This is a genomic window from Eubacterium multiforme (genome assembly GCF_030813415.1).
In the GTDB taxonomy this organism is placed as follows: Bacteria; Bacillota; Clostridia; order Clostridiales; family Clostridiaceae; genus Clostridium; species Clostridium multiforme.
The window spans coordinates 1-57671 of record NZ_JAUSUF010000004.1 but is presented as its reverse complement, the minus strand read 5'-3'; the positions used below and the strand labels follow the sequence as shown (position 1 = coordinate 57671).

The 57671-nt window shown below is 26.7% G+C and carries 59 protein-coding genes and 1 pseudogene; 7 read left to right on the top strand and 53 right to left on the bottom strand.

Annotation, left to right across the window (positions count from 1 at the left end):
• Positions 1 to 260 precede the first annotated feature (260 nt).
• The 15 genes from J2S18_RS07610 to J2S18_RS07540 all read right to left on the bottom strand — a co-directional run bounded on the left by J2S18_RS07610 (position 261) and on the right by J2S18_RS07540 (position 11437).
• Positions 261 to 638 (bottom strand): hypothetical protein, encoded by a 378-nt coding sequence (locus tag J2S18_RS07610; RefSeq protein WP_307485298.1) that lies wholly within the window; start codon positions 636 to 638, stop codon positions 261 to 263.
• A gap of 15 nt (positions 639 to 653) precedes the next feature.
• On the bottom strand, positions 654 to 1196 hold the full coding sequence (locus J2S18_RS07605) for a hypothetical protein (RefSeq protein WP_307485295.1): 543 nt from the start codon (positions 1194 to 1196) through the stop codon (positions 654 to 656).
• Between the two features lie 163 nt (positions 1197 to 1359).
• Complete coding sequence (locus J2S18_RS07600; RefSeq protein WP_307485293.1) at positions 1360 to 1800, bottom strand: hypothetical protein; 441 nt, start codon at positions 1798 to 1800, stop codon at positions 1360 to 1362.
• 448 nt (positions 1801 to 2248) lie between these two features.
• Positions 2249 to 2458: a hypothetical protein gene (locus J2S18_RS07595; RefSeq protein WP_307485291.1), complete on the bottom strand. Its 210-nt coding sequence runs from the start codon at positions 2456 to 2458 to the stop codon at positions 2249 to 2251.
• 11 nt (positions 2459 to 2469) lie between these two features.
• Positions 2470 to 2736 carry a helix-turn-helix domain-containing protein gene (locus tag J2S18_RS07590; protein ID WP_307485290.1) on the bottom strand — a complete coding sequence of 89 codons (267 nt, stop codon included), beginning with the start codon at positions 2734 to 2736 and terminating at the stop codon, positions 2470 to 2472.
• A 19-nt stretch (positions 2737 to 2755) separates the two neighbouring features.
• Positions 2756 to 2971, bottom strand: a complete 216-nt coding sequence (locus J2S18_RS07585) for a helix-turn-helix domain-containing protein (protein WP_307485287.1) — start codon at positions 2969 to 2971, stop codon at positions 2756 to 2758.
• Between the two features lie 229 nt (positions 2972 to 3200).
• Positions 3201 to 3347, bottom strand: coding sequence for a hypothetical protein (locus J2S18_RS07580; protein ID WP_307485285.1), 147 nt, complete (start codon positions 3345 to 3347; stop codon positions 3201 to 3203).
• Between the two features lie 92 nt (positions 3348 to 3439).
• Complete coding sequence (locus J2S18_RS07575; RefSeq protein ID WP_307485282.1) at positions 3440 to 3931, bottom strand: metal-dependent hydrolase; 492 nt, start codon at positions 3929 to 3931, stop codon at positions 3440 to 3442.
• A gap of 65 nt (positions 3932 to 3996) precedes the next feature.
• On the bottom strand, positions 3997 to 6150 hold the full coding sequence (locus J2S18_RS07570; RefSeq protein ID WP_307485624.1) for an MSCRAMM family protein: 2154 nt from the start codon (positions 6148 to 6150) through the stop codon (positions 3997 to 3999).
• Between the two features lie 435 nt (positions 6151 to 6585).
• Positions 6586 to 7578, bottom strand: a complete 993-nt coding sequence (locus J2S18_RS07565) for a L,D-transpeptidase family protein (RefSeq protein WP_307485280.1) — start codon at positions 7576 to 7578, stop codon at positions 6586 to 6588.
• Positions 7579 to 7681: 103 nt separating this feature from the next.
• Positions 7682 to 9145 (bottom strand): SH3 domain-containing protein, encoded by a 1464-nt coding sequence (locus tag J2S18_RS07560; protein ID WP_307485277.1) that lies wholly within the window; start codon positions 9143 to 9145, stop codon positions 7682 to 7684.
• 58 nt (positions 9146 to 9203) lie between these two features.
• Positions 9204 to 9893 (bottom strand): DUF2786 domain-containing protein, encoded by a 690-nt coding sequence (locus tag J2S18_RS07555; protein ID WP_307485274.1) that lies wholly within the window; start codon positions 9891 to 9893, stop codon positions 9204 to 9206.
• A gap of 10 nt (positions 9894 to 9903) precedes the next feature.
• Positions 9904 to 10248, bottom strand: a complete 345-nt coding sequence (locus J2S18_RS07550) for a type II toxin-antitoxin system PemK/MazF family toxin (protein ID WP_307485623.1) — start codon at positions 10246 to 10248, stop codon at positions 9904 to 9906.
• A 44-nt stretch (positions 10249 to 10292) separates the two neighbouring features.
• Positions 10293 to 11060: a hypothetical protein gene (locus tag J2S18_RS07545; RefSeq protein ID WP_307485273.1), complete on the bottom strand. Its 768-nt coding sequence runs from the start codon at positions 11058 to 11060 to the stop codon at positions 10293 to 10295.
• Between the two features lie 2 nt (positions 11061 to 11062).
• Positions 11063 to 11437 carry a helix-turn-helix domain-containing protein gene (locus J2S18_RS07540; protein WP_307485269.1) on the bottom strand — a complete coding sequence of 125 codons (375 nt, stop codon included), beginning with the start codon at positions 11435 to 11437 and terminating at the stop codon, positions 11063 to 11065.
• A 425-nt stretch (positions 11438 to 11862) separates the two neighbouring features.
• Here J2S18_RS07540 and J2S18_RS07535 point away from each other — a divergent pair, with 425 nt between their 5' ends.
• Entirely contained in the window at positions 11863 to 12081 is a 219-nt protein-coding gene (locus J2S18_RS07535) for a hypothetical protein (protein ID WP_307485267.1), read from the top strand.
• Between the two features lie 95 nt (positions 12082 to 12176).
• Here J2S18_RS07535 and J2S18_RS07530 read toward each other — a convergent pair whose 3' ends face one another.
• Positions 12177 to 13235, bottom strand: coding sequence for an ABC transporter substrate-binding protein (locus J2S18_RS07530; RefSeq protein WP_307485265.1), 1059 nt, complete (start codon positions 13233 to 13235; stop codon positions 12177 to 12179).
• Between the two features lie 139 nt (positions 13236 to 13374).
• Between J2S18_RS07530 and J2S18_RS07525 the strand changes: the two genes are divergently transcribed.
• Positions 13375 to 13530: a hypothetical protein gene (locus tag J2S18_RS07525; RefSeq protein WP_307485263.1), complete on the top strand. Its 156-nt coding sequence runs from the start codon at positions 13375 to 13377 to the stop codon at positions 13528 to 13530.
• Positions 13531 to 13557: 27 nt separating this feature from the next.
• On the opposite strand, the gene J2S18_RS07520 is transcribed toward J2S18_RS07525, so the two are convergent.
• From J2S18_RS07520 to J2S18_RS07465, 12 genes are all read right to left on the bottom strand, one after another.
• Positions 13558 to 14304, bottom strand: coding sequence for a sirohydrochlorin cobaltochelatase (locus tag J2S18_RS07520; RefSeq protein WP_307485262.1), 747 nt, complete (start codon positions 14302 to 14304; stop codon positions 13558 to 13560).
• On the bottom strand, positions 14305 to 15591 hold the full coding sequence (gene hemL / locus J2S18_RS07515; protein ID WP_307485259.1) for a glutamate-1-semialdehyde 2,1-aminomutase: 1287 nt from the start codon (positions 15589 to 15591) through the stop codon (positions 14305 to 14307). It lies immediately after the preceding gene.
• A 13-nt stretch (positions 15592 to 15604) separates the two neighbouring features.
• The gene (gene hemB, locus J2S18_RS07510; RefSeq protein ID WP_307485257.1) at positions 15605 to 16567 is read right to left on the bottom strand and encodes a porphobilinogen synthase; all 963 of its coding nucleotides are present in this window, start codon (positions 16565 to 16567) and stop codon (positions 15605 to 15607) included.
• 8 nt (positions 16568 to 16575) lie between these two features.
• Positions 16576 to 18045 carry a uroporphyrinogen-III C-methyltransferase gene (cobA, locus tag J2S18_RS07505; protein WP_307485254.1) on the bottom strand — a complete coding sequence of 490 codons (1470 nt, stop codon included), beginning with the start codon at positions 18043 to 18045 and terminating at the stop codon, positions 16576 to 16578.
• Positions 18038 to 18928, bottom strand: coding sequence for a hydroxymethylbilane synthase (gene hemC / locus J2S18_RS07500; RefSeq protein WP_307485252.1), 891 nt, complete (start codon positions 18926 to 18928; stop codon positions 18038 to 18040). The genes cobA and hemC overlap by 8 nt, the downstream gene beginning before the upstream one ends.
• A gap of 13 nt (positions 18929 to 18941) precedes the next feature.
• Entirely contained in the window at positions 18942 to 19613 is a 672-nt protein-coding gene (locus J2S18_RS07495; RefSeq protein ID WP_307485251.1) for an NAD(P)-dependent oxidoreductase, read from the bottom strand.
• Entirely contained in the window at positions 19571 to 20770 is a 1200-nt protein-coding gene (gene hemA, locus J2S18_RS07490) for a glutamyl-tRNA reductase (RefSeq protein WP_307485249.1), read from the bottom strand. The genes J2S18_RS07495 and hemA overlap by 43 nt, the downstream gene beginning before the upstream one ends.
• A 238-nt stretch (positions 20771 to 21008) precedes the next feature.
• Positions 21009 to 21983 (bottom strand): sulfite reductase subunit C, encoded by a 975-nt coding sequence (gene asrC, locus J2S18_RS07485; protein WP_307485247.1) that lies wholly within the window; start codon positions 21981 to 21983, stop codon positions 21009 to 21011.
• 15 nt (positions 21984 to 21998) lie between these two features.
• Positions 21999 to 22793 (bottom strand): anaerobic sulfite reductase subunit AsrB, encoded by a 795-nt coding sequence (asrB, locus tag J2S18_RS07480; protein ID WP_307485244.1) that lies wholly within the window; start codon positions 22791 to 22793, stop codon positions 21999 to 22001.
• Positions 22783 to 23802: an anaerobic sulfite reductase subunit AsrA gene (gene asrA / locus J2S18_RS07475; RefSeq protein WP_307485242.1), complete on the bottom strand. Its 1020-nt coding sequence runs from the start codon at positions 23800 to 23802 to the stop codon at positions 22783 to 22785. Before asrA ends, asrB begins: the two co-directional genes overlap by 11 nt.
• Positions 23803 to 23815: 13 nt before the next feature.
• Positions 23816 to 24589 carry a formate/nitrite transporter family protein gene (locus tag J2S18_RS07470; protein ID WP_307485239.1) on the bottom strand — a complete coding sequence of 258 codons (774 nt, stop codon included), beginning with the start codon at positions 24587 to 24589 and terminating at the stop codon, positions 23816 to 23818.
• Between the two features lie 53 nt (positions 24590 to 24642).
• Complete coding sequence (locus J2S18_RS07465; protein WP_307485237.1) at positions 24643 to 25326, bottom strand: Crp/Fnr family transcriptional regulator; 684 nt, start codon at positions 25324 to 25326, stop codon at positions 24643 to 24645.
• A 149-nt stretch (positions 25327 to 25475) separates the two neighbouring features.
• On the opposite strand from J2S18_RS07465, the gene J2S18_RS07460 reads away from it, so the two are divergent.
• Positions 25476 to 26117, top strand: coding sequence for an undecaprenyl diphosphate synthase family protein (locus J2S18_RS07460; protein WP_307485235.1), 642 nt, complete (start codon positions 25476 to 25478; stop codon positions 26115 to 26117).
• 30 nt (positions 26118 to 26147) lie between these two features.
• Here the strand turns inward: J2S18_RS07460 and J2S18_RS07455 are convergent, their stop codons facing one another.
• The 5 genes from J2S18_RS07455 to J2S18_RS07435 all read right to left on the bottom strand — a co-directional run bounded on the left by J2S18_RS07455 (position 26148) and on the right by J2S18_RS07435 (position 31391).
• Positions 26148 to 27572: a sensor histidine kinase gene (locus J2S18_RS07455; RefSeq protein WP_307485622.1), complete on the bottom strand. Its 1425-nt coding sequence runs from the start codon at positions 27570 to 27572 to the stop codon at positions 26148 to 26150.
• On the bottom strand, positions 27559 to 28263 hold the full coding sequence (locus tag J2S18_RS07450; RefSeq protein ID WP_307485233.1) for a response regulator transcription factor: 705 nt from the start codon (positions 28261 to 28263) through the stop codon (positions 27559 to 27561). Before J2S18_RS07450 ends, J2S18_RS07455 begins: the two co-directional genes overlap by 14 nt.
• 86 nt (positions 28264 to 28349) lie before the next feature.
• Positions 28350 to 29702, bottom strand: a complete 1353-nt coding sequence (locus tag J2S18_RS07445) for a sodium-dependent transporter (protein WP_307485231.1) — start codon at positions 29700 to 29702, stop codon at positions 28350 to 28352.
• 269 nt (positions 29703 to 29971) lie between these two features.
• Positions 29972 to 30787, bottom strand: a complete 816-nt coding sequence (gene yidA / locus J2S18_RS07440; protein ID WP_307485228.1) for a sugar-phosphatase — start codon at positions 30785 to 30787, stop codon at positions 29972 to 29974.
• 49 nt (positions 30788 to 30836) lie between these two features.
• Positions 30837 to 31391: a TVP38/TMEM64 family protein gene (locus J2S18_RS07435; protein ID WP_307485226.1), complete on the bottom strand. Its 555-nt coding sequence runs from the start codon at positions 31389 to 31391 to the stop codon at positions 30837 to 30839.
• A 190-nt stretch (positions 31392 to 31581) separates the two neighbouring features.
• Here J2S18_RS07435 and ytaF point away from each other — a divergent pair, with 190 nt between their 5' ends.
• Positions 31582 to 32202, top strand: a complete 621-nt coding sequence (gene ytaF / locus J2S18_RS07430; protein WP_307485225.1) for a sporulation membrane protein YtaF — start codon at positions 31582 to 31584, stop codon at positions 32200 to 32202.
• A 51-nt stretch (positions 32203 to 32253) separates the two neighbouring features.
• Here the strand turns inward: ytaF and J2S18_RS07425 are convergent, their stop codons facing one another.
• Positions 32254 to 32670 carry a DUF3785 family protein gene (locus tag J2S18_RS07425; RefSeq protein ID WP_307485222.1) on the bottom strand — a complete coding sequence of 139 codons (417 nt, stop codon included), beginning with the start codon at positions 32668 to 32670 and terminating at the stop codon, positions 32254 to 32256.
• Positions 32671 to 32750: 80 nt separating this feature from the next.
• Positions 32751 to 33857 (bottom strand): iron-containing alcohol dehydrogenase family protein, encoded by a 1107-nt coding sequence (locus tag J2S18_RS07420; protein WP_307485220.1) that lies wholly within the window; start codon positions 33855 to 33857, stop codon positions 32751 to 32753.
• A 217-nt stretch (positions 33858 to 34074) separates the two neighbouring features.
• On the opposite strand from J2S18_RS07420, the gene J2S18_RS07415 reads away from it, so the two are divergent.
• The gene (locus J2S18_RS07415) at positions 34075 to 35475 is read left to right on the top strand and encodes a sigma-54 interaction domain-containing protein (RefSeq protein WP_307485219.1); all 1401 of its coding nucleotides are present in this window, start codon (positions 34075 to 34077) and stop codon (positions 35473 to 35475) included.
• Between the two features lie 32 nt (positions 35476 to 35507).
• Here J2S18_RS07415 and J2S18_RS07410 read toward each other — a convergent pair whose 3' ends face one another.
• The 9 genes from J2S18_RS07410 to J2S18_RS07370 form a co-directional block, all read right to left on the bottom strand.
• The gene (locus J2S18_RS07410) at positions 35508 to 38102 is read right to left on the bottom strand and encodes an FAD-dependent oxidoreductase (protein WP_307485217.1); all 2595 of its coding nucleotides are present in this window, start codon (positions 38100 to 38102) and stop codon (positions 35508 to 35510) included.
• Positions 38103 to 38216: 114 nt separating this feature from the next.
• Positions 38217 to 39248, bottom strand: a complete 1032-nt coding sequence (locus tag J2S18_RS07405; RefSeq protein ID WP_307485215.1) for a DMT family transporter — start codon at positions 39246 to 39248, stop codon at positions 38217 to 38219.
• Positions 39249 to 39594: 346 nt separating this feature from the next.
• Complete coding sequence (locus J2S18_RS07400; RefSeq protein WP_307485212.1) at positions 39595 to 41025, bottom strand: DEAD/DEAH box helicase; 1431 nt, start codon at positions 41023 to 41025, stop codon at positions 39595 to 39597.
• A 177-nt stretch (positions 41026 to 41202) separates the two neighbouring features.
• Positions 41203 to 42390, bottom strand: a complete 1188-nt coding sequence (hydF, locus tag J2S18_RS07395; protein ID WP_307485209.1) for a [FeFe] hydrogenase H-cluster maturation GTPase HydF — start codon at positions 42388 to 42390, stop codon at positions 41203 to 41205.
• Between the two features lie 15 nt (positions 42391 to 42405).
• The gene (gene hydG / locus J2S18_RS07390; RefSeq protein WP_307485207.1) at positions 42406 to 43785 is read right to left on the bottom strand and encodes a [FeFe] hydrogenase H-cluster radical SAM maturase HydG; all 1380 of its coding nucleotides are present in this window, start codon (positions 43783 to 43785) and stop codon (positions 42406 to 42408) included.
• Between the two features lie 41 nt (positions 43786 to 43826).
• Positions 43827 to 45206 (bottom strand): [FeFe] hydrogenase H-cluster radical SAM maturase HydG, encoded by a 1380-nt coding sequence (gene hydG / locus J2S18_RS07385; RefSeq protein ID WP_307485205.1) that lies wholly within the window; start codon positions 45204 to 45206, stop codon positions 43827 to 43829.
• Positions 45207 to 45216: 10 nt separating this feature from the next.
• Positions 45217 to 46284, bottom strand: coding sequence for a [FeFe] hydrogenase H-cluster radical SAM maturase HydE (gene hydE, locus J2S18_RS07380; protein WP_307485619.1), 1068 nt, complete (start codon positions 46282 to 46284; stop codon positions 45217 to 45219).
• Between the two features lie 15 nt (positions 46285 to 46299).
• On the bottom strand, positions 46300 to 46548 hold the full coding sequence (locus tag J2S18_RS07375) for a TM1266 family iron-only hydrogenase system putative regulator (protein WP_209796104.1): 249 nt from the start codon (positions 46546 to 46548) through the stop codon (positions 46300 to 46302).
• A gap of 254 nt (positions 46549 to 46802) precedes the next feature.
• Positions 46803 to 47315 carry a hypothetical protein gene (locus J2S18_RS07370; protein ID WP_307485202.1) on the bottom strand — a complete coding sequence of 171 codons (513 nt, stop codon included), beginning with the start codon at positions 47313 to 47315 and terminating at the stop codon, positions 46803 to 46805.
• 188 nt (positions 47316 to 47503) lie between these two features.
• Here J2S18_RS07370 and J2S18_RS07365 point away from each other — a divergent pair, with 188 nt between their 5' ends.
• Entirely contained in the window at positions 47504 to 48391 is an 888-nt protein-coding gene (locus tag J2S18_RS07365) for a GGDEF domain-containing protein (protein ID WP_307485199.1), read from the top strand.
• A gap of 72 nt (positions 48392 to 48463) precedes the next feature.
• Here the strand turns inward: J2S18_RS07365 and J2S18_RS07360 are convergent, their stop codons facing one another.
• The 5 genes from J2S18_RS07360 to J2S18_RS07340 all read right to left on the bottom strand — a co-directional run bounded on the left by J2S18_RS07360 (position 48464) and on the right by J2S18_RS07340 (position 53446).
• Positions 48464 to 51040 carry an FMN-binding protein gene (locus tag J2S18_RS07360; protein WP_307485197.1) on the bottom strand — a complete coding sequence of 859 codons (2577 nt, stop codon included), beginning with the start codon at positions 51038 to 51040 and terminating at the stop codon, positions 48464 to 48466.
• 10 nt (positions 51041 to 51050) lie between these two features.
• The gene (locus tag J2S18_RS07355; RefSeq protein ID WP_307485194.1) at positions 51051 to 51431 is read right to left on the bottom strand and encodes an FMN-binding protein; all 381 of its coding nucleotides are present in this window, start codon (positions 51429 to 51431) and stop codon (positions 51051 to 51053) included.
• Between the two features lie 3 nt (positions 51432 to 51434).
• On the bottom strand, positions 51435 to 52472 hold the full coding sequence (locus J2S18_RS07350; protein WP_307485192.1) for an FAD:protein FMN transferase: 1038 nt from the start codon (positions 52470 to 52472) through the stop codon (positions 51435 to 51437).
• Between the two features lie 70 nt (positions 52473 to 52542).
• Positions 52543 to 53061 carry a Gx transporter family protein gene (locus tag J2S18_RS07345; RefSeq protein WP_307485191.1) on the bottom strand — a complete coding sequence of 173 codons (519 nt, stop codon included), beginning with the start codon at positions 53059 to 53061 and terminating at the stop codon, positions 52543 to 52545.
• 22 nt (positions 53062 to 53083) lie between these two features.
• Positions 53084 to 53446 carry a NusG domain II-containing protein gene (locus tag J2S18_RS07340; RefSeq protein ID WP_307485188.1) on the bottom strand — a complete coding sequence of 121 codons (363 nt, stop codon included), beginning with the start codon at positions 53444 to 53446 and terminating at the stop codon, positions 53084 to 53086.
• A gap of 218 nt (positions 53447 to 53664) precedes the next feature.
• Between J2S18_RS07340 and J2S18_RS07335 the strand changes: the two genes are divergently transcribed.
• Entirely contained in the window at positions 53665 to 54387 is a 723-nt protein-coding gene (locus J2S18_RS07335; protein ID WP_307485185.1) for a hypothetical protein, read from the top strand.
• A 173-nt stretch (positions 54388 to 54560) separates the two neighbouring features.
• On the opposite strand, the gene J2S18_RS07330 is transcribed toward J2S18_RS07335, so the two are convergent.
• The 4 genes and pseudogenes from J2S18_RS07330 to J2S18_RS07315 form a co-directional block, all read right to left on the bottom strand.
• Positions 54561 to 55457, bottom strand: coding sequence for a DUF368 domain-containing protein (locus tag J2S18_RS07330; RefSeq protein WP_307485182.1), 897 nt, complete (start codon positions 55455 to 55457; stop codon positions 54561 to 54563).
• A gap of 149 nt (positions 55458 to 55606) precedes the next feature.
• Positions 55607 to 56611: an inorganic phosphate transporter gene (locus J2S18_RS07325; RefSeq protein WP_307485181.1), complete on the bottom strand. Its 1005-nt coding sequence runs from the start codon at positions 56609 to 56611 to the stop codon at positions 55607 to 55609.
• On the bottom strand, positions 56604 to 57230 hold the full coding sequence (locus tag J2S18_RS07320; protein WP_307485178.1) for a DUF47 domain-containing protein: 627 nt from the start codon (positions 57228 to 57230) through the stop codon (positions 56604 to 56606). The genes J2S18_RS07325 and J2S18_RS07320 overlap by 8 nt, the downstream gene beginning before the upstream one ends.
• 346 nt (positions 57231 to 57576) lie before the next feature.
• A pseudogene (locus J2S18_RS07315) lies at positions 57577 to 57671 on the bottom strand (NADH peroxidase); the annotation flags it as partial.

The following is a 57671-nucleotide window of genomic DNA, read 5'->3' as shown; positions in this document are numbered from 1 at the left end:
CACTTACAAAACTTATAAATACCCAAAAGCGACTAAATTTAATTTTAGTTGCTTTAAATATTTTCATTCATTAAATTATGATACTGCTCTTTATCTTTCTTTAATAATTTTTTGATAACAATCTATTTTATATTTATATGACCTTAATATAAATATTTTTATAATATTTTCGCACTAAAAAAGAGCGTTAATTACGCTCTCTATAATTACACTTTAAGTTATTAAAATTAATATTTATTCAGATAAAACTAAATGACTCATTAATCACTAGATACCAAAGTACCTCCCAAAAATAATAATATTGCAAATGTTGTTAAAATAGGATTCCAAAAAACAACTAATAGCCAAATACCTAAAATAATATTTATTAATGCAAATATAAACTTTTTATCAATAAAAGTTTTTCTTAAAATAAATATGGTATAAGAAAACAATATTAGTATAATACCCCCTCCAGCCAATAAATAATTAAAATAATTTGGTTCTTTTGCAACTTCAATTGCTTTTTCAAGTTCATTTGAATATCCATTTTGAATTGAATTCAATATTTTATTATATAATAACAATTTTATAATAAAAATAATTGTTATACCTATAATTGTACCTTCTAATATAAAATACATTTTGTTTTCTCTCACTTATTAAATATCTCCCTATCTCAATAATCCTATCAAAAAAATAATTATCGCCCAAATAAAGGTTAATTTTGTTACATCAACCTGATTTTTTGATGATTTTTCTATATGTATCCAATTATATATGCTTTTCAATATATCAATTATAAACCATATTAAATAAACAGATGTAAGTATTGTTCCTAATATAAATAATTTAGTAATACTTTGATGAACAAATACTGACATAAAAGAAACACTTTCAATAAAAATTATAACAATAAAAAAACATATTGTTAAATTTTCTTTTTCTCTTAATAATGGTGCAATCATAATTAATATAATGCTAATAATAATACCATATAGTTCTATAGTATCAATATGAATCATATTATTAGTGATAAAAACTTCATAAAAGTTACTATTTATACTCTTTAAATTAGGAATAATCCTAATTCTGCAAAATTCTATAAAATAAATAGCAACTAACCCACCCATTCCTAATGAAAATACACCTTTACTTAAATTATTTTTTATTACTGATAATATCTTAGAAAAATTTCTATTATACTTCATCTTCATGAAACACCCTCCTTATTCATTCTATCATATTAATTATTTCAATGCTAAAAAGGAGAACTTAATTCAGCTCTCTCTTGCTTTGCAGTTAACTCTCCACACCTACCGCCTTACACACAAACTACATTTCATTACGTTATTATTCCAGTTGGTCTATATAAAATTGCTAATCATTTATTAGTTTTTCCCACTCAAATATCACTTTTTCACATATTCTATTTATATTAGTATCTAATTTTAAAACTTCAATTATTATATTTATTTTATAAATATCATCTTCATTTAATGAATTTATTTTCAAATTATATTTAAGTGCTGCTTGATCCTTTATTATTTTATATAGAAATCTTTTTGTATCCCAATCTGAATTTAAATATATTCTTTGTAAGTTTTCTCTTATTCTATCTATTTCACCTATTAATATTTTTCTTACCTTATCATCATCTAATGATATTTCTTTCATAAAATTTGTACATTCTATATCATTTAATTTTTTTATTCTTTGCTTTCTAATGATTTGTTTTAATAATAATATTATTAAAGTTACTAAAATTAAAACTATTATTATTACAAATACATAAATAAACAATTCCATTATGTAATCCATCTAATATCCCCCTTTATATCTATTAAAAAAGTGTCCCCCGGGGACACCTTTTATTATTCTTTAGTAAAATCTTTATGTAATAAATCGTCTATTGTAACCCCTAATTCTTTTCCTAATGCTCTGTATTCATAACCTTGCTTTTTCTTAAATACTTTAACCCCTTATTTAATAATGATATAATAATATAAAAAATATTATTATAGGAAGTGATATTATGGATAAAAACTCAAAGAAGACTTTCAATAAAATAAGTGACATAATATTATTAATATCTTTAAATATTTTTTTCTTAATATCCGTTTATAGAACAACTGAATTTAAAATATCAACTTTAATTAAATATATTATTACTTTAATTATTCTTAATATATTGTTTATATTTTTCTTTAGAAAATATAAATAATATCTTGCAATTTCATTATAAAAAGGTGTTCTTAGAGAACACCTTTCATTTTATTTCTTTTAAAATTTTTCTTACTATTATTTCAATTTCTTCTAGTTCATCATCTGTAAATATATGCTCCATTTTTTCTCTATCTTTTAATATTAATATTTTTATGTACTCTGAAAATCCGTTATATTTATATGACCTTATTATTGCATACTCTAATAATTTCTTTTCAGATTTTTTAAAACTTACTGAATAAATTGCTCTCAATTTTATCCACTCTATTCTTCACTATATTTATTAATAATACATTCAGTTTCAATTTCATCAAAAACTAATTCATCAATAGTGATTCCAAAAACTCTTGATAATTTATATAACATAAATTGATTAGGTTTAGTTACTCCTTTTTCAAAAGAACGTAGAGTATCAGGTACTATTCCTAGTGCATCTGCTAATTCTTTTTGAGTTAATCCACATTTTTTTCTTCTTTTCTTTATTCTAAGTCCTATAAAAGCTTCAGCTTGTTTTAATTCTATATCATTCATTTTTTTACTTTCCCTTCTTTTAAAATCTTCCTGCAATTAAATTTTCTAATGGTATATCTAATTTATTTGATAATTTTAATACATCTTCAAATCTCAATATATAAATTTCATCATTTTCTATTGCCCATATCTTTCTACTTCCTAAAGTTGTTTTCTCTCCTAATTCATTTTGAGTTATTCTATTTTTTGCCCTATACATTCTTATATTTTCTGACAATTTCACTTTTCTTTCCATTTTTTTATTCCCCTTTTCTTCTTTATATTGTATAATTATGTATATACGAAGCTACTTTCTTAAAATATGATTAGAAAACATAAAAAAGAACTAGATTTTTTATCTAGTTCTTTTTTATATTTGTAATCCTTAATTAATCCAAAGGGCTTTTCCTTCCTTCTAATATCTTATTTGTGTCCCCCGGGGACACTTTTATTATATAATAATTCTACTTAAAATTCTTTCCTTACTATTTAAATATTTTCTTTTTTACTTCATATAAATTTTTTTCTCTTTTAGAATCATTAAATATTACACATTCTACATTTTCCAATTTTTGAATTCTTAATTCTATTTCATTAAATATACCCATTGATACTCTTTTAGAAGTTTTCATATCACATACCTCATAATTCCTTAATTTTTATATAGGTACTTCTAGCCTAGTACAACTAATACAAATCCTGCAATTCTGCAATTATTGTTCCTTTATCTAAATAATTTATATATATTAATATGATAAATTTCAAATCCTAATATAATACTTGTAACAATAAATATTAACCATTCTTTTAATTCTCCAGTTTTATAAGTCAAATAACTTATAGGAATTTTAAATTGTTTCTTTTTAAATGGAAGTAACCACCTTATTCCACTTACACTAAAATTATCTTCTACTATGTGTAATAAATACCCTATAAATAATCCAAACATAAAAGGCTTTTTTGTAATTAATGCGATTAAAAAAACACATACTACTGCAAGTAATGAATGTGTTATTCCTCTATGACCAAATATACTATTTATTATAGTTGGTATTATAGGAATTCTTCTTTCTATAAAACTTTTATCTTCATCTATATCTGGAAGAACTGCTCCTAATGAAACTCCAGCTAATGTTATATAAGATAATTCATTAGTAAAGTATAATATTGGAATAGCAATACAAAGTGATGTCGTTAAATGAGTTTTATAAACCATATATCTACCCCTCACAATAATATCTTATAAAAAGGTGTCCCCCGGGGACACCTTTTATTTAATGATTATTTTTTATTATTGTTTTTCTTTCTTGAAATAATAACTACTCCTGCAATAACAAGAACCACTGCTGCTATTATTGCAATATTTTTATAATCATATCCTGTATGAGGTAGCTTTGGTGTTGGTTTTCTTATTGCTTTATCTTCAACTGAACATTTTACTATTTGTCCTTCTTTTGTTATTTCAAATGTTCCTATTGATTTATTAATTTCATAACCCTTTGGTGCTATTAATTCTTCATAAGTATATTTTCCTGCTTTTAATTCAAATTCTTTTGCAGTTTTTCCACTTATAAATTCTATAACCTTACCTTTATCTAATCCTTCTATACAAGTTATTTTTATCTTAGCTCCTTCTAGTTCTTTACCTGTTGCTATATCTGTCTTTTTAATTAATAATCTACCTGTTGTTGGTTTGTTTTCTACTGTATAACTATAATCTTTATTTTCAGTAATACTTACATCTATTGCTTTTTCATTTAAATTGTAATACTTATTTGTTTTTACTTCTAAAATTCTATATTCTCCATAGTTTAACTCTTTTGTTTTAGCGTTTCCGTCTTTGTCTGTTACAAGTTTTTCTATAACTTTATTATTACTATCTAAAACGTTAAATTCTACTCCTTGAAGTGGTTTTTTAGTTAAACTGTCAACCTTATGGATTGATATAGTTCCTTTGATTATTTTATTTTGGACTGTTATTTCAATTGTTTTCATGTTTTCTGTTATTGTTGCGAAATATTCTTTTCCGTTTAATGTGTATTTTGCTGGAGCTTTTACTTCTTTTATTGCTACCTGAGTTCCGTAGTTATAATAATTACTTACTGCTAGTCCTTCTTTGTCTGTTGTAAGTGTTTCTAATACTTTTCCTGTTGTTTTATCTTTTAATTCAAACTTAGCTCCTTCAAGCTTTGCTCCTGTTTCTTCATCTACTTTTAGTATTTGTACTCTACCCTTCATTATTTTGTTAGGTACTTTTATTTCGATTGTTTGCATATTTGAATTAATTGTTGCAGTATATTCCTTCTCATTAAGAATATATTTACCTGGTGCTTTTGTTTCTTTTATTACTAACTCTGTTCCTACTGGATACCAGTTACTTACTGCTATTCCTTCTTTGTTTGTTGTAAGTGTTTCTAATACTTTTCCTGTTATCTTATCTTTAACTTGAAATTCTGCTCCTTCAAGCTTTGCTTCTCTTTCTTCATCTACTTTTAATATTTGTATTTTACCCATACCTTTAACTGGTGCAGTAGCTTCTGTTTCTAAATCTTTTGTATTTACTATTCCTTTTACATATTTACCAACTTTTTGTACTTTAGAGTTTCCAATTGGTGAATATGAAATTGAATAATCATAATCATTAGTTACTGTTGTTTTTGCAGTAACTTTTATTTTTTCATTGTCTTTAACTTCATTTTCTGGTATTTCTATAGTAAACTTTTCTCCCGCTTTAATACTTGAAGTTTCTTTTCCATTTACAAATATTTTAGCTTTACTATTTGATACTTCTAATTTTATATTTCCTATAGTACCATTTCCTGTTTTATCAATAATGTATGTTGGTGATATAAATTTATTATTTTCAAATTTATATTTTTCTCCAATTGATTTTAAAGTAATTTTAGCATCTATTTTTCCAATATCATCACTTTTTATTTTCTTAGCTTTTTCTACAATACTATTTATTTTAGGCAATACATGCTTTGGATCAATTGGTTTCTTGCCATCAATAAGCATACTTTGTCCTGTATATACATGAATAGCTTTTGATGTTATATAATAATCTAAGTTTTTATTTCCTGTAAGATACTCTTTACCAGTATAAAAATTCTTTATAATCCAGTTAAGTCCAGAATCCAATTTATTTCCAACCTTATATTCAACTCCACTTTTACTTGGTGAATCTTTTTCATGTTGAAGGCAAAATACTAAATCTCCTTGATTATCCACTAATTTATCTATATACCTAACCTTTGTCTTTTTATCAAGTGGTGATATAAGTGGTGAGTAATCAAGTGGAGCTTCCTTATGAACTTTTATATTCTTAGGAATATCTCTTTCACTAGCATTAGCAGCCATTGGCGTTATTATCCCTGAAAATACTGTTGCTCCTAAACATATCATAGTTGCTTTGGATATCAATTTCTTTAGCATTTTATTCAATTTAAATCTCTCCTTTGTTTATAAAATTTTGCACTAAAAAAGTGTCCCCGGGGGACACCTTATTTTCATACTCATATTAATTTTCCTTTCTAAAATAAATTTTTATATAAAAAAAGCTTTGCAAAATTTGCAAAACTATCCTAAATAAATATTTTCATAAGTTTATTTTTATAATTTTAAGTATAAATAAAAGACTTTAGATTTACTCTAAAGCCTTTTGGGGGAACGTCTTTAAAAGACATAACGGAGTTTTATCTCCAAAAAGCATTTTAATTTAAATGCTTTTTGCAAATAACTTTTAAAATAAGAGCTCCTTTAATAGAAGCTCTTATTTTTATTATTAAAGAATTTTATTTATGTTTTATTTTAGCCTGGAAGCTACCGTGTGGGAATCACATCATAAATAAATTTCTCGAAAACGGCAATTTAATAGTATTTTAAATTACTTTCATTTGAGCTTATTATAATATATGCTCCATCATGTACTGATTTTAATAATCTTAACATATTACCTTCTGAAACACTAACGCACCCAGCAGTATTTCCCCTACCATTGCAATGCAAGAAGATTGCAGAGCCTTTATATGGAGTATGGCTCATATTATAACCTATTACTATTCCATACTTATATTGTGGATGGTCAATCATATGCTCTCCTTTTTGTCCTTTTCCTTCATACCAAGTGTTATAATATTTTGAATGTGGATTATCCACAAAATAAGAGTTGTTTGTAATTCTCCTATAATCAAGTCCAGCACCCGGATTTGAGCCTGTCCCAAAAGCATATAATAATGGATAAGCACCTGTTGGAGTTGCTCCCCTACCTTCGTTCATTTCACTTGCTGACACATATCCTTGATACCCATGTCTAGAATTTGTTTCAAAAGATTTATTCCACTTACCATTTGATTTATTCCAAAGTGATAATTCACTTCCACAAACTAAAACTATTTGATTAGTTTTTTGTGCAGTTCTTGTACTTGCTAATTTACCCGCAAGTCCTGTTTGCTCTGAACTTTCAGTGGATTTTTTTGAACTATTACTTTTATGTACAACTTTTATATTCTTATTTTCTTTTACTTGCGAACTACTTTTATTATCTGATACTGATTTATCTTCTTTACTATTATCTTTATCCTTAGCGTTATTATCTTTATTATTTTCTTCTTTTTTGTTATCAGATTTTTTGTCAGACTTTTTATCTTGAGTATTTTCTTTGTTTAAATTATTATCAGAAACTAATTTATTATCTATTACTTTCCCTTCATCTGCTTTAGCTTCTGATAATACTTTATTATTTTGAATATGTCTATAAATCCCTACTCCACCTGTAACTAATGCAAATCCTATAACTCCTAAAATAGCTCCTGTAACTGCTTTATTTTTCTTGAAAAAATTAAATAATTCTTTTTTCTTCAAATCTCAATACCTCCTATTTTTCTTAAGTGGAAAGTAAAGGTAATTATTTTCCCTTTAATTTCCATAATATATTAATAAGTAAAAAATTAAAAGCTATTTAAATTTAATAATATTTTAAATTATTGTTACTTGTTGTTATTATTATATAAGCTCCTCTATGTGTTTCCTTCAATAATTTAAGCATATTGTTTTCTGATATACTTACACAACCAGCAGTATTTCCCTTACCATTGCAATGTAAGAATATTGCAGAACCTTTATTTGGTGTATGGTTCATATTATATCCAATTACCATTCCATATTTATATTGAACTGGATAATCAATCATATGCTCTCCTTTTTGTCCTTTTCCTTCATACCAAGTGTTATAATATTTTGAATGTGGATCATCTATAAAGTAAGAATTTTTTGTAATTCTTTTATAATCAAGTTCAGTACCTGGATTTGAGCCTGTCCCAAATGAATAAAGTATTGGATATGCACCTGTTGGAGTTGCTCCTATACCTTCATTCATTTCACTTGCTGATACATAACCATCATATCCATGTCTACTACTTGTTTCCATTGACTTATTCCATTTACCATTTGATTTATTCCAAAATGAAAGTTTATTACCACTAACTAATATTATTTGATTAGTTTTTTGTGCAACCTTTGTTTTTGCAATTTGACCTGCTAATCCCTTTTGTTCCTCATGTGGTTTTTCAACTGGTTTAATTGGCTTTGTTGGTTTCTCAGATGGCTTATCAGTAGGTTTTTCTGTTGGCTTAGATGGCTTTTCTTCAATCGGTTTATCAGATAAATATTTATTTGAAACATATCCATATCCTTTTTCATATTTTATCTTATCCCATTGTTTACCTTTCTTAACTATTTCAACTTTTGTTCCATTCTTTAATTCTCCAATATCTTTAAAGTCAATTCCTTCTCCATCTCTAACATTTAAAATATCAGCATTTACATAAGCAACTGCTATTACCTTTTCTTCTTCATGTGGTTTTTCAACTGGTTTTGTAGGTTTTTCTATTGGCTTATCAGTAGGTTTATTTGGTTTTTCTTCCGGTTTTACAATAGGCTTTGGAGCTGGTTTTTCTTCAACTGGCTTAATTACTGGTTTTTCTATTACTGGTTTCACTGTTGGTCTTTCTACTACAGGTTTTGCAATAATAGGTTTTGTAACATTATTTTTCTTTTCTTCATTTTTATTATTATCTTTTTTACTTTCAATTTTAGAATTATCTATTGATTTATTATCTTTGCTGCTTAAATCAACATTTTTTCCACTTCTAACTTCATCAATTTTAGTAAACAAATCTTTAATATCAGACCTGCTATTTTTCAATACATTGTTATTTGAGCTTGTCCCATTATTATTTTTTAAATCACTCTTATTTATATCATTTGAAGCAATTTTATTTTCCGAATTATCTATTTTAGTTTCAATTTCAGACTGCTTATTTTCTTGTTGTGGCTCTTGTTGTTTATCTCCACAAGCAACTAAACTTCCCATTATTATTGTTGTCGCTCCAACTATTGATATTATTCCTTTTAATTTTTTACTTTTCATATTTTATCCCTCCATTAATTTATATTAAATAGTGTCCCCGGGGGACACCTTTTAACTTCTAAATTATTTGCTTTAGTTCATCTTCTTTTTCAATTTTATCTGAAATAGAAAATCTTTCGCCTTCATCTTGTCCCTTTTTAAATGCTTTTGCATTATCTTTATAAACTTCTCTTACACTTATACTTCCAAAATCTTTTGAAAACTCATTAAACATTTCGTCTACTTTTCTATCCCTTACAATAACTAACCCCCACTCATTTGATTTAACTTGTTTATCAAACTGAACCTTTAACCCATTTATAAATCCTAAAGCATAATCTGTTTTTATATTTTTAAAATGTTTTCTTCTTCTATCTTTTCTTAATTCATTTATGTATTTAATTGAGCTGCTCTCTATACACTTAACTGCATACGCCATCATTATTGAACATATTATTCTATCTTCTTCTTTTCCATAGAATTTTATTTCATGTACACCTTTACTATGTGTATTGTAATAGAGTATACAACCAAAATTGTCTGCTATTACTGAAGCTAAATTAGCTTTCCATTTAATGCTTCTGAACTTTATATTACTTGTTTCTTCACCTATATTTATTTCTTCAAAATTTTCTGCTTCTTGAATAGTAATTTTATGTTTTATCATAAGTTGTTGAGCTTTAAGCATTGCATTTTTTGCTTCATTTTCATTTGAACTTTTACTTAAAGCTAATAACTTTTTAATTTTAATTATTATTTCATTATCCATAAGCTACCCATTAAATAAGTCCAACGCTTGTACCTAAAGCAATATTAAGTTTTTTTAATGTGTCAACATCTAATGAACCTATCCTTTCTTTAATTTTTCTTTTATCTAAAGTTCTTATCTGTTCTAACAATATTGTTGATTCTTTATCTAAATCATAATTATATAAATTTACATGAACTGGTAATAAATTTTTCTTTTGTGATGTTATCGAAGCTACAATTACAGTAGGACTGTACCTATTTCCCACATCATTTTGAATTATAACAACAGGTCTAATACCACCTTGCTCTGATCCGTCTTGGTTTCCTAAATCAGCATAAAATATATCACCCCTTTTCATATTACTATTTCCTATTAATCCAATTTCAATAAATTTTTCTCTAATTTGCTCCACATTTATCACTCCTCTCTATCGTCCCAACCTAATAACTTCATTTCAATATTTCTCCATTCTTTAGAACTTCTTTTTCTTTGTGTGAAGTTATTAAAATTTATAGTTTTATATACTTTATTTCTTAGTGCAATTAAATTTGCTTTGAATAAACCTTGTTTTCTTACTTTATCTTCTACTACTTTTTCTATGTACTTTACCATTCCATTAATATGTATATCTTTTTTATCTAATATGTAATATAAACTTTCAATAACTTGAAAATATGTTCTTGAACCAGTTTTAATTCCTGCTTCATTCATTATTTCATAAGCTACTTCTATTACATTTTCTTTACTTGCAACTTTAAATTCATCTTTACTTTTTTTCTCCTTAACATTATTTTTTTTTAATTTCTCGTATTTATTTTTAACTTTATATTCTTCAATATTTTCCTTATTTTCTTCTTTATTATTTTTTATTTTATTTAAAATTTTTCTTCCAAAAAATTTTAATCTACCTATTTTTTTAATTGCTAGTAATCTAAGTTCAACCAAAGTTTCTGATAATTTTTTAAAATAAGTTAATGATATTTCTTTGTGATACCTTTTAAATTTCTCATATAGCCTATCTAGTGATAATTCTAAAAAACCACTTTTTTCATCACAGTATTTAATTATATATTGCAATACTGACATAGCTTTTTTTCTCTTATTTTCATTTAATATTTTATTTAATTTCAATAATTCTTCATCACTAAAATTTATTCTATATCTCTTTTTCATTTGTATTTCCATTTTTACACCTCCTTTTTCAAGCATTTGGGCATATCATTTGTATACGTATAATCATTTTTATTTAAAATCAAATCACCTTTTTTATTTGTTTTATAATGTTGTCTATTTTTATCTATTAATGCTCTATTACTTATAAAAGAGTTAACTTCGTGATTTAATGCTCTAACTGCATCTTTTCTTTCCTTATTTTTAATTTTTGCAATCCTTGTTAATTCTTCTTTTTCTTTAAGTTCTTTTTTAAATTTTTGAATTTCTTTTTGAATAGCTCCTTTTGTTCTTCCCATAGTTTTACTAATTTCATTTGCAGTATATCCCTTTTTGTACATATCAAAAATCTTTAATCTTTCTTCAATCGAGTAATTATTCTTTTTTATCATGCTCCTCACTCCTAAAAAAAATGTATAGTTCACCCCAACCCAAAAGTGTGGAAAATTTACATTTTTTCTTTAATTTTTTTACAATTTATTTACATTAACTTTCAACATTAATTTTTTAATTTAATAAATAAAAAAACGCAAGATTGATTAACTGTAAATTATTTTGTATTTTATAATACTAACTTACAATTTTTCTTGCGTTTTTTCAAAGTTTATTTAAATCTATAAGAGTTGTTCTATTATCAACAATAATACTAAACATTTCAATTGAAATAATAGTATTTTCACTAAATTAAAACTTTGTTTTGATTTTTACAATATTATAACAAATATTATATCCATAGTTCTTAATTTTAATAAAAAGGAATATAAGTAAAAATATAGAATTAAGTATAAAATGAATCTTTTAACTTAAGGAGTAATTTATGTATAAAAAATTAGGTATTTTATTAATTAGCATTTCTTTATTAATTATCCCAATTGTTATTTCAATAAACAAAATTTCATTTACTTTAAAAGAAGTTGCTTCTGGGAATTTCGGTATTTCCTCCATTGTAACTGAAATACCATGGCTTAGTTATATGCCTATTCCTATAGTAATTATATTTGGAATAATATTAATTACAAAAGAAAATAATACTTAATATAAAAATGCACCTCCAAATGTAATTTATTTTGTTTAACATTTGTGGTGCATTTTATAATATTTATATTTAATTATTCTAAATAAATTTTATATTTATCTATTTTTAACCTTTGTAAATGCCTCATCATAAAGCTTCAAATTATCTCCTAAATATTCATAAGTTTCACACTTATCCATTATACTTTTTGGCATATATGCATTAGGATTATTTTTAACATGATCTGATTGCTCTTCTCTAGCCTCTTTTTGAGGAGTTGTATATCCAATTTTATCAGCTACTTTAAAGGCAGGATCTTTTGTACAAAGATAATTTATAAACATTTCTGCTTCCTTCTTGTGCTTAGCATTCTTTGGAATTACTAAAGAATCAATCCAAAAATCAGCACCTTCCTTTGGAACTATAAATTCTAAATTTTTATGTTCATCAGCTAAATGAAGACCTTCTCCTGACCATAATACACAAAGAGCAGCCTCTCCTGCAACCATTTTATCTAATAAATCATCATCTCCATAAGCTAAAAGATTTCCATTTTTATTAAGATTTATTAATTCATTAGCTGCCTTATTTATTTCCTTTGGATTAGTTGAATTAATTGAATATCCAAGTCTCTTAAGTGAAACTCCCAAAGCATCCCTCATATCATCTAACATAAATACGCTCTTTTTATATTTAGGATCCCATAAATCATTAAAACTATCAATTTTACTTTTAACTAAATCCTTATTATATAAAATTCCTATTGTTCCTGACATATATGGAACTGAATATTCATTTTTAGGGTCAATGGATTTTCCCTTAAAATCTTTATCTATCTTGCTGAAATTAGGAATATTTTCAAAGTTTATCTTTTCTAATCTTCCCTCTTTTCTTAGTCTATCAACCATGTAATCTGATGGAACTGCTAAGTCATACTGAACTGCCCCAGATGTTAATTTAGCATACATTTCTCCCATATTTGCATAAGTATCTTGAACTACCTTTATTCCAGTTTCTTTTTCAAAATCACTTATTACATCATCTGGAATGTTTTCTGCCCAATTAAAGAAGTTTAAAGTTACTTCTTCTTTTTTATTATTGCCACAACCTACAAGTAAAGTTCCAACAAACAATACTGAGATTATTATAGCAATAATATTTTTTCTCTTTTTCATTAAAATTTATCCTCCTATATTAATATAAACAAAGTCTATTTTATTATATATCTTTTATTATTTTTTTAAAACAAAATTTATAAATGAATAACTAAATATTATATGAGTAAAATAATAAGTATTATAAGGAGGTAACATTATGAAAAAATCTAAAAACTTTAATAAAGAAAATTCTAAATATAAAGTTTCCAAAGAACCTAATGATGGTACATTTATAGAAAAGAACCCTTATGACAGTTTTTCCTCTGAAGGAACTGTACTTTATGGAGAAGAAACAGATGTGGATGATATATAAAAAGAAGTGGTATTAAAACCACTTCTTTTAATTAATTATTTTATTTAAATCTTCAAGTATCAATTTTCTAAAAAAATTATTTTCTGCTAATACTTTATCAACTATTTCTACAGTAATACCTTCTTCCTTTAATAAATAAGTTAAACTATCACTACTATCTGAAATTACATCATTATTAAAATGATATCCCTTAGTAATAAGAATAGGTATTATAGTTACCTTAGGAATCTTATCTCCTTTAATAGTTTTTACAAGATTTTTATAATTATCTTTTTTATTTATTAAAGCAACATAGTTTTGTTCCTTACTATTTTTTTGCATTGCTTTTTTAATATAATCTTCTTCTATAGATTTTTTTGAACCATGAATTCCATGACATATAAAAATTATATTATTATAACTTTTAAAGTACTCATCTATTAAATCTTCATTTTCTTCAAAAACAGGTTTTGTTACTTTAATTCTTTTGAAAAAATCTTTATACTTTTCTGTTATTGATTCAATTTTTGAATATTCTTTTCCCCTTGAAAAATATAGTGCTTCAACATAAACTTCTTCGTATTTTAAAGAACTTAATTTTTTTAAGGTATCTTCATAGTTATTTATGCCTAAATTTAATTTTTCTATCATCTTCTCACTAGTTAATGAAATAAATATATCAAAATCTTCACCATATTTATCTTTGGCATCCTTTTTAAAGGGAAGAAGATATTTGTTAAAATCTTCTTCCTTTCCAGTTCCAAAAGCTACTATAACAATAGCCTTATTATTCATTTACTTTGTTTCCTTCTTTGCAAATCCTTCGAAAGCTTCTAAGAACTTATCAATATGTTCTTCTGTATGCTTAGTTGATAAAAATACAGCTTCAAATTGTGATGGTGCTATATTAAATCCTGCCTTTAACATATGAAGGAAGTATCTTTTAAATCTTTCTACATCACATTTTTTAACATCTGCATAAGACTCAATTTTAGAATCATCTGTAAAGAATAAAGTCATCATTCCACCTACTCTATTTACAACTGTTCCAATTCCATATTTCTTTGAAATTTCTTCTATTCCTTCTTCAAACTTCTTTCCTAAAGTTTCTATATGATCATATACAGATAAATCACTCTTTAATTTCTTTAATGTTGCAAGTCCAGCTGCCATTACAATTGGATTTCCTGACATTGTTCCTGCTTGATATACTCCTCCAAGTGGAGAAAGTTCTTCCATAATTTCTTTTCTTCCACCGTATGCACCACATGGAAGTCCACCGCCCATAATCTTAGCATAAGTTACAAGGTCTGGCTTTTCATTAAATAAACTTTGTGCTCCTTTAAAGGCAGCTCTAAATCCACTCATAACCTCATCAAAAATTAAAAGTGCTCCATGTTCATCACATAATCTTCTAAGAGTTTTTATAAAGCTATCCTTTGCCTTTATAACTCCCATATTTCCTGCAACTGGTTCTATTATTACGCAGGCAATATCATCTCCATACTTTTCAAATAACTCTTCCATACTTTTTTCATCATTATATATTCCAATTAAAGTATTTTTTATGCTATCTTCTGGAACTCCAAGAGAACCTGCTATTCCTTCTGTTAAAACTCCAGAACCAGCTTCAACTAAAAATCCATCAAAATGTCCATGATAGCATCCTGCAAACTTAACTATTTTATCTTTTTTAGTATATCCTCTAGCAAGTTTTATAGCACTCATTGTAGCTTCTGTACCTGAGTTAACCATTCTTATCATATCTACAGTTTCTAAGTTTTCACACATAAATTTACTTAAATCAAGTTCAAGTTTAGTTGGTGCTCCAAAAGCTAATGCAATTTCTGCCTCATCCTTTATAGCTTTAACTACATCTTTATCGCAGTGTCCAAGTATTAATGGACCCCAAGCTAAAACAAAATCTATATATTCATTTCCTTCTTCATCTTTTATTATTACGCCATTTCCTTCTTTTATTATTGGAGGATTTATTCCAACACTTTGAAATGATCTTACAGGACTATTAACTCCACCTGGCATATATTTTTTTGATTCTTCAAATATTTCTTTATTATTCATAATAAACTTCCTCCTATTTTCTTAAAAGCTTTGCAGCTTCTAATGCATGATAAGTAATTATTATATCTGCTCCTGCTCTTTTCATTGATGTTAAACTTTCTAAAATTATTCTATCTTCATCAATTAATCCCATTTTGCCAGCAGCCTTAACCATTGCATATTCTCCACTTACATTATAAGCACATACAGGAGTATTTACTGAATTTCTAACTTCTCTTATTATATCTAAATATGAAAGAGCAGGTTTAACCATAACAATATCTGCACCTTCTTCAATATCATATAAAACTTCCTTTAAAGCTTCCCTTCTATTTGCAGGATCCATTTGATATGTTTTTCTATTACCAAAGGATGGTGCTGAATTTGCTGCTGCTCTAAATGGTCCATAAAATGCTGAACAATATTTTGCTGAATAACTCATTATTGGCACATTTTTAAATCCAGCTTCATCTAAAGCTTCTCTTATTCTATATACTCTTCCATCCATCATATCTGATGGTGCTATCATTTGAGAACCTGCCTTTGCATGAGATACTGCTATCTTACATAAATAATCTAATGTTTCATCATTATCAACATCTCCATCATGAATAATTCCACAATGTCCATGATCTGTATATTCACACATACAAACATCAGTAACAACTAAAAGATCATCAGTTAATTCTCTTATTCTTCTTACAGCCTTTTGAACTATTCCATTTTCTGCATAAGCTTCACTACCGCAGCAATCCTTATGATTTGGTATTCCAAATAACATTACACCTTTAATTCCAAGGTCTACAGTTTCTTTGATTACTTCATCTAGCATATCAACTGAATAATGATATATTCCTGCTAATGATTCAATTTCATGCTTTATACCTTCTCCTTCAACAACAAATATTGGGAAAATAAAATCTTCTGGGTTTAATATAGTTTCTCTAACTAAACTCCTAACATTTTCATCTGTTCTTAATCTTCTTCCTCTTCTCATTTTGTTTATTACACTTCCTTCAACATATTTTCTATCTCTTTTAAAAAGCCATCTTCTGAATGTTCTTTGCAAACAAAAGCATTTATTCCGTCCTTTTCTAATGCCTTATTAGTTATAGGCCCAATTGCAATGCAAATTTTTTCTTTTATTTTATCAAGTCCAACTATTTCCTTCATATTTTCAAAAGTTGATGGGGATGTAAATAATACTGCATCTACCTCATCAAATACTTTTTCATTTTTTACATTTCCTACTACAACATCATATATGTTAACTCTTGTAACTTCTGCTCCAAGTTTTGAAAGTTCATCATTTAAAAGGTTTCTGCCTTTTGATGATGATAATATAAGAACTTTTTCTTCTTTTTTAACATAAGGTGCTATTTCTTTTAAAAGACCTTCTCCTAAAAATTCCTTTGCTGTTTTAAATGGAATAAAGCCTCTACTTTCTAGAGCCTTTCTAGTTGCCTTTCCAACTACTGAACACTTTCCTTTTATTCTTCTTACATCAATCTTTTCTCTAATTAAATAATCAAAAAATACATTAACTCCATTTACTGATGTAAAAAGAATATGATCATACTCTTCAATATTATTTTTATAATTATCTAAATTACTACTAGTATCTTTTATAGCAATTGAATTTATTTCAGTAACTTCAGCACCTAAATCTTTTAACTTTATTTTTAAATTTTCTGATTGGGATCTTGAACGTGTTACACATATATTTTTCCCAAATAAAGGCTTCTTTTCATACCATGATAGTTCATTTTCTAATGAAACAACATCTCCAACAACTATTATACAAGGAGATTTAAGCTTTGCTTCCTTTGCCTTCTTAGAAATATTTTCTAAAGTTCCAATAACCTTTTTTTGCTTTGATGAAGTTCCTCTCATTACTACAGCGGCTTTTGTATCTTTATCTTTTCCATACTTAATAAGTTCACTTGCAATAAAATCTATATTTGAAAGGCTCATCATAAATACTAATGTTCCATTTTCTTCAGCTAAAGCTTTAAAGTTTACATTTAAATTTTTAGCTGACATTCCAGTAACTATATGAAAACTTTGTGCTATTCCTCTATGAGTTATAGGAATTCCTGCATAATTTAAAACGGCAATTGGAGAAGTTACTCCAGGAATTACTTCAAATTCTATTCCTGCTTCTTTAAGAGCTAATACTTCCTCTCCACCTCTTCCAAATACATAAGGGTCTCCACCCTTTATTCTACCAACTATATGACCCTTCTTTGCCAAAGACACAATCATTTCATTTATTTCTTCTTGTGTTTTGTAATGAGCACCTGGTTCCTTTCCACAATAATATATTTCACAATCATCATTTAAATGATTTAATATATTATTTGATACTAATCTATCATAAAGTACTGCTGTACATTCTCCTAAAACTCTCTTTCCCTTAAGTGTTAAAAGTTCCTCATCTCCAGGACCTGTTCCAATAATATATGCCTTACTCATTTTTACCTCCTAGACTTTTCCCTAGTATTTTATATGCTAATCTTCTTCCTAACTCTTCACTATCATACTTACTTCCAACTATATCTTTTCTTACTACTTTTCCATCAACTAAAAATGTTCCTATCATATAGATATCATCATCCTTTATTTCAGAATAAACTCCTATCATACTATGACAATCTCCACCTAAAGCTTTCATAAAGCTTCTTTCCCCTAATACTTCTATTTTTGTTCTTTCATCATTAAGGGATTCTAAAATATCTTTATGTCTAAAAGATTTTAAACATTCTATTCCTAATGCACCTTGACCTACTGCTGGAAGAAAGACCTTTGGATCAAAATAATCAGTTATTATATCTTCCATCTTTAATCTTTTAAGACCAGCTGCTGCAAGTATTATTCCGTCCATATTTTCTTCTTTCATCTTTTTAAGTCTAGTTTGAACATTTCCTCTAATTGGAACTATTTTTAAATCACTTCTAATTTCTTTAAGCATAGCTACTCTTCTCATGCTGCTAGTTCCAATAACAGCACCTTCTTTTAAATCCTTAAAAGGAACATTATTAGCTGATATAAATACATCTCTAATATCTTCTCTTTCAGGAGTACATACAAGTTCAAATTCCTCTAATAATTCATGAGGAACATCCTTCATACTATGAACAGCAAGATCAGCCTCTCCATCTAGCATTTTTTGTTCAATTTCTTTAACAAATAGTCCTTTTCCACCAATTTTACTTAAAGTTATATCAAGTCTTCTATCACCTTCTGTTACAACTAAAAGTTTTTCAGACTCTATATTTTTTTCTTTTAAAAGTTCCATAACTCTCTCTGCTTGAACTTGAGCTAGTTTAGATTTTCTTGTTGCTACAATAAATTTCATTATTTCACCTTGCTTAATCCTTAAATAATTTATTAACTAAATTTTCTTCATAAAATAGTTTTAAGGTAAGCTCTTCCTTTCCCTTACTTACAAAGTATTTAAAATCATCACTTATTATAAAATCTAATACTTCCTTCTTTTTTTCTTTAATATCTTTTACATTGTTTCTTATAATAGATGTTACTTTTATAAAATTATCCCAATGTTTAGCTTCATTTAAAATATAATTTCCCATCATTCTTGAAGCCTTTGGATTTCCTCTTAAGGTATTAATTCCTATTGTTGTTTCATTGGTTTTTATATTCATTGGAAGGATGCATACTCCCTCCTTTGGCCTTTTACAATTTATATATAATTTATCTAAGGCTTCACAATCATAAGTTATCTCACTTATAATTCTATCATCATCAATAGCAATAACAACAATATGTTTTTTTGTTAAAAAACTTTTATCATATTCACCTTCTATTAAATTTAAATTTTTATACTCTAAGCTAAAAAAATCTTCTTTTATTTCTTTAGCTACTATATATACATTACAACCATTATTTAAGAAGGTTTTAGCCTTTATAAAAGCTGCATTTCCTCCACCTATTATTAAAACATTTATTTTTTTTGAAAAAAGAGAAAGCATAATGTAATCTAATTCTTCTCTATGAATATCTTTTCTAGAATTCTCATACACTCTTTTCCACATCCTCTTATAGTTTCCTCTTTTAAAGTTTCTATGGCTCTATTTACATAAGCATCTGAAGTACTTTTCATAAGCATTTTTACAAGCTTATCTTCTTTACCTTCTTTATTTTTAAAAGTATCGTATCTTTTTTTATATATTTCGTCTCCATGTTTTTTAAAGTCTCTTATATAAGGAGTAACTTCCCTAAGACTTCTCCACTTGTTGTAACTATCCAAATATTCATCTATTAAATAATAATATTCATACATTCTGTCTTTTCTAAGGTCTTTATTTTCATCATCTACCTTACTAATTTCATCTATATTATAAACAGAAACTCTATCAATATCTTTAACTTCCTCACTAACATCCCTTGGAAGAGCTAAATCAAAAATTAATAATTCTTTCCCATCTTCCCTAATTTCATTTTTAGTAATTACAGTATGAGGTGCTGATGTACAAGATATTATTGAGTCTACCTTATTAATGTATTCTTCTCTTTCATTAAAGCCAATAATCTTAATATTCTCATATTCTTCATAATTTAAAGATTCTTTATTCCTAACAGCAATAATTATTTCTTCAGTATTATGTGATAATAAATGCTTAACTACAAGTTTTCCAACTTCTCCATGTCCAAGTACCATGAAGCTTTTACATTCATTACTGATTCCTTTATTAACTGCTATTGAAGCTGATGATACAGGTATTTCATAAAGTTTAGCTTCATTTCTAAACTTCTTGCCACAAGTTATTGCTTCTTGAAATAATCTTTGAAGTTCTAAATTAACTGTTCCAAATTCAAGTGCTTCCATATATGCATCTTTAACCTGACCTAAAATTTGATCTTCTCCTAATATTTTTGAATGAAACCCACAGATAACCTTAAATAAGTGCTTTGCAGCACTATCTCCTGTTATATAAAAAATATATTCTCTTAAATTTTCGTCCCATTCTAAAACTTCAAAAATTTTTTTTAATGCTTCTTCTTCCTTTAAAGAATGCTTAAAATAAATTTCTGTTCTATTACAAGTATTTAAAATAACTATTTCATCTAAGCTATTTTTAAGTTCCTTCATGGCCTTTTCTTTTACCTTTTGCTTTATAGAGAATTTTTCTCTTATTTGCAACGGAATATTTTTTTGTATTCCTAAAACTGATATCATACTCTCACTCCATTAAAAATTTATATAAAAAAATTGTAAATTTTTATTTACCTACACAAAACTACATTTCATTATTATACAACTATTCCTATTTATCTTCTATTATTTTTTATATAATAAAAAATATCACTAGAATTATCGACTTTCAACTTAAATTGTAAATCAAATTCTAGTGATATTCAAATAATATTATATTATATTTTATATAAGTTATTAACTATGTTAAATTTTAAACTATCTAGATATTTGGATACTTTATTCCGTTTCCCCAATAAATATTATCTTTTACAATAACTTTATCTGAAAGTTCTACTCCTTCTAAGGCCCATTTTTTCCATTCCATAAAACCTGTTCTATCTATAATATATCCAATGTGTTCTTTTCCACCTGGTGCATTTTTATCAATATATTCTGCAACATACTTATAAGTATTTAATATAATTTTTATTATGCTCTCTTCATCAGCCCATATTAAGAAATCTTCTCCAAGTCTTGGATTTTTCTTACCTGTTCTTCCCATAAGTGTAAGTCTATAATATTTTTTATCACTTCTAGTCCAAGCTCTTGTAGGACATGCCATTACACATTCTCCACATCCTATACACTTACTTGCATCTCTTTTTACTTTATAGTTTTCAAAAGTTAATGCTCCAGTTGCTTTTTTCTTACAAGCTTTAACACAAGCCTGACAGCTTACACATCTGTATGAATCATAATGTGGCTCTGTCATACCCATTATTCCGAAATCATGCATTCTTACCTTTGCACAATCATTTGGACATCCTGTAAGGGCAATTTTAAAATGAAGATCATTTGGGAAAATAGCATCTTCTATTTTTTTTGCAAAATTAGTTGTGTTATAGTTTGCAAATGGACAAAAATTATTTCCAACACATGATGTAACATTTCTTGTTCCTGCTGCTGTATATCCTTTTCCAGGAACTTCTTGATTTATACCAAGACCTTCAATTATTGGTTGAAGCATTTTATTAACATTATCTATATCTTCCATTTTTATATCTGGAATTTCAAATCCTTGTCTAGTTGTAATATTAACTATTCCACTTCCATATTTATTTGCGATTTCTTGAATCATCACTAAATATTTAGCATCTAAACGTCCACCTGGAACTCTTACTCTTGAAGCAGTATATCCTCTTCTTTTAGTTACTCTAAATGCATTTTTCTTAAGTTTTTTTGTATTTATATCCATATAAGTTTTCCCCTCCTAATCCCTTAAAAGTTTACCTTTTGTATAATTGAAAACTGGTCCATCTAAACATATATATGTGTCATCAATCTTGCAGTGACCGCACTTTCCAAGTCCACAGCACATTTTTCTTTCTTGTGAAATCCATATGTTTTCTTCTTTTATTCCAAGTTTTAAAAATTCCATAACAGTAAACTTCATCATCATAGGTGGTCCTACAACTATTATTTGAACATTTTCTTTATCTTTAATTTCAAGTTCAGGAATAAATTTAGTTACAAGTCCTGTATGCCCTTTGTATCCTTCTTCTGCTGAATCAACTGTAACTATTAAATTTATTTTTTCATCCCACTTTTTTAAATCTTCTTTAAAAAGCATATCTTTAGGGCTTTTAAATCCTGTAATTAAAGTTGTTCCCTTATTTTCAGAAGTATTTTCTGCAAAGTAATCTACAACGCCTCTAACTGGTGATAAACCTGTTCCTCCAGCAACAACTACTAGTTCTTTACCTTTATAAATATCTAAGTCAAAACCATTTCCATATGGTCCTCTCATAAATAATTTATCTCCAACATAATTTTTGAATATTTCATTAGTAACTTTACCAACTCTTCTTATAGTTAAGTCAACAAAGTTTTCTCCAATACCACTTACGGAAATTGGTGCTTCACCATATCTTGGTATTGAAACTTCAAAAAATTGTCCAGGTTTTACATCACCTTTAAATTCCATTCTAAATGTATATTCTATATCTGTATGTTCAATTACTTCTAATATCTTTGAAGAAAATGGTATATAATCATTATTTGTCATTTGTAGTCACCTCATCCATTGCATCTTGTAATTTATTTATACATCCTGGCACACTTATATATTCTGGACATATATCATCGCATCTTCCACAGCCAACGCACATATGATATCCAAATCTTTTCTTATAGTCATAAACCTTATGCATGATTTTAAATCTCATCTTTTGACCATTAGGTTTTCTAAATTCATGACCACCTGCCATTGTTGTATATTCTGGAACTTGACATGAAGCCCAAACTCTTCTTCTCTCTCCTACATTTTCATTATCACTGTAGTAGATATCTTGCATTGAATTACAAGTACAAGTTGGACAAACAAATGTACATCTTCCACAAGCTATACATCTTTCTGAGTATTCATCCCACATTTTAGAATCTATAATATCTAGACTTAAGTTATTTGGTATATTAACTTTAACTTTATTTTCTGTAACATAATCTGGTTTAACTTCCATTTCCATTTTTGGAGCTTCATTAAAGTATTCCTTTAATTCTTCATCCTTAATGTCTAAGTAAACATAACCATCTTCAATTTTTAAGTAAGCATCATAATTATCTGACTTATTACTTCCCATATTTACGCAGAAACAGTTATCAAAACTTTTTTCACAGCCAATAAGAATAAACTTTACATTTTCTCTTATCTTTTTGTAATAAGGGTCCTCAAAGCCATTTCTTAAATATATATCATCAACTCTTCTTACTCCGTGCAAATCACAACTTCTTACAAATATTATTTGAGGCTTTTCTGAAGTTTTTGGTTCTGTGTATTCATCTTCAGTAAAGAAAAATAATGTTTGAGTAATAGGAAGTATAGCTTCCTTGTATGAGTAATCTGACTTTTTATCAAATTCTATTTCCTCTAATTTTTTAACTTCCTCGTATCTTACTATATCTGTTTCTGAGGATCTTCCTATACCTTTTACCAAAACTGGAGCTACTACTTTGTAGCTATTTGATATTTTTTCAAAAACACTATCCACATCTTTAGTTCTAATTTTAAATCCCATAATAAACTCCTTCCTAATGAGCTTTTTTAATTCTTGAAATCATATAATATGGGATTGCAACAAAACATACTCCTCCTACAATATTTCCTAATGTTACTATAAATAGGTTGTACAAAATTCCAACTAAAGTAACATTACCATAAGGAACAAGATATCCTATTATTAATAATGTCATATTAGCAATGCTATGTTCAAAACCAACAGCTACAAACACATATATACAAAGTGACATTAATAATATTTTTCCAGACTCTTCTTTCATTCTATAGGAACACCAAACTGCTAAACATACTAAGGTGTTACAAAGAATTCCCCTTATAAATAATTCATTAGGTAAAACATTAATTTTTGACATAGCAGTAGTTGCTATATATTCTCCTGAAGTTCCTCTCCAAAGTCCAGATGCATAATAAAGAAAAGCTGCTAAAATCGATCCAAGAAAATTTCCTAAATAACTTATAATCCATACTATTAAAACACCTTTGATTTTAACTTCTTCCCCTAAATAGCCTGAAGCCATAACTAAATTATTTCCTGTAAAGAGCTCAGCCCCTGCAAAAATAATTAATGATAATGCAACTGAAAATGATAGTCCCATAACTACTTTAGTAAATGGTGATTGAACCTCATTTAATGTTCCACCCACTGTAAAAGCGAGCATTATTCCAAATCCCACAAAAAGACCTGCAAGTACAGCACTTATTAAATATCCCTTTTTATTATTATTTAAAAAGTTTAATTTCTTTTTTGATAATGCTAATAACTTACTAAAATCTTCTCCATACATTTTAAATTCCTCCTTATTATATTCCCTTTCACTTTTTATATCTGTGATAATTATCACAAACTTTTGAAATAATTTGATAGTTTATCCCTATCTTTTATAATGAATTTTTTCTTTTCCCTTCTTATTAACCCTTCCTTTTCTAAAATTTTAAGTGCCCTTGAAATTGTTTCTCTTGGCATTCCAAACATATCTGAAAGATATGTTATGCTTATATTTAAATTTATTATAGTTTCAGTACCACTTTCTACCCCATAATCTTTAGATAGTTTCCATAGCTTAGCTGCAAGTCTTTTATCTATTTTTAATGGAGTGGAATTTTTCATTTGTCTATACAATCTTCTTACCTTTAAAGAAAGGGAATCCATTACTCTTTTAGTTAGTTCAAAGTCTTTACTCATAATGTTAATAAATTTCTTTCTATTAAAAACAAAGATTTCTCCATCGTCAAACATTTCACAGCTTATAGATGCCTTTTTTTCATCTAAAATCACTTCGTTAAGTATGTTACCTTCACCTAAAATAAATATAATTTTTTTATGAGCTGCTTCATTTAATTTATATAAAGATGCTTTACCACTAAAAACAATATAAATGCTTTCAATTAAATCTTTATCTCTAAATACATGCTCTCCTTTTTTAAAATGTGTTTTTTCTCCTATTAAAGATAATTCCTCTAAAGTTTTATCTGATAATCCTTGAAGAGACTTACACTTTTTTAATTCATTTAAATTTATCATAGTACCCACCTTACACACATCCATTTCTTATTAATATACTATACTTTACATTATATCTTTATTTCAACTCCTTTTTACAATTTGTCGTAGGATAATTTTTTTTACAATGCAAACACTAATAATAATTAAATTTTTAGGAGGAAAAAAGTATGAGACTTCCAAATCATATTGGAATAATTCCTGATGGAAATAGAAGATATGCTCTATCCACAGGTTTAACTAAAGATAAAGGATATTCCTTTGGCATACTTCCTGGACTTATATTATTTAAACAGTGCCAAAAATTAGGAATTAATGAAATAACCTTTTATGGATTTACTAAAGATAATACAAAAAGACCATCAATTCAAAAAGAAGCCTTTACTAAAGCCTGTATAGAATCTGTACAAATTATTGCAAAGGAGGATGCTGAAATTTTAGTTATTGGTAATACTAATTCTAAAAGTTTTCCGAAAGAATTATTGCCCTACACAACTCGTAAAAAATTTGGTAATGGAGGGATAAAAGTTAATTTTCTTATTAACTATTGTTGGGAATGGGATCTTTCTTTCCTAAAAGGAAGTAATAATTCAAATAAAAATATTTTAAATTCAATTAAATCCCATGATATTTCTCGTATAGATTTAATAATTAGATGGGGAGGACGAAGAAGACTAAGTGGTTTTCTACCAGCTCAATCTGTATATTCTGATTTTTATATAATAGATTCCCTTTGGCCTGACTTTAAAGAAACTCATCTAACTGAAGCTTTAAACTGGTATAACAAGCAAGACATTACCCTTGGTGGATAATAATACAAAAAAAAATTAAATAGCAATGAATTATTCATTGCTATTTAATGTAATCTTAAAAACGGCACCTTTAATTGTATTTAAAAGTCTAATTTCTCCATTATGTTTTTCTATTCCTTTTTTTGCTATTGCAAGACCAAGCCCTGTTCCTCCATTAGTTCCTCGACTTTTATCTCCTCTTACAAATTCATCAAAAACTATTTCTTTAATTTCATCTGGAATTCCTACTCCATTATCTCCAATTATAATTTCAACGTAATTTGCCCTTTTAAATAATTCTACCTTTATATATGTTGCATCTTTATTATATTTAAGAGAATTTTCTAATATATTACTTATTCCTCTTCTTATAAGTTTCATATCTAAATCCAAAAATATTGGTCCTTCTGGTATATCTATTATAAGCTCTAACCCTTCTTTTTCTATCTCTTCATAAAATTCTAAAACAGTGATTCTAAGTTCCTCTGTTATATCTACCTTTGATAAATTTATCTTTGATTTAGGATTATCAAGCTTAACTAATTCAAATAATTCTTCTATAAGTTCACTAACTCTTTCTGATTTTTTATATAAAGTTTTATAATATTCTTTTCTTTTATCCTCATCATCAATCATATCTTCATAAAGAGCCATAGAATAACTTTTTATAGTTGTCATTGGAGTTTTTATATCATGAGCCAAGTCAAGCATAAGCTTATTTTTGCTCTCCTCTAACCTTTTATTTTCTTCTTCACTTTTTTTAAGCTTTGTTATTAGAAAATTTAAGGTCTCCTTTACAACTTCAAACTCCTCTTCACCCTTTAAATTTAATGTTTCATCATAATTACCATTTATAATATCTAAAAGAGTATTGTCAATCTTTTTTAAAGGTCTACTTATTTTTCTTGCAGTCCATGTACTATATAAAATTACGCAAAATAAAGCTAATCCAATAGCAACTAAAAATACTTTTCCATATTCTTTATAAAATGGCTTGCCTACACTAAAGGGCATTTGAAGTAACTTTACATTAAAGATAAATTTCTCCTTTGGAAGTCTTAATATGTATATATATTCTTTTCCATTTTTATCTTTAACACTATTTAGGAATACTTGATAATTTCTCCACTCTTTCCTACTAGCAAGATTTAAAAGTTCCTTTTCAGTATAATGTTCCTTTTTAGTTGATATATTTCCAATTCTCTTTTTTACGTTACCTGAAGTATCTAAAATTTCAATTTCACCATTTAATTTCTTTAATTCATTTACATTAATTTTATTATAATCTATGTACTTACCATTTATTATATCTATAACAGGTATACTATTTTTATCTATAACTTTAGTTAAACCTATTCCTAAATATATATAAGATAATAAATAAATACATCCAATAATTAATACAAAACTTATATATCTTTTAAAAACAGTTACTAAAAGTTTATCTCTTTTTTTCTTTTTTCTAAATCTCCACATTTTTTTCAAACTTATATCCTAGTCCTCTTACTGTTTTTAAATACTTAGGATTCCTAGAATTATCCTCTAATTTTTCTCTAAGTCTACTTATATGTACCATTATTGTATTATCTCCACCTAAAAATACTTCATTCCAAACTTCTTCAAATATTTGATTTTTAGTTAATATTCTTCCTGCATTCTCCATTAGATACTTTAATATCTTATATTCTATTGAAGTAAGTTCAAGCTCCTTATTTTTAAAATGTACCTTTACATTATATCTATCTAATTCAACTTCACCAATTTTAATAATTTCTTTTTCTTCCTTGTCTCCATCAGTTAATTTATATACTCTTCTTAACTGTGCCTTAACTCTTGCAACTACCTCTAATGGATTAAATGGCTTTGCTATATAATCATCAGCCCCTATATTTAGTCCTAATATTTTATCCTCATCACTACTTTTAGCTGAAAGCATAATTATAGGCATATTAGAATTTTCTCTAAATTCTTTTACAACTCTTATTCCATCTATATTTGGCATCATTATATCAACTATAGCAAGATGTATTTCATTATTTTTATAAATTTTTAAAGCTTCAACTCCATCTTTAGCTTTAAATATATTATAGCCTTCTTTAGATAGATATAACTCTAAAACATTTAATATCTCTTTTTCATCATCGCATAATAAAATATTATAATTCAAACTTATCCTCCCTTTTCAAAAAATTTAAATAAACAAAAAAGTCCAATATATCATTGGACTTTTTCATTATATCATATTTTTTCCTTTTAAATGAAGGATTTAACAAATACTATTAATATTAACGCTGGTGTAATATATCTTACTAAGAAAGTAATAAACTTAACAATCCCCTCATTTTTTAAAGTTCCATCATTAGTTAATTGAGAAACATATATTTTATTACTTACTACATGACCCATAAGTATTGTTACTAAGAAACCATTAATAGGTAATAAAACTTTTGATACTACTGTATCAAAGAAATTAAAGAATGTTAATCCAAATATACTTACATGTGCTAATGGACCTTCTGGATTTGCTGATAATGCAGCAAGGGATCCAAATATCATTATAATTACAATGGTAATTATAATTGAAACCTTTGTATTTAATTTAAATTGCTCTGAAAATGTTGCAATTAAAACTTGCATTATAGAAATCATAGCCATAGTTGCTGCCATAGCAGTTAATAAGAAAAATACTACTGCAAGTATTGATCCTCCAGGCATTTTTGAAAATATTAAAGGTACTGTATTAAATAATAATCCTGGTCCACCTTCAGGTGTTTGACTAAAAGAAAATACTGCTGGAAATATTGCAGTACCTGCAAGTAATGAAACAAATGTATCTGCAAGGGCAACTTTAGTTCCTGTTGCTACTAAATTATTATCATCTGTAAAATAACTACTATATGTAACCATTGATCCAGTACCAACTGATAATTTAAAGAATGCTAATCCTAATGCTGATAAAAATACAGCAAAGGTTACTTTACTAAAATCAGGTTTAAATAAAAAGTTTACTCCAGCCATTGCATTTGGTAATGTTAAACTTCTTATTGCACAAATTGCAAGTAATACTATAAGAACAGGCATTAAAGTTTTAGTTAACTTTTCTATACCACTTTTAACTCCCATTGTAAGAATTATTCCACCTACAACTAATGCTAAAAGTTGCCATAAAATTGGACTTACTGCTGCTGCACTTGTATTATTAAACATTGTTGCAACATCTTGTGCATTAATTCCATTGAAAGCTCCTGTTAAAGCTTTATATACATATGAATATACCCAACCAGTAACTACTGTATAAAAGAATAACATACAGAAGGAAGCAGTAATAGCTATTATTCCTATCAATCTAAATATCTTCTTATCTGTTATATTTGATACAGCTCCATAAATATTCTTTTTCGTTCTTCTTCCTAAAGCAAATTCACTAATAAGTGTTGGAAGTCCTATTATTAAAACGCAAGCTAAATAAATAATTATAAATGCAGCTCCACCATTTTCTCCAACAACGTAAGGAAACATCCATATATTTCCTAACCCCACACATGAACTTAATGTCGCAAAAAATATTGCTAATCCAGATGAGAACTTCTCTCTATTTTCTTCCACGCTATCCTCTCCATCTTTCTAAATTTATCACTTATTGATTATATACACATAGTTATTATATTTTCAATATTTTTATATTATTATTTAAGGTTTATTCATTTTTTCAAAATTTTCAACCAGTTTATTAATAAAAAGCAAAAATAATCCATTAATTTTTGACAAATGTTATAATTTTATATCATTTTTTTACAATATATTATTTTACAATTTTGGAAAGAAAAAAAGACCCAATCTCTGGATCTTTTAACTTATATCAGTAAATTTTATTACTATATTCTTTCTTTAATTATAAATTTTTCTACAACTTCAGCTATTCCATCATTGTCATTTGTATCAGTAATATAATTTGCAACTTCTTTTATTTTATCGCAAGCATTTCCCATAGCAACTCCAAGACCTGCATATTCTATCATTGGAAAATCATTCATTTCATCTCCTGCTGCAATTATTTCTTCTTTCTTTATTCCTAAGTATTCTGCTAGAAGTTTTACCCCTTCACCTTTACTTGCATTTTTGTTGAAAAATTCCAAAAAGAATGGAGCACTTTTTGCTACACTATACTTTTCATATACTTCACTTGGTATCTTTTTTATACCTTCATCTAATATTTCAGGTTCATCAATCATCATTGCTTTCATAATCTCTTCATTATCATCTATATTTACAAAATCATTTATATGAACTTCCATATTGTTATGATGAGCTTCATAAGCAGTATATTTACTATTTTTAGGAGTAATAAGTCCTCTTTCTTTTGAAAATGCATGTATATTTAAATTTAAATCATCTGCTATATTCTTTAAGTACTTTATATCTTTTCCCTTAATAGTAGAACTACAAACAACCTCTTTATTTTTTGTTTTTTGTACTAAGCATCCATTGTAGCTAAGTACATAATCATCTTCTTCTAAAAGATCTAGTTCTTCTAGATATTTTAATAGTCCATCTATTGGTCTTCCTGAGGCTAGTACAACATAAACCCCAAGTTCTTTTGCTTTTTTTAATGCTTCTTTATTTTTTTCTGATATTTGCTTATCTGAATTTAAAAGAGTACCATCCATATCTAATGCTATTAATTTGTACATTTAATTTCTCTCCTAACCTTATTGTTAAATTTCAAGTATATTAATTATATCATACTTTATTTTTTCTAATAGTTTTATAAATAAGATATATACCTAAAAGAGTAAGTATAATTTCAATTGCCTTTTCTCCTTGAGATATAATTCCATAACTAATTAAAACTTCTAATAATATAGATGGAATTTTTCCAACTAATGTTGCTAAATTATATCTTAAGTCATCTATTTCACAAAGGGCTGCTGCTAATGTTACAAAACCTGAAGGTATAAAAGGAATAATTCTTCCTTGAAGTATTAAAAATGCAGCCTCATTCCCCTTACTTTTTGCTATCTTTTCTAAAAGCTTATGCTTTTTTGTAAGATTATTAAAACCCTTTTTAAAACCTATTCTATATAATCTAAATGTAATCCAACCTCCAAAGACTTCTCCAAAAAGAGAAATTAGAAAACCACCTATAGGTCCAAAGAAAAGTATATTTGCTCCAGTTACAAAAACTGAAGGTACAACCCCTAATATAGAAATGATAACACTTAAAATTATACTTATAATTATTGCAAACTCTCTATAAGTACTTAATAAGTTTATTACGTAATCTACACTAAACATATTTTTTCCCTTTCATTTTTCTTTATTATAAAACAAAATCTAATATGTAACTACTAAAATTTTATTATAATTTAGAATTATTATATTTATATAATGTTATAAATTATTTATAAATAAAAAAGCTTCCCTCTCCATCACCTTTGTATATATTTGTCATAAAATAATATAACAAAGATTTTGAGGTGACTTTATGGAAGCTTTAATATTAGTTTTTTCTCTTGTAATAGATTCATTTGTTGCAAGTATTGCTTACAGTGCAAATAAAATAAAAATTCCTAATATATATATAATTGTAATGAATATAGTATCTTGCTTAATATTAACAATGTCTTTAACACTTGGAAATTATTTAGAAGGTATTTTACCTAACTACTTACCTAAATATATAAGCTTTTTTATATTTACATCTTTAGGTGTATATAAATTATTTGAGGGTTTTTTTAAGAGATATATGAGTAAATTTTCTAAACTTAGAGAGCCTTTAACTATTAAGTTGTTTGATTTTAAACTTGCCTTTCAAGTATATATAGATGAAACTAAGGCAGACTTTGATAAATCTAAAAATATCTCATTAAAAGAGTCTATATATTTAGCTATGGCTCTTTCTCTTGATAGCCTTGCTGTTGGATTTGGAGCTAGCTTTATTAATATAAACTCTTTATTTATGATATTATTTTGTTTTATTTTTGGAATATGTTCCATTAAAATTGGCTCTTATTTAGGAGAAAAATTCTTACCATCAAATTCTAATAACAATTTATCTTGGATTTCTGGAATATGTTTATTACTAATTGCCTTTTTAAAACTCTAAAAAAAAGTTATCTTTTTGAACTAAATAAAGTTCATTAAGATAACTTTCTTTTTATACTAAAACTTCTTCTATTTGTACTAAATATTTAGAGCAATTTGTGCAAACTATAACTGTAACTATATAACTATTATCTACTTTACCTTCTAACTTTAATCTATTAAAAGTTAAATTTTCATATTCCTTTGAAATATCACTTATTACATAATTTCCATCTTTACTATAAATGTAGAAATAATACTCTAAGTATTCACTAATACTCTTTTTTTCTTTAAAATTACTATTACATTCATCACAAGGAGTATCATAGTATGCCTTTTCAAAGGAGACATTATCTCCTTCATTTAAAAGCCTTAAAACTTCATCTATGTCTATGCCTTCTACTTTATTTTCTTCATCATTAATTATTTCTATAAGGTTTTCTTTATTTAAATCATAATCCTTATCTTCGTATTTAAAAATATAGTTCATTGATTATCTCCTTTTCTAAAAACTTTAACTAAGTAAAGCTTAACTTTATAATGTAATTATACCACAGTACCTATTATATATTATAACTTATTTGTTACTAAGCTTTTATAATATATATTATATAAATCATCATAACTTATATCTTCTGGATGATTCTTTAATTTATCTTTATTGTTCCATATTTCTTCTGTATACTCTTTAGCCTCTTTTTCTGTAATTGATATATTATTTTCTGATAATCTATTTATTACCTTTTTTAAATCTTTAAGAGATGAAAAACCTAATATATTAATTATATTATTAACCTTTTTCCTATCTTTAAATACATCTAAATACTCACAAAACAAACAACTATTAGCTAACCCATGATGAACTCCTTTATTATAGGTAAGTGGATATCCCATTCCATGAGGAATAGATGTTCCATTATGTGATATTATCACTCCCCCTAAGGTAGATGCCATCATAAGATTTTCCCTATCTTTTTTAGTAATATTTCCTTTTAAAAGTCCTTCAAGTGCTTCCCCCCATATTTTTAATGCCTCATGGGAAAGTTTATCTGTATACTCTGTTGAATTACTATTTAAATATCCTTCAACTATATGAGAAAAGGCATCCATTGCTGTATATCTTGTCATTTCTATATTTAATTTATTAGTATATTTAAAATCTATAAATGCAACTTTTGGATATATACTTTGTCCTAAATTCTTTTTCTTCTTTATTGAATGATCTGTAACTATTGCATATTGAGTAACTTCACTTCCAGTTCCTGCAGTAGTTGGTATTGCAATAACTGGAACACCACTAAGATTTTCTCCATTAAAAATACTTTTTTTATCAATATTTGGATTTTTAATAAATACTGATATTGCCTTTGCCGCATCTAAAGGTGAACCTCCTCCTATACCTATTATAAAATCTGCCTTTACCCTTCTCCCTAAAATTCCACCATCTTCAATTGTCTCTAAGGATGGATTTTCTTCAATTTTATCAAAGATATAATACTCTTTATTTTCCTTATCTAATGCATACAACACATCACTTAATGCACCATTTAGTTTGGCTGACTTTTTCCCAATTACAATTAAAGCTATTTTTCCTAAATTATTAAATTTATTATAATTACTTTTTATTATATTCTCTCCAAACAATATCTCTGTTGGAACTTTTAAATTAAATTTCAAAGTTATCCCTCCATATAATACTCATAAAATACTCTCTTTAATACATTTTACCATTATTTACCATAAACTCCAATGATTTATACTCTTTTATAATTATTATTATTTTATTACTAATATTACAATTTATCACATTTATATCTGTATCTTATTATGCTAAAATAATATTATTTATTATAGAAATTTTCATACTCTCTTAATAAAGGAGGCTAAAAATATAATGCAAATTTTAGATACAAAATATTATAATATAATTTTAAATTCTTTAGATGAAGGAATTTTAACTTTATCCAAAAATAAACAAATTATATTTACTAATGATAAAGCTCTAAAATTACTTAAATTATCTCATTTTACCATTAAGGAAGTAAATATTTTTGATATTTTTCCTGAATTAAACTCAAATATAAATGAGATGGTTAAAGAAAATAAAGATATTATAGAGAATATATCTTTATCAAATTCAAAATCAATTTTTACTTCTGACTTAATTAAATTAAATTATCCTGATGATGATTATGGTTTTCTATTAGTTTTAAAGGATACTAAAAAACTAATAAACACTTTAAATAAATTAACAACATCTTATGCTGTATATACTTTTGATAATCTAATTGGTGATAGCCCTCAAATAAAAAAGGTTATAACTGCTGCAAAGAAAATTTCTAAAAGTCCCTCTACTGTTTTAATAACAGGAGAAAGTGGCTGTGGAAAAGAACTTCTTGCACAGTCAATTCATAATGATAGCTTAAGGGCAAGCGAACCTTTTATAGCTGTTAATTGTGGCGCTATTCCAAAATCACTAATAGAAAGTGAACTTTTTGGTTATGACGAAGGTTCTTTTACAGGTGCTAGAAAAGGTGGTAAAGCCGGTAAATTTGAACTTGCAAATGGAGGTACAATTTTCTTAGATGAAATTGGTGAAATGCCCCTTGAAATGCAAGTACATCTTTTAAGAGTTATTCAAGAAGGTGTAATAACTAAAGTTGGTGGCAAAACTCCAATAAACATTGATGTTAGAATAATTGCTGCAACTAATAAAGATTTAAAAGAAGAAATTAAAAATGGCCGCTTTAGAAGTGATTTATATTATAGATTAAATGTAATCCCACTTAATATGCCACCTCTTAAGGATAGATTTGGTGATGTACCTATATTACTTGATTATTTTTTAGATATTAAAAGTAAACAGCTTAATAAACCTATACCTAAAATATCTAATAGATTATTTAAAAAAATGATTTCTTATTGTTGGCCTGGTAATATAAGAGAATTAGAAAACTGTGTAGAAAATATTGTTAATCTTAATGGAGAAACAAGTTATGAAATGAATTTTGATGAATGTACTTGTTTAAAATATGATAACTTAGGCAATGAAATATTTCATATTTGTGATGATGAAAATTGTCCTACTTGTAATAAACAAAAAAAACAAGAAACTGATTGTCAGCAGGAAGTTTTATTATCTACCTTATTAGAACTTGAACAAAGAACAATAAAAAATACTGTAGATTATTTTAATGGTAATATGACTAAAGCTGCCGCAAGCCTTGGTATAAGTAGAAATGCCTTATACAACAAAATGAAACGCTATGGTCTATCAAAAACAAAGGACACTTAAACAATTTTTAAGTGTCCCTTTTAATTTATATATTATTTTTTATAAGCATCAAATTTAGCCTTAGTAGCTAATCTTCTACTCCACATTTCCTCTTCATTTTTATAACCTCTGCCATCTTTTCTATCAGAAGCTTTATAACTGCTTCCTTTAAACATAAGATCTAATATATGAACTGCATCCTTACCAGCTGCCTCCATAGTTCCTCTACAAGATCCACAATAAGTAACTACTGACTCTTCATTAAAATCATTTGCTCTTCTCATATATAATTTCTTATAAAGTTCTGGATTTGAGCTACATGCCATACCCCCAACACCACAACATCTTGTGTTTTTACCGTTATGTTCTATTTCACTCCACTTATAATTCATTTCGTCTAACATCCATCTTACACTTTCATGATGAGAAATTACATCTCTAGTTACACAAGAATCATGTATATTAAATACAACATCTGATTCTGCTCCTATAGATACAGCTTCCTTTGGAAGTCCAATTTCTTCTCTCATAAGATCCCAATAGGATATTACCTTTTGATTTTTAACAGTTTCTGAATAAACTTTATAACATGAAGGACATATAGTTACTATAACTTCTGCTCCCATTTCATCAAATTGGTCTATAACCTTTTTGTTTATATCTAAATATCTTTCCTTTTCTCCAACTAATAAAGATACTTTACCACAACATTGAAGTATTGCTCCAACATTTTCTTCCCCAAGTTTTTCTTTTAAATGATTTAACACTTTATCACAGGCATCTGGAATATAAGCTGGAACTGTACATCCTGGAACAAAAACATATTTAGTTTTCTTTGCTTTTCCATGGGCTCCTTTAAGTTGAGTTGAATATTTTTCACCAGCTTCTTTTTCTTGCTGTGGTGCTACATATTCAAGCTCCTTAAGTGGTGCATAACCATTATTTTCTTTTGCAAATTCTTCCTTCATTTCTATAAAGTTATCCTTTATATTAAAATTCTTTGGACAAACTATTGTACATTGACTACATTGATTACATGAATAAGCTATTATCTTATCCATATTTTCATATCCTTTTTCTAAATATTCTTTAAATAAATTTTTAGGACACTCTGTATATTCTCTAAGCATTAAACACTCTTTCATACAAAGTTTACATTCACATTGTCTACATCTATCAGCTTCTCTTAAAGCTTCCTCTTTAGTATAGCCAAGGGCAACCTCATCAAAAGAATTAACTCTATTTTTGGGGTCTAATTCTTTCATATCTTCTCTAACTCTTACTATTTCATCCCAGTTAGTTGGCATATCAAGTTTAGTATCAAAACTCCATGTATCTTCTAAATTTCTTCCTTCTGTTAATGATTCATTATTTAAAAATCTAATTACAGACTCTGCTGCTCTTCTACCTGTTGCCATAGCTTGTATAACTATAACTGATTCACCAGAAGCATCTCCTGCTATAAATACTTTTTCATTTGATATGGATTGAAGTGTTTCTTTATTACATTCAAAGGTTGAATTTCTTCTTTGCTCTAAAATTTCCTCTGCAAAGTTTTCATCAACACCTTGTCCTATTGCAAATACTATTGTGTCTACTTCTAATTCCTTTGTATCATTTTCATCAAATGTTGGGGCAAACATACCCTCTTTATTAAACATTGATAAACATTTCTTTAATATAACTTTTGAAACTCTTCCATCTTTATCTACTTTAATTTCCTTTATAGCTTCTCCATGATTAAAGATTATGCCTTCATTAATAGCACCTGTAACTTCATGTTCTGATGATGCCATACTTTGAAAACTATCCTCTAAACAGATTGAATAAACTTCCTCTGTATTTTTTAATCTTCTAGAAACTCTACAGCAATCCATAGCAACGTCTCCGCCACCAACTACTAAAACTTTTTTACCTGATTCTTGAACATTTCTTGTAAGGGCTGCCTCTTTTAAATATTCTGCTGCACTAAATACACCAGAAGCATCAAAGTTTTCTAAACTTCTATCTACTCTTCCCATATGCTTACCAACTGCAACTACAACAGAATCAAAATCTTTTAGTAAATCACTAAATTTAATATCTTTACCAATTTCAACTCCAACTTTAAAATTAACACCTAATTTATCTAAATAACTTATTTCTTTTTCTAATATATTTCTTGGTAATCTATATTCTGGAATACCAACTGCCATCATTCCTCCTCTTACAGGAAGTTTTTCAAAAACAGTTACACTCATTCCTTCTTTTCTAAGTTCAAGTGCTGCTTGTAATCCAGATGGACCAGCACCTATTACTGCAACTTTCTTGCCATTTTCAGCCTTTATAGTTAAATCCCAATCCTTTTCATCATCAAAATTATCAGCTGCATATCTTTTTAATGAAGCAATTGCCATAGGACTTTTTCCTTCATTCCATTTACATTTCTTCTCACAAGGATGCGCACAAATTCTTCCAAGAGTTCCTGGAATAAAAAGATTTTCTCTAATAACTTTTATTGCACCTTTTCCATCATCCTCTTTAATTAATCTTACATATTTTTTTACATCTGTATGCATAGGACAAGTAGCAACACAAGCTGCCTCAGAGTCTCCCATGCAGTTATCAACTATATTTTGCATATTTTCTATTATTTCTTTTTTTAACATTTAAGTTCCTCCTGAAAAGTTATCAACTGTATTCCATATTCATTTTAATTTTCATATGATAATAAACAATTACTTAAATAAAAATTTAAGTAATTGTTATCTTTAAATTTTTTATTACATTATATTTTCACTATCTAACATTTTTTCATTTTTCTTACCAAAGTTTTTTGGATCTATTGCAAATATAAATACTCCAAGAACTATTACACATCCCCATAATGCTAATGATCCTGTTATTTTATTTCCAAATAATACTGCACTAAATATTATTGTCCAAAGTGCTGCTGTACTATTTAATGCAGTTCCCATAGCAGCTCCTATTAAATCAACTGCTTTATACCATGCTAAATATGTTATTGCTCCAAGTATTGCAATACCTGCATATTTAAATACTAATCCGCTTTGTACTACATAGCCTGCAAGTGGATATCCTTTTATTAAAGGTAATACTATAACTGCATATGAAATCATTGAAATAAAATATCTAAGTCCTAAGAATTGTTGTGGTGTCGCTTCTATGTGATCTTCATCTTTTATATGCTTCATTGCAAATCCAATAATAACTCCTTCAAGTGCCCAACCAAATACTGCAATTACTGCAAATAATATTCCCTTTAAGAAAGTAGGTGGAACATTTCCTGGATTAAAACCTAACATAAATGATCCAAGTAAACTTACACATATACCAACTACTGCTCTAAGTGATAATTTTTCTTTTAATATAAGATATGATAATATTGCTCCAACTCCTGGATAAATTACAGAAATGCTTGATGCATATGGTGCTGTTGCATATTTAATTGCTAAAAGATAAGCACTCATACCAATTGGTGAACCAACTAATGCTGCAATTGCAGCTGCTTTACCTTTTTTAGTTTTAAAAAGTAAATAAAAAACATGTTTTAGCTGCTTTCTAAATATTAGGAATAACGCAACCCACACAAAACAAAAACTTTCATGAAAAAATGCTGTTACAAGAGGTGAAAACTCAAAACTTGTTTGTGACACTCCTTGACTTAAGGCAAAAATTTTATCTGTAAAAATTGCATTATCCCCAACTCTTCCCATAAGTACTCCATCTAAGCCCCATGCAAGTCCAACTAATATACCAAACATAAGTCCTTTTCTAAATTTCTTTCTATCCATTTTTTTAGATTCATTCCTTTCATTTTCCTCTTAAGATTATTTTTTAATTTATTACTTTAATATATTTAGCAATTATCATGCCAACTTTTCCAGAGCTCATTGTTTGTTAAATATATGTCTATCTTCTTTTGTTACTATAATTAAAAATTACACTTTTTCTTTTTAAATATGTAATTTTTAATTACACTGTAACTTTAAATTACACTATTTTAATCTTTTAAGTTTTATAATAAAAAAATATAAACCTTTATTATATTTAATAATCTGCTAATAAAAATAAAGTAAATAAAAAAGGTAGTAATAATTGTTAATTAAGTGACAATTATTACTACCTTCAAAATATATATTATTTTTTAGCTATTTCAACTCTAAGCTTTTTACCCTTTATTGTTTTTTCTTTTAATTCCTTCAAAACTTTTTTGCCTTTATTATTAAGTATTTCAACAGTTGAACCTGTATCATTAACTTCAATAATACCTATATCTTCTTTTTCTATACCATCAATACTCATTATAGTTCCAACAATATCAATAACTCTTATTTTCTTTTTCTTTCCACCATTTAAATATAGTTTAGTTATATTTTTTGTAATTTTTTTAGTTTGTTTTTTAATGACAGGTTTACTTTTTAATAATTTTATTCTTTCTTCTTTATTAAATTCTTTATTCTCTTCTTTGTAATCTTCTATTTTAAATCCAATATATTCTTCAATTCTATCTAAATATTTATCTTCATAAGGTGTCATTAATGTTATTGATTTACCCTTTGTTCCTGCTCTTCCAGTTCTTCCTATTCTGTGCACATAACTTTCCTTCTCAACTGGAATATCAATATTTATTACATGAGTAATATTATGAACATCAATTCCTCTTGCTGCAATATCAGTAGCTATAAGAATTCTAAATTTTCCTTCCTTAAATTCATTCATTTTTTTTGTTCTATCCTTTTGAAGCATATCACCATGAATTTTATCTACTGAATATCCTTTATCTTTAAAATAATTAAAATAATTTTCTACATTATCTTTAGTTCTACAAAACATTATTGCAGTTTCTGGCCCTTCCTTTAATAATATTTCATTAACCTTTTCAAGTTTTTCTTTTCCTGAAACTTTAATTAATCCATGAGTTATTCTATCTGTTATTAAGCCTTGTTCTTTAATTTTAATAACTACTGGCCTATTCATATGTTTTTCTGTTAACTCATTAATCTTCTCTGGCATAGTTGCTGAAAAAAGCATTGTAACTCTCTTTCTAGTTATTCTTCTACAAACCCCTTCAACTTGACCTATGAATCCCATATTAAACATTTCATCAGCTTCATCTATAACTAAATATTTAAAGGCTTTACCATTTAAATTTCCATTATCTAAATGATCTAATACTCTTCCTGGAGTTCCAACAACTATGTGAACTTTTCCTTTTAAACTTCTCTCTTGATCTTTAAAGGACTCCTTTCCAACTAAAGATACAACTCTAATCCTTTTATATCTCCCAATGTTTGTAATATCATCTTTTATTTGCATTGCAAGTTCTCTAGTTGGTGCAAGTATAAGAACCTGTGGAGTATTCTCTTCCCAATCTATCTTTTCACATAGAGGAATACCAAAGGCTGCTGTTTTACCACTACCTGTTTGTGCTTTAACAATTAAATCCTTATTAAATAAAGCTTCCTTAATTACAAGCTTTTGAACTTCACTTGGTTTAATATATCCTAAATCATTTAATGAATTAATTATTTCTTTACTTAAATTATACTTTTCAAATTCGTTTTTCATATTTTTCTCCATTACTTTTTATTTTACTTATTTACTATAACACAAATTTTTATTCATAAACAAAAAAAGCAATCTTAAAGATTACTTTTTTTTAATTATTTTTATATTTTAATCTATGCTTTAAGTAAGTTTTAGTTTTTGATAACTTTAAAACTTACTTAACTACACAGATATCTTCTATATTAAATTATTTGTAGATCTTTCTAATATTCCAGTTAAAAATGCAAGTACAACTCCATAGTTAGTTATTGGAACTTCTTTTTCATTACATTGTTTAACTCTATTTAAAACTGTTTTTCTATTAATCATGCAAGCTCCACAATGAATTATTAAATCGTATTTTTCTATATTTTCCGGGAAATCATGACCTACTCTAAAGGTAAAATTAAGTTTTCCTCCAACATATTTTTCTAAAAGCTTTGGAATTTTAACTCTTCCTATATCTTCATGAGAAACATTATGAGTACAACTTTCTGAAATTAAAATATTATCATTAGGTTTTAAATTTCTTATTTTATTTACACCTTCTATAAATGCATTTAAATCTCCCTTTTGTCTTGCAAAAAGAATTGAAAAACTTGTAAGTTTAATATTTTTAGGTACTATTTCACTTACCCTTTTAAAAGCTTGTGAATCTGTAATTACTAAATCTATATCCTTTAAATCCTTTAAAGCATCTTCAAGTTCTGTATCTCTTACAACATAACTTTTAATTCCATTATCTAAACAATCTCTTATAAGTTGAACTTGTGGAAGTATAAGTCTTCCTTTTGGTGCCTCTGAATCAACTGGTACTACTAATACTACCTTACCATTATAAGGAACTAAGTCTCCAATTAAAGATTTTTCATCCTCTTCTTTTTCTAAAATTTCAACTAGATTTTCCTTTAATTCTTCTATTCCTATATTAGTAACAGTTGATGTGCAAATAACATCTTCGTACTTATCATTTAAAGTTTCAACAATTTCTTTATTTGCAACTTCTGCTTTATTTGCAACAACAATAAATGGAATATTATATCTTAAAGCTTCAATTTTCCATTTATTAAAAGATTCAAAATCTGGACTTGATGCATCAAGAACAAAAACTGCAACATCAGTCTTTTTTAAAACTTCCATAGTCTTTTTAATTCTAAGACTTCCAAGTTCTGATTTGTCTTCAAGTCCTGCAGTATCTATTAAAAGAATAGGACCAACTGGAATAAGTTCCATAGCTTTTTGTACTGGATCAGTTGTTGTTCCCATAACCTCAGATACTAAAGACATTTCTTGTCCAAGTATTTTGTTCATCAATGAGGATTTACCACTATTTGTATTACCAAAAATAGCAATATGCTTTCTGTTTGAATTAGGTGTATTATTCATAACTTTCATCTCCTATTATAGGAAAAGGTCTCTTTTGCCTTCCTTTAGTTTTTTCATATTATTTAAAACTATATTTTTTGTTTTTTCATTTTCAATTTCATTTGCAACCTTTTGGGCAGTTTTTAAGGCCTTTTCCTTAAATTCTTCATCACCATAATCTAAGGCATATTCTACAAGTGTTGTTATAGCATTAGGCTCACATACATTTTGTATCTCTCCACTCTTTGCAAGAGACATAAATCTATCACCAGTTCTTCCTTTTCTATAACAAGCTGTACAATAACTTGGTATATATCCATCATCTAACAATTCTTTAATAATTTCAAGTGGTGTTCTTTCATCTGATGTTTCAAATTGCTTATCATCATGACCTTTTTCTTCTCTTTCCTTATAGCCCCCAACACCTGTACTTGAACCTGCTGAAACTTGAGAAACTCCATATCTTAATACTTCCCTTCTCATATCAGCACTTTCTCTTGTTGAAAGTATTATTCCTGTAAAGGGAACTGCTATTCTAAGAACTGCAACTACTCTTTTAAACATTTCATCTGTTAAAAGATGTGGAAAGTTTTCCATTGTAACTCCCTTTGCCTTTCTAAGTCTTGGAACAGAAATTGTATGGAATCCAACTCCAAACTTTTCTTCTAAATGAGCATTATGCATCATAAGTCCTAAAACTTCAAACTTAGGATCATAAAGTCCAAATAAAGCTCCAGCTCCAACATCATCAATTCCAGCTTCCATAGCTCTATCAAAGGCAGTTAAATGATATTCATAACTACTTTTTAATGATTTTGGATGCATTTTATCATATGTTGGCTTATGATAAGTTTCTTGGAATAATATATAAGTTCCAATTCCAGCTTCTTTAAGCATTTTATATTCAGAAACTTTAGTTGCTGCAATATTTACATTAACTCTTCTAATTTCTCCATTTTCATTTTGAGTATTATAAATTGTTTTTAAGCAATCAAGAACATATTCAATTGGTGCATTTACTGGATCTTCTCCAAGTTCTAATGCAAGTCTTTTGTGTCCCATCTTTTCTAAAATTCTAACTTCCTGTGCAACTTCTTCTTGAGTTAATTTTCTTCTTTTAAATGGATTGCATCTTTGATAACCACAGTAAACACAATTGTTTACACAATAATCACTTACATAAAGAGGAGCAAACATTACTATTCTCTTTCCGTATATGCTTAATTTTATTTCTCCAGCTAACTTATACATTTCTTTTTCAATATCCTTATCTTCTATTGATAAAAGAATTGCTATATCTTTATAGCTTAATTTTTCTTTATTTTTTGCTTTTTTTAAAACTTCTCTTGCTTCTTCTTTAGTTGGATTTTTTGTTTCTTCTAATATTTCATTAATTAATTCATGATTTATAAACATACTTTATTTACTCCTCCAAAAGTATTATTAAAATTATTTAATTATAAGAATAGGTCTCTTTCACCATTCTTTAATCTTTCAATATTTTTTAATGTTATAGCTCTAGTTTTTTCATTTTTAATTTCACTAGCTATTTTTACAGCTGTTTTTAATGCCTTTTCTTTAAGGTCTTCATCTCCATAATCTAATGAGAATTCTACAAGGGTAGATATGGCGTTAGGCTCACATACATTTTGTATTTCTCCACTCTTTGCAAGGGACATAAACCTATCTCCAGTTCTACCCTTTCTGTAACACGCAGTACAATAACTTGGTATATAACCATCTTCTAATAAATCTTTTATTATTTGAACTGATGAATCTGCATCAAATAATTTAAATTGTTCATCATCATTTAAATTTAATGCTCTCTTTTTATAACCACCAACAACTGTACTTGATCCTGAAGAAATTTGAGATATACCATATTTTAATGCTTCTCTTCTTATTTCACCAGGTTCTCTTTCAGTAATTATCATTCCTGTAAATGGAACTGCTATTCTAAGAACTGCAACAACTCTTTTAAACATTTCATCTGTTAAAAGATATGGGAACTCTTCCATTGTAACTCCTTTTGCTTTTCTAAGTCTTGGAACAGAAATTGTATGGAATCCAACTCCATATTTTTCTTCTAAATGAGCATTATGCATCATAAGTCCTAAAACTTCAAATCTTGGATCTGCAAGTCCAAATAAAACACCAGCTCCAACATCTTCAATTCCAGCATCCATTGCTCTATCAAAAGATGTTAAGTGATATTCATAATCACCTTTTATTGAATTTGGGTGTACTCTTTCATAAATTGGCTTATTATAAGTTTCTTGGAATAATACATATGTTCCTATTCCAACATCCTTTAACTTTTTGTAATTTTCTTCTGTTGTTGCTGCTATATTTACGTTAACTCTTCTAATTTCGCCATTATCTTGTTGAGTGTTATATATTGTCTTTAAAGAATCTACAACATATTCAATTGGTGCATTTTCTGGATCTTCCCCAAGTTCTAATGCAAGTCTTTTATGTCCCATCTTTTCTAGAAGTCTAACTTCTTCTGCAATTTCCTCTTGAGTTAATTTCTTTCTTTTAAAATCATTACATTTGTGATATCCACAGTATATACAATTATTTACACAATAATCACTTATGTAAAGAGGGGCAAATAAAACTATTCTCTTTCCATATATACTTTCTTTAATTTCTCCAGCTAACTTAAAAATTTCTTTTTCAACTTCTTTATCCTTTGTAGCTAAAAGTATTGCTATGTCTTTATAACTTAAAGTTTCTCTTCTTTTTGCCTTTTCAATTGCTTCTCTTGCTTCCTCTTTACTTGGATTTTTTGTTTCTTCTAAAATTCCGTTTATTAACTCGTGATTTATAAACATTTTTCTCCTCCTAGTACTTTTTTAAATTATTTTTTTCCCAGGCTACATTATCTCCTCTTGATACTTCAACTTCATATCCAAATCTTTTCATTCTATTTGCTATACACATTCTACATTCAGCTGCCTCATCTCCAGTACAGATTTTTCCGTCATATAAAGCATATTTATCCCTTACATCTGTTGGTGAAAGATTTGGCATAACAACATTTGCTCCAGCCTTTATTCCCTTTTCTCTTCCTATAGGATCTATAGTTCCAAGTGCCGTAGTTGCAGGTAATAATACATCTGGAAGTAAAAGTCTAACTAGTGAAAGCATTATAACAGTTTTCTCAAGAGTTCCTCCCTTTTCATGTCCAAGTGGAGTATCTTTTTGCGGAATAAATGGTCCTATACCACACATATGAGGTTTTAATTCTTTTACATACATTAGATCATTTACTAAATCCTCATTTTTTTGATTTGGTAATCCTACCATAAATCCTGCACCTATTTGATATCCTATTTCCTTTAAATTCTTTAAACATTCTCTCCTATTTTCAAAAGAAGCACCTGGGTGAAGTTTCTCATATAATTCTTTTGTTGCAGTTTCATGTCTTAAAAGATATCTATCTGCTCCTGCTTCAAACATTTTTTTATAAGATTCATAACTTCTTTCCCCAATAGAAAGTGTAATTGCATTTTCTGGATGTCTTCTCTTTATTTCTTTTATTATTTCAACCATTTTATCATCTGTAAAATAGCTGTCTTCTCCTCCTTGAAGTACAAAGGTTTTATATCCTAATTTATCTCCAAGGTCTGTACAAGAAATTATTTCATCAAAAGTTAATCTATATCTATCAGCATCTTTGTTCTCTCTTCTTATTCCACAATAACAGCAATTCATTTTGCAGTAATTTGTAAATTCAATAAGCCCTCTCATATAAACTTTGTTCCCATAATTTTGAGTACGAATTTCATTAGCCTTTTTAGCTAAATACTGTTCTTCCTCTTCTGTAATATTATCTAAAAGATATAATAATTCTTCTCTTTTAGCATTATGCTCCTTATAAAGCTTATCAATAATATTTATTACTTTCATAACTTTTCCTTTCACCTAAATCTCCTTTTTTGCTATTGCAGTTTTAACTGTAACTCCATTAATATTACCAAGTTTTCCTGTTAAACTATTTATTTCATTTAACTCTCCTGTAACAGTTATACAAATAACTGAAATTCCCTCTTCAAAAGGTATTCCCATTCTTCCTCTTACGCTTCCCCTAAAGTTTGAAACTATTTTATTAAACTCTTCTTGGCAAATTTCTGGAGATTCAAGTATAGCACTAATTACAGCAATTTTTTTCATAAATAAACCCCTCCTAATAAATAAAAAAGCTAACTTCCTTTAAATTAAAGAAAATTAGCTAAAACTGCATTACTAATAAGGATGATACTTAAACCTATCCCTACTATACTAAATATACATTTTGAATTAACTTTCTTTCAGATTAGACATCTCTTTTCTGTTAGATTTTAATTATAAATTTAAAGGAACAAATAGAAAAAGATTCCTCTCTTAATATTTGAACATTACTTATTATAATATATTTTTATTAAAATTTATATACCTAAATTCATTAAAACACTATCTATTATCTGTTTTTTCTTTTCTGTTAAATATTCACCATAATAATTTTTATTTTCATCTAAATTATCTATATACATTAAGAAAAAGTTATCAAATTCCCATTTATATCTATCTTCTATTTCATCTACGATTTCTCTAAATTCTTCAATAGAGTTACTCTTTTTAAACTTTCTTATTTTACCTTCTAATAAAGTGTTATACTCTTTTATTTTAGAGGATATTCTTCCTATAACTTTTCTTTTATTTTTTAAAAAGTACTTTTCAAATTCTGTTTTTAATGTAGAAAGTTCATCTATTGTATATCCTCTTCTTTCAATATATATAATAGCCTCTCCTTTTAAAAACACATTACTAATTATTTCTTCAGCAAACTCTGAATCATTATTAAATTTATCTAAATATTCTTTTCCACCTACTATTTCTATAGCTTTTTTTAAATGTCTAATTGACTCTTCTATTCTTTTATCCTTTAATTCAATAATCATACTTATCTCCTTTTTTTATTTGCACATACTAATTATATATATTATAGTTGGTAAAAAAAATATTGTCTATGTTATAATAAAACATATTATTATTTAACTAATTAATAAATTTTTAATATATTTTGGGATTTTTTTATAACAATTCCATATTTAACATAAATTATAAAATAATTATTGCGAGGTTTATTATGAACTTACTTGATAACATAAAAGAAAGATTAAAACCTTTTAAAAATTTATATGATTTTATACGATTAGTAGACCCTATTAACAACAAAGTAATTAATACATATTATTCTAGCTCTAAATTAGAATTTGAAGATTTTCCTTGTTATAAATTTTGGAATAAAAATCAAAGATGTAAAAATTGTATTTCTTCAAATGCTTATTTAGAAAATGATACCTTTGTAAAATTAGAGGTATGCGGTTCTAAAGTATTTTTAGTTACAGCTGTTCCTTTTATTGTTAATGAAAAAACATATATTGTTGAATTATTAAAAGATATCTCCAAAAGGAATTTATTTATTAAGGGTGAATCAAATAAAACAATTGAAAGTTTAATAAAAAATATAGAAACTTCCTTATATAAAGATGAATTAACAGGTCTTTATACTAAACGTATTATATATGAAAAGTTAGAAAAACTTATTTCCTTAAATACTTCACCTATATCTTTAATAATATTAGATATTGATTTATTTAAATCTATAAATGATAATTATGGTCATATTGTTGGAGATAAAGTTTTGAAATTTTTTGCAAATACTATTAATTCTTGTATAAAAGATGAAAATCATTATTTAGGGAGATTTGGGGGAGAAGAATTTATTATTGTTTTGGCAAATTCTAATATGGAAGATTCAAATATTTTAGCAGAAAAAATTAGAAAAACAGTAGAACAATCTACCTATGATGAAGATAATTTAAATATTAAGTTAACTTGTAGTTTAGGGGGCTATACTATAAAAGATACTACTAATATATCTATTGAAGATTTTGTATATTTAGCAGATAAAAATTTATATAAAGCAAAAAATAGTGGTAGAAATGCTACTGTTTTTTCAAAGAATATATAGAAAAAGCTATGACTAAATTTAGTCATAGCTTTATTTAAAAATTTACTTATTAATATTAGCAAATTTTTCTTTCTATTTTGAATACTCCCATATACTTAAACGTATTTTTGATCCATCTTCTGAAAGTTCTATTGTAGCCATATCTCTTTTTTTATTCCATTTAATATCTTTTGCAGTAAAGACATCACCATTTTCTAATAATATTTTTACTTTTAATGGATTTTTAGAAGTTTCATATTTTTTTTGTAACTTTTTAATATTGTAAACTCTTTTATCTTTTTCTAATAAAACTGTTTCTACAAGTTCATCATTTTCACTATCTCTAAGTTCAATTTTATGAGGTAATGCCAACTTGTCCTTAACCTTTATTTCAAAGTTTTTTCCTGAAACTTCTTTATTTTTATGATTAATATTTATTTTTATATTACCAGCTTCTTTCAATTCACTATCATGTTGTGGTGCAACTTTAAATCCATACATTTCAAGTTTATCAATATTAATATTTTTCTCTAATCTATTACTATCCGTAACTATAATTGAAAGACCAGAAAGATCTAATTTTTCACCTTTTAAATAATCTAATTTTTTTGGTAAACTGCTAATTTCAAAAGATTTTATTTTTTCTGAATCAAAACTAATGTTTCTTAAAAATTCAACTCTATATCCAGTTTGTGGATACATAGACATAGTAGATTCTGTTTCTTCTTTTAATTGTTCAACATCAACAAAACACATTGTTTTATTATTATTCCACTTTGAAGTTGAAGTTACTAGTTTATCATTAGCATCATATACTTCTATTTTAGTAAAATCAGTATCTTTACCATCTTCAAGTTTAATTTCTCTTGCAAATTTATTATTAGATCCCTTTAAATCTATTATTTCTTCAGTTTTATTATCTCTAATAAATTTTATTTTACCTAGTTCTTTATATATTCTTTTCTTAGAAAGTTGTATCTCCGTATTTACTGCAGCTCCAGATGCTCTATGAGTAAAGGTAACAGGTACTCTCATCATTCCAGTTAATCTTTTATCTTTTGGATTTATAATAGCTTTATCAGCTATATTACAATCTATTCCATTTTCTTTAAGCTCACTAAATTTAATTCTTTTTTCAGTAAGATCTTTATATGTTATAGATAATTCAACTTTACTTAAATCAATTGGTTCTCCATAGACAGCTGTTGCACTTGGCTTTTTTACTATTGTTAATTTTCTTACGCTATCATCTAATTTTCTCTCTGACTTACTTAGTGCATTATTAATTGCCTCTATTATACCTCTAGATGAATATGTAGCTCCACTTACTACTTCATAGTCTTTTATTCTCTCATCTTTATCAGAAGCATTAGCCATTTTAGCCTTTAGCTTTTCAATCCTTTCTTCCTTTTCAATTAGCCCCATATCTATAACTTTTGAAAAGTCTTCTTTCATTTTTCCTGTTGAATTATTTTTAATTATTTTATCAAATAGTTTTCTTACTTTTCTATCAAATCCTTCATCATCGTTAAAAGTTTTAATTTCTATTGAAACTATTTTTCCATCTTTTATTTCAACTTCAACTTCATTGTCACCTACAGTTTTCGCCTTAAATCCTGAGCCAGTTCCTATCCATTTCCCATCATTATATTTTTTGTTACTATCTTCAGTATTTGGTTTTGGCATTGGCTTAGTTTCTGGTTTTACTGTTGGCTTTGTTTCTGGCTTTGAATCTGTTTTTTTATGATTTTCTTTAGTATCCTTTTTTGCCATTGTTCCATCTTTTTTAATTGCCTTTTTTAAGGATCTATTAATGGCATCTATTATTCCTCTACTTGAATATGTAGCTCCTGAAACTGTGTCTACTCCTTCAGTTCCATTATTTTTTAATATTTTATGTATTACCCCTTTAGCATTATTTAAATATTCATAATCATCACTATTGCTGATTACTTTTATGTCTGCTAACTTTCCATTTTTTATTATAGTTTTAACCTTTATATTTCCTCTAAAACCTGGTGCTTCCCCTATATATTCACCATCTTTTAGTTTATGCTCTTTTGTGTTAATTTTCCCACTACTTAAATATCTATCTATATTCTTTTTAGCTAGACTTACTCCCCTAGTTTCACTATTAGTATTACTATTATTATTTACAATTTTATCTTCATTAACCTTGGTAACCTTTATTCCAGCTTTAGAAATAGCATCTCTAACTGCATTTTTTATACCATTGGAAGTTAATGTTGCCCCTGAAATTGAATCAACATTTGTAGAATTTGAATTTAAAATATTATCTATAACCTTTTTACCATTTTCATAATATTGTGGTGTTTCTGAATGAGATACTACTTCAACATTTTTAATTTTACTATCTTCTATAGTAACCTTAACTTTAATTTCTCCACCATATCCCTTTGATGCTCCAAAGTATGTCCCATCCTTTACTTTACTTAAATTTATAGCTTTTTGATCCTCTTCTTTTTTATCCTCTTTTTTTTCTTCTTCTTTATCTTTAATAACTATATCTTGTGCATTTTGATTTTCTTTTGAAACCTCTAATGTATTTTTTTTACTAAACATATTATATGGATCTACTACTGCAAAACTAGCTGCACCAACTACTATTGTAGTAAAAAGTCCCCCTATGATTATATTTTTATTTTTCATAAATTACCCCCTATTTAGCATCTTTCAATGCATCTTTTATAGCGCTTTTAATACCCTTTGAACTCATAGTTGCCCCACTTACAGATTCCACTTCAATATTTTGTGTTTCTACTATTTTAGGTATGAGTTTTTTTGCTTCTTTTATGTATGATTCATCGTCTGAAGTTTTAATAACTTCAATATTTTTAATCTTTCCTCCATCTACTTTAACTGAGACTTTGGTTTTTCCTTCATAGCCTTCCCCTGTGCCTTCATACTTTCCATCTTTATATTTCTTTTCTATATTCCCCTTACTATTAGAAGTATCTTTTTCATCATTATTTTTATTACAACCAACTACAGAAACACTTAAAATACAAGTAAGAATTAATAATCCTATTTTCTTATTCATTTTTTATTCTCCTAATAAAAATTCTGTATTGCCTTTAAAATTATTACTAAATATTACTTCTCCCTTTTTAGTTATAAATATCCCATCTACTCCATCTAATGAATTAATTAAATCAATTCCCTTCTTCTCTCCCAATGCTAAACATACTGTACTAAGCCCATCTCCATCTACTGATTTGTCTGAAACAATAGTAACTTGTGAAATATTATTATCATAAGGATATCCATTAAAGGGACTTAAAATATGATGATAAATCTTTCCATCCTTTTCAAAATACCTTTCATATATACCAGAAGAAACAATTGATTTGTCAGAAATATTTAAAGCTCCAATTGATTCCCCTCTAGTTTCAAAAGGTTTTTGTACTCCAATTTTAAATTTATCCCCATTTTTATGACTGCCAATACATAGAATATTTCCCCCTAAATTTATTATTCCACTTTTAACCCCCTTACCTTCTAAATGATCCTTTAACCTGTCTGCTATATATCCCTTTGCAATTGCACCAAGATCTATAGACATATTTTCTTTTCTAAACCTAACTGTATTATCTATTATTTCTATGTCTTTATAATTTACCTGTTTTAAATTTTTCTCTATTTCTTTTTTATTTGGGATTTCTTTTTTTGAATCTTTAAAATTCCATAAAGCACCTATAGGCTCTATAGTAATATCAAAAGCACCTTTTGATATCTCACTATAATATAATCCCTTTTTTATAACATTTAATGTTTCATTATGTACTTTATATCCATCAGTTCCACTATTATTTAACCTATAAATATCACTATCTTCTATAGTTTTACTTAATAAATTTTCATAAAAACTACAAAGAGAAAATGCTTCATCTAATAAATCTTTATTTTCACTATCAAATATTTTTACATCTATTACTGTATCTAATAAAAATCCTTGCTTTGATACTTCTAAAGGCTTGCTATTATTTTTTTTATATAAATATAAACTAAGAGAAAAAATTAAAACTAGAAGAATACAAATTAAACTTAAAAAATAAATTTTATACTTACTTTTTATTACCATCCCTCCTTTTACCATGCAAATGATATGTATTCTCATTTGTTTTTTATAGTATCATCCTTTTTTATCCTTGTCAATTAATATATTTGCTTAAATTTAATTTTTTTAAGTACAACAAAATATACTTAGAACAAAAACCTATAAATATACCTGTTGGTATAGCTATTAAAATTAAAATAGGCATATAAAAAATAACAGCAGAACTCCCCAAAATTAAAATTGCAACTAATATTTGTCCTATATTATGAAAAACTGCCCCAACTATACTTATTCCTATGATAGATATATTTTCTTTAAAAATACTCATAAAAATTATTATAAAAATAAAACTAAAACTTGCACCACCTAAACTATACATTAGCTTTGACATACTGCCTGCAAAAAATACAGATAACAAAATTCTAATACTTAAAACAGTAAAAGCTTTTTTATAACCTAAAGTATAAATAGCTATCATAGTAACAATATTGGCAAGTCCAAGTTTTGCTCCTGGCATTAAAAAAGGCACTGGTATTAGACTTTCAATTTTACTTAATACTAGAGCCTGAGATATAAGTAATGACATATATACTAATTTTGTTGTTTTAGTCATAAAGACCCCCTTATAAATATATTTAATTTTTTAACTCTTTTATTTCTATAATTACTTTATTAGGCAAACATACTATTGTCTGACCGATTTTATATATGTATCCATGTTGTTTACATAGCTTGTCTTTACAATTTGCATCAACAATTCTAATCTTATTGTTAATTATTTTTACTTTGTTTAATCCTAAATCGCTTTTTACTTCTAGTTCCTCCTCTCCTTTGTGGTTGTCCAATCTTATTTTTTTATATTCTTTTCCATTTACCGTTATTCTTGCATAAACTTTATCACTCTTTTCACCAATAAAATATACTATCCCACAACCTAAAATAGATATTATTAAAAATATGGATGTTATAATGATCTCTACTTTTTTTATTTTTTTCATAAAAAAACTCCTTTTGTTTAGTTGTATTTTAAACTAGTATTATTTTAGATATAACTGCACAATAACCTTAGTTTCAATTGAAATTAATTATCATCGTTTATGATATCATATATTTTTTTAATTATAAAGCTAATATTTTCTTATTTTTTTCTTGACTAATTTATTAAATCAATATATAATTCACTTGATAATTGTTTTCAATTGCAAGGAGGTCTTACATGATAGTTATTATTTTAATCTTACTTTTATCGATTTTAAGTATTAAATATTCTAAACAGATAAAAAAATATTCTATATTTCTTTATGTTTTATCAGTAATAATATCTATAGCATTTATAGTAATATTAAAACTAAATTTAACTTCTAATTTTCCAGTATTTATAAATAAATATTTTATAAATATATTTTCTAGAGGTACAATATCTTTAGCTTTATTTACTATAGTTATGTTTACTGGTGTTTTAAACAATTCTTCAAACATAAAGAAAAAACTTATGAGCATTCGTGGTGAATTATCCATAATAGCTTGTATTATAACTTTAGGACATAATATTTTATATGGCATGTTTTATTTTCCAACCTTTTTTACAAATCCAAGTAAATTATCTACATTCAAATTAATAGCTACTTCAATATCATTACTTATGATCATTTTAATGTTGCCATTAATGATTACATCTTTTAGGTTTGTAAGAAAGAAAATGCGTTATAAAACTTGGAAAAACATTCAAAGAACTGCCTATTTATTTTATGGCTTAATTTATATACATATTTTATTTTTATTTATTCCAAAATTACAAAGTGGTAAATTTTTAGATTTATTAATTTATAGTTTAATTTTTCTTTCTTATTATCCACTTCGTATATTTAAATATATTAAAGATAAAAACAAAGTAAAATTAAACAGACTAAAGACAAATACTCAAAGCAATTATCAATAATTTATAGATTAACATAACACCTTAAAATTCTCCTTTTTTAAATTATCACCTTAGTTTTTCGAGGAGAATTTATAAAAGCTATTAGCTTTTATAGTATATATTTTTCATAAAAAAAGGTACACTTTAAGTAGAATTTAAAACTCTACATTAAAGTGTACCTTTTTTGTTTTATATTATCTTTTATTTCTTTTTTCTAAATTTACTTTAAGTCTTTCAAGTCCAATGATTATAGCTCCACCTATTATAAAATAAATTATACTAAATGAACTCATATTCATAGGTGCTTGTGGTACTTTTAAAGATGTTGGTCCCATAACTACTGCATATAATGATCCTATCATTAACCCTATAATACAATATATTGTTTGTGACCTATAATTAGATAAAGCATATTTTACACCCTTTATAGTAACTGCTATTCCAGCTAATACTCCAAAGCCAAATATCATAACTATTGGTAAATAATCAAAGTTAAACTTTATAACTTCTTTAACTGCTCCAAGTATTGGTGCATAAAGTCCAAATATTAAAAGAATAGTTGATCCTGATATTCCTGGTAAAACCATAGCTGATATTGCAATCATAGCTGCAAAAAATATATAAACTATAAGTCCAAAATTTAAGTGATCAGTTGAAACTATTACACCATTACCTCCAGAGGATGCTGGATTAAAATATGTAATTCCTGCAACAATTAATATACCTATAATTAAAAATATTATATTTTTATATTTACCAATTATACTACTTCTTTCTTCTTTAAATATTATTGGAATTGCAACAATAATAAATCCTATAAAAAGTGAACTTATTTCATAAATATGACTTTCAAAAACTGATGTTATAAATAGTACAGATAATATAAATCCAACTATCCATCCTATACCAAGTTTAATTAAAAACTTTATTGCATTTATCCTTTTTTCTTTTGTTCCAACAACTACATCATTTAATGAATTTATAAACTTATCATAAAATCCTAAAATAAATGCAATAGTTCCTCCAGAAACTCCAGGGACACTGTCAGCTAATGCCATACAAAAACCTCTTATGAAATTGATAATGTACATTACATCTCTCCTCTTAATTTAAAGTTATTTACTAATTTTTTAGTATCAGACTATATTTTACAATTTTTCCTTATAAAAAGCTACCTTTTTATATATTCTTTATAAATAATTAAGGAGATAAAATTATAATGAAATTTATCTCCTAATAACTATGCTATAAACATTTTTAAAATCTCTACTATAAGCCCAGAAATTACTGCACTTAATGGAACTGTTAAAATCCAAGCCCATATAATGTTTTTAGCAACTCCCCATTTAACAGATTTAATATTTTTTGATGCTCCAACTCCCATTATTGTAGTTGTAATAACTTGTGTAGTACTTACTGGGGCATCAAAAAGAGTAGCTCCAAGTATTGATGTAGCTGCACCAATTTGAGCTGCAAATCCACTTACTGGTGTAAGTTTTGCCATTCCACTTCCCATGGTTTTTATTATCTTTTTTCCTCCAATTGATGTTCCAAGTGCCATTGCCATAGCACAGGCTCCTATTACCCAAATAGGTACATCAAATGTACTTATAAGACCTCCACTTAATAAAGCCATGGTAATTATACCCATTGATTTTTGTGCATCATTTCCACCATGGTTAAGAGCCATAAATGCTGATGCTATAATTTGAAGCTTTTGAAATAATCTATTTACCATTCTAGGTTTTAATGGTCTTAGTATCCAATTTAAAGCTACCATTATTATATATCCTAATACAAATCCTATTGCAGGACCAAGAACTAACCATATTATTACATGATTAAATACATTTCCCCATTGAACAACACTAAAAGTTCTATTAAAGGCTATTCCGCCTCCTATTAAAGAACCAATTAAAGCATGGGAAGAACTGCTAGGTATTCCAAAATACCAAGTTAATATATTCCATATTATACATGCAATTAATACTCCAATTAAAACCCATTGAGGCATATATTGATGACTTACAATATCATCCCCAACAGTTTTAGCAACTGCTGTTCCCATAAATGCTCCAATAAAGTTAAATACAGCACAAAGAATTATTGCAGTTTTAGGCTTTAAAGCTCTAGTTGTAATTGTTGTTGCAACTGCTGTTGCTGTATCATGAAATCCATTTATAAAATCGAATGTTAAACATAAAATTACTATAGCTATAGTAATCATAACAGCTGTACTATGCATTCTTCATTACAACTCCTTCAACTATAGCTGCAATTTTTTCACAATCATCTAATGAAATTTCTAAAAGTGAATATATTTCTTTCCATTTTATTATTTCTAATACGTCATCTCCACTTTTAAATAACTTTGTGATTGTTTCTCTATAAACATTATCCCCATTATGTTCTATTTCATTAATCTTTTTTATTTTTTCTATTATTCTATTATTTTTCTTTCCTATCTTTTTAAGTTCTTCCATTAGATTTACAACTTCTTCAGTTATTTCAACAATCATACTACACATTTTTACAGCAGCTTCTCTAGATTCTTTTAAATCATACATAATAAGTCTACTTCCTGCTGAATCAATTGTATCTAAAATATTATCCATCATTTTAATTAATTCATATATATCTTCTCTGTCTAAAGGTGTTATAAAGGCACTTTCAAGTTCTACTATACTATCATGAACTATCTTATCTCCCTTATGTTCTAACTTACCAATAGCCTTAGAATTTTCTTCTTTATTTTCTAATTCAACAAATCCCTTCTTTAACAATTTACCTGCTTCATGAATATTCTTTGCTTGTTCAACAAATAGTACAAAAAATTTATCTTCTTTTGGATTTAAATTGAACATTTTTTTCACTCCTTAAATTAACAGCTAACAGTATTTGAACTGTTCCTTTATTAGTATAATCGTTAGCTTTTTTTATTTAAATGCTTTATGTATTTTGTTTACTTATTGTTTTATTAATTAACTTAAATTTAATATTAAAGGAAATTTCTTTAAATTTAAAAAGGTTTACACTTTTATTTTTGAAACAGTAAAAATAAAGTAATAAGTAACCTTTAATTACCTATTATAAAATTTAAAGAAAATAATTTAATTTTTATTTTTAAATTATTTATTAATATTAAGTAAAAAAATAAAAGACCTAGAGAAAAATTTCTCTAAGCCTTTTACTTTTTATATTTTTATGATTTTAAGCGAAATATCTATCTAATAATCCTTTGAATGCTTGACCATGTCTTGCTTCATCTTTACACATTTCATGTACTGTGTCATGAATTGCATCTA

Excerpts from the sequence above, each read along its gene's own strand:
- J2S18_RS07605 (WP_307485295.1), bottom strand. The coding sequence starts at position 1,196 with ATGAAGATGAAGTATAATAGAAATTTTTCTAAGATATTATCAGTAATA.
- J2S18_RS07600 (WP_307485293.1), bottom strand. The coding sequence starts at position 1,800 with ATGGATTACATAATGGAATTGTTTATTTATGTATTTGTAATAATAATA.
- J2S18_RS07590 (WP_307485290.1), bottom strand. The coding sequence starts at position 2,736 with ATGAATGATATAGAATTAAAACAAGCTGAAGCTTTTATAGGACTTAGA.
- J2S18_RS07585 (WP_307485287.1), bottom strand. The coding sequence starts at position 2,971 with ATGGAAAGAAAAGTGAAATTGTCAGAAAATATAAGAATGTATAGGGCA.
- J2S18_RS07580 (WP_307485285.1), bottom strand. The coding sequence starts at position 3,347 with ATGAAAACTTCTAAAAGAGTATCAATGGGTATATTTAATGAAATAGAA.
- J2S18_RS07575 (WP_307485282.1), bottom strand. The coding sequence starts at position 3,931 with ATGGTTTATAAAACTCATTTAACGACATCACTTTGTATTGCTATTCCA.
- J2S18_RS07570 (WP_307485624.1), bottom strand. The coding sequence starts at position 6,150 with ATGCTAAAGAAATTGATATCCAAAGCAACTATGATATGTTTAGGAGCA.
- J2S18_RS07560 (WP_307485277.1), bottom strand. The coding sequence starts at position 9,145 with ATGAAAAGTAAAAAATTAAAAGGAATAATATCAATAGTTGGAGCGACA.
- J2S18_RS07555 (WP_307485274.1), bottom strand. The coding sequence starts at position 9,893 with ATGGATAATGAAATAATAATTAAAATTAAAAAGTTATTAGCTTTAAGT.
- J2S18_RS07545 (WP_307485273.1), bottom strand. The coding sequence starts at position 11,060 with ATGGAAATACAAATGAAAAAGAGATATAGAATAAATTTTAGTGATGAA.
- J2S18_RS07540 (WP_307485269.1), bottom strand. The coding sequence starts at position 11,437 with ATGATAAAAAAGAATAATTACTCGATTGAAGAAAGATTAAAGATTTTT.
- J2S18_RS07535 (WP_307485267.1), top strand. The coding sequence starts at position 11,863 with ATGTATAAAAAATTAGGTATTTTATTAATTAGCATTTCTTTATTAATT.
- J2S18_RS07530 (WP_307485265.1), bottom strand. The coding sequence starts at position 13,235 with ATGAAAAAGAGAAAAAATATTATTGCTATAATAATCTCAGTATTGTTT.
- J2S18_RS07525 (WP_307485263.1), top strand. The coding sequence starts at position 13,375 with ATGAAAAAATCTAAAAACTTTAATAAAGAAAATTCTAAATATAAAGTT.
- J2S18_RS07520 (WP_307485262.1), bottom strand. The coding sequence starts at position 14,304 with ATGAATAATAAGGCTATTGTTATAGTAGCTTTTGGAACTGGAAAGGAA.
- hemL (WP_307485259.1), bottom strand. The coding sequence starts at position 15,591 with ATGAATAATAAAGAAATATTTGAAGAATCAAAAAAATATATGCCAGGT.
- hemB (WP_307485257.1), bottom strand. The coding sequence starts at position 16,567 with ATGAGAAGAGGAAGAAGATTAAGAACAGATGAAAATGTTAGGAGTTTA.
- cobA (WP_307485254.1), bottom strand. The coding sequence starts at position 18,045 with ATGAGTAAGGCATATATTATTGGAACAGGTCCTGGAGATGAGGAACTT.
- hemC (WP_307485252.1), bottom strand. The coding sequence starts at position 18,928 with ATGAAATTTATTGTAGCAACAAGAAAATCTAAACTAGCTCAAGTTCAA.
- hemA (WP_307485249.1), bottom strand. The coding sequence starts at position 20,770 with ATGATATCAGTTTTAGGAATACAAAAAAATATTCCGTTGCAAATAAGA.
- asrC (WP_307485247.1), bottom strand. The coding sequence starts at position 21,983 with ATGGATATAAATACAAAAAAACTTAAGAAAAATGCATTTAGAGTAACT.
- asrB (WP_307485244.1), bottom strand. The coding sequence starts at position 22,793 with ATGACAAATAATGATTATATACCATTTTCTTCAAAGATATTAGAAGTA.
- asrA (WP_307485242.1), bottom strand. The coding sequence starts at position 23,802 with ATGGGATTTAAAATTAGAACTAAAGATGTGGATAGTGTTTTTGAAAAA.
- J2S18_RS07470 (WP_307485239.1), bottom strand. The coding sequence starts at position 24,589 with ATGTATGGAGAAGATTTTAGTAAGTTATTAGCATTATCAAAAAAGAAA.
- J2S18_RS07465 (WP_307485237.1), bottom strand. The coding sequence starts at position 25,326 with ATGATAAATTTAAATGAATTAAAAAAGTGTAAGTCTCTTCAAGGATTA.
- J2S18_RS07460 (WP_307485235.1), top strand. The coding sequence starts at position 25,476 with ATGAGACTTCCAAATCATATTGGAATAATTCCTGATGGAAATAGAAGA.
- J2S18_RS07455 (WP_307485622.1), bottom strand. The coding sequence starts at position 27,572 with ATGTGGAGATTTAGAAAAAAGAAAAAAAGAGATAAACTTTTAGTAACT.
- yidA (WP_307485228.1), bottom strand. The coding sequence starts at position 30,787 with ATGTACAAATTAATAGCATTAGATATGGATGGTACTCTTTTAAATTCA.
- J2S18_RS07435 (WP_307485226.1), bottom strand. The coding sequence starts at position 31,391 with ATGTTTAGTGTAGATTACGTAATAAACTTATTAAGTACTTATAGAGAG.
- ytaF (WP_307485225.1), top strand. The coding sequence starts at position 31,582 with ATGGAAGCTTTAATATTAGTTTTTTCTCTTGTAATAGATTCATTTGTT.
- J2S18_RS07425 (WP_307485222.1), bottom strand. The coding sequence starts at position 32,670 with ATGAACTATATTTTTAAATACGAAGATAAGGATTATGATTTAAATAAA.
- J2S18_RS07415 (WP_307485219.1), top strand. The coding sequence starts at position 34,075 with ATGCAAATTTTAGATACAAAATATTATAATATAATTTTAAATTCTTTA.
- J2S18_RS07410 (WP_307485217.1), bottom strand. The coding sequence starts at position 38,102 with ATGTTAAAAAAAGAAATAATAGAAAATATGCAAAATATAGTTGATAAC.
- J2S18_RS07405 (WP_307485215.1), bottom strand. The coding sequence starts at position 39,248 with ATGGATAGAAAGAAATTTAGAAAAGGACTTATGTTTGGTATATTAGTT.
- J2S18_RS07400 (WP_307485212.1), bottom strand. The coding sequence starts at position 41,025 with ATGAAAAACGAATTTGAAAAGTATAATTTAAGTAAAGAAATAATTAAT.
- hydF (WP_307485209.1), bottom strand. The coding sequence starts at position 42,390 with ATGAATAATACACCTAATTCAAACAGAAAGCATATTGCTATTTTTGGT.
- hydG (WP_307485207.1), bottom strand. The coding sequence starts at position 43,785 with ATGTTTATAAATCATGAATTAATTAATGAAATATTAGAAGAAACAAAA.
- hydG (WP_307485205.1), bottom strand. The coding sequence starts at position 45,206 with ATGTTTATAAATCACGAGTTAATAAACGGAATTTTAGAAGAAACAAAA.
- hydE (WP_307485619.1), bottom strand. The coding sequence starts at position 46,284 with ATGAAAGTAATAAATATTATTGATAAGCTTTATAAGGAGCATAATGCT.
- J2S18_RS07375 (WP_209796104.1), bottom strand. The coding sequence starts at position 46,548 with ATGAAAAAAATTGCTGTAATTAGTGCTATACTTGAATCTCCAGAAATT.
- J2S18_RS07370 (WP_307485202.1), bottom strand. The coding sequence starts at position 47,315 with ATGATTATTGAATTAAAGGATAAAAGAATAGAAGAGTCAATTAGACAT.
- J2S18_RS07365 (WP_307485199.1), top strand. The coding sequence starts at position 47,504 with ATGAACTTACTTGATAACATAAAAGAAAGATTAAAACCTTTTAAAAAT.
- J2S18_RS07360 (WP_307485197.1), bottom strand. The coding sequence starts at position 51,040 with ATGAAAAATAAAAATATAATCATAGGGGGACTTTTTACTACAATAGTA.
- J2S18_RS07355 (WP_307485194.1), bottom strand. The coding sequence starts at position 51,431 with ATGAATAAGAAAATAGGATTATTAATTCTTACTTGTATTTTAAGTGTT.
- J2S18_RS07350 (WP_307485192.1), bottom strand. The coding sequence starts at position 52,472 with ATGGTAATAAAAAGTAAGTATAAAATTTATTTTTTAAGTTTAATTTGT.
- J2S18_RS07345 (WP_307485191.1), bottom strand. The coding sequence starts at position 53,061 with ATGACTAAAACAACAAAATTAGTATATATGTCATTACTTATATCTCAG.
- J2S18_RS07340 (WP_307485188.1), bottom strand. The coding sequence starts at position 53,446 with ATGAAAAAAATAAAAAAAGTAGAGATCATTATAACATCCATATTTTTA.
- J2S18_RS07335 (WP_307485185.1), top strand. The coding sequence starts at position 53,665 with ATGATAGTTATTATTTTAATCTTACTTTTATCGATTTTAAGTATTAAA.
- J2S18_RS07330 (WP_307485182.1), bottom strand. The coding sequence starts at position 55,457 with ATGTACATTATCAATTTCATAAGAGGTTTTTGTATGGCATTAGCTGAC.
- J2S18_RS07325 (WP_307485181.1), bottom strand. The coding sequence starts at position 56,611 with ATGCATAGTACAGCTGTTATGATTACTATAGCTATAGTAATTTTATGT.
- J2S18_RS07320 (WP_307485178.1), bottom strand. The coding sequence starts at position 57,230 with ATGTTCAATTTAAATCCAAAAGAAGATAAATTTTTTGTACTATTTGTT.